Source organism: Aeromonas sp. R4-3 (assembly GCF_040908275.1).
GTDB lineage: Bacteria > Pseudomonadota > Gammaproteobacteria > Enterobacterales > Aeromonadaceae > Aeromonas > Aeromonas rivipollensis.
This window is the reverse complement of sequence record NZ_JBFODK010000027.1, coordinates 53,153-107,559: the sequence shown is the minus strand read 5'-3', so window position 1 is coordinate 107,559 and position 54,407 is coordinate 53,153. Positions and strand designations below refer to the sequence as shown.

40 protein-coding genes, 1 other RNA gene and 2 pseudogenes are annotated in these 54,407 nt (G+C 63.6%); 31 read left to right on the top strand and 12 right to left on the bottom strand.

Going from position 1 to position 54,407, the window contains the following annotated elements:
* Positions 1-258 precede the first annotated feature (258 nt).
* Positions 259-387: non-coding RNA, RtT sRNA (locus tag AB5Y91_RS08135), on the top strand.
* A 328-nt stretch (positions 388-715) separates the two neighbouring features.
* Here the strand turns inward: AB5Y91_RS08135 and AB5Y91_RS08130 are convergent.
* On the bottom strand, positions 716-1,930 hold the full coding sequence (locus tag AB5Y91_RS08130; protein ID WP_368169511.1) for a hypothetical protein: 1,215 nt from the start codon (positions 1,928-1,930) through the stop codon (positions 716-718).
* An 885-nt stretch (positions 1,931-2,815) separates the two neighbouring features.
* Between AB5Y91_RS08130 and hybO the strand changes: the two genes are divergently transcribed.
* From hybO to AB5Y91_RS08075, 11 genes are all read left to right on the top strand, one after another.
* On the top strand, positions 2,816-3,949 hold the full coding sequence (gene hybO, locus AB5Y91_RS08125; protein ID WP_368169510.1) for a hydrogenase 2 small subunit: 1,134 nt from the start codon (positions 2,816-2,818) through the stop codon (positions 3,947-3,949).
* Complete coding sequence (gene hybA, locus AB5Y91_RS08120) at positions 3,946-4,995, top strand: hydrogenase 2 operon protein HybA (RefSeq protein ID WP_368169509.1); 1,050 nt, start codon at positions 3,946-3,948, stop codon at positions 4,993-4,995. The genes hybO and hybA overlap by 4 nt, the downstream gene beginning before the upstream one ends.
* Positions 4,988-6,175, top strand: coding sequence for a Ni/Fe-hydrogenase cytochrome b subunit (gene hybB / locus AB5Y91_RS08115; protein WP_139744840.1), 1,188 nt, complete (start codon positions 4,988-4,990; stop codon positions 6,173-6,175). Before hybA ends, hybB begins: the two co-directional genes overlap by 8 nt.
* Positions 6,172-7,875: a hydrogenase 2 large subunit gene (hybC, locus tag AB5Y91_RS08110; RefSeq protein ID WP_368169508.1), complete on the top strand. Its 1,704-nt coding sequence runs from the start codon at positions 6,172-6,174 to the stop codon at positions 7,873-7,875. Before hybB ends, hybC begins: the two co-directional genes overlap by 4 nt.
* Positions 7,875-8,405: a HyaD/HybD family hydrogenase maturation endopeptidase gene (locus tag AB5Y91_RS08105; RefSeq protein WP_368169507.1), complete on the top strand. Its 531-nt coding sequence runs from the start codon at positions 7,875-7,877 to the stop codon at positions 8,403-8,405. Before hybC ends, AB5Y91_RS08105 begins: the two co-directional genes overlap by 1 nt.
* Positions 8,387-8,914: a hydrogenase-2 assembly chaperone gene (gene hybE, locus AB5Y91_RS08100; RefSeq protein ID WP_368169506.1), complete on the top strand. Its 528-nt coding sequence runs from the start codon at positions 8,387-8,389 to the stop codon at positions 8,912-8,914. The genes AB5Y91_RS08105 and hybE overlap by 19 nt, the downstream gene beginning before the upstream one ends.
* Before the next feature lie 103 nt (positions 8,915-9,017).
* Positions 9,018-10,634 carry an ABC transporter substrate-binding protein gene (locus AB5Y91_RS08095; RefSeq protein WP_368169505.1) on the top strand — a complete coding sequence of 539 codons (1,617 nt, stop codon included), beginning with the start codon at positions 9,018-9,020 and terminating at the stop codon, positions 10,632-10,634.
* The gene (locus AB5Y91_RS08090; protein WP_368169504.1) at positions 10,619-11,629 is read left to right on the top strand and encodes an ABC transporter permease; all 1,011 of its coding nucleotides are present in this window, start codon (positions 10,619-10,621) and stop codon (positions 11,627-11,629) included. The genes AB5Y91_RS08095 and AB5Y91_RS08090 overlap by 16 nt, the downstream gene beginning before the upstream one ends.
* On the top strand, positions 11,619-12,434 hold the full coding sequence (locus AB5Y91_RS08085; protein ID WP_290028521.1) for an ABC transporter permease: 816 nt from the start codon (positions 11,619-11,621) through the stop codon (positions 12,432-12,434). The genes AB5Y91_RS08090 and AB5Y91_RS08085 overlap by 11 nt, the downstream gene beginning before the upstream one ends.
* Positions 12,428-13,219: an ATP-binding cassette domain-containing protein gene (locus tag AB5Y91_RS08080; protein WP_290028519.1), complete on the top strand. Its 792-nt coding sequence runs from the start codon at positions 12,428-12,430 to the stop codon at positions 13,217-13,219. The genes AB5Y91_RS08085 and AB5Y91_RS08080 overlap by 7 nt, the downstream gene beginning before the upstream one ends.
* A gap of 100 nt (positions 13,220-13,319) precedes the next feature.
* Entirely contained in the window at positions 13,320-13,961 is a 642-nt protein-coding gene (locus AB5Y91_RS08075; protein ID WP_368169503.1) for an ATP-binding cassette domain-containing protein, read from the top strand.
* 390 nt (positions 13,962-14,351) lie between these two features.
* Here the strand turns inward: AB5Y91_RS08075 and hypB are convergent, their stop codons facing one another.
* Positions 14,352-15,248, bottom strand: a complete 897-nt coding sequence (gene hypB / locus AB5Y91_RS08070; protein WP_368169502.1) for a hydrogenase nickel incorporation protein HypB — start codon at positions 15,246-15,248, stop codon at positions 14,352-14,354.
* Here hypB and AB5Y91_RS08065 point away from each other — a divergent pair.
* Positions 15,135-15,515: a hypothetical protein gene (locus AB5Y91_RS08065; protein WP_368169501.1), complete on the top strand. Its 381-nt coding sequence runs from the start codon at positions 15,135-15,137 to the stop codon at positions 15,513-15,515. The two genes, hypB and AB5Y91_RS08065, sit on opposite strands and share 114 nt — an antisense overlap.
* On the opposite strand, the gene hypA is transcribed toward AB5Y91_RS08065, so the two are convergent.
* From hypA to hypF, 5 genes are all read right to left on the bottom strand, one after another.
* Entirely contained in the window at positions 15,493-15,834 is a 342-nt protein-coding gene (gene hypA / locus AB5Y91_RS08060; RefSeq protein ID WP_163137046.1) for a hydrogenase maturation nickel metallochaperone HypA, read from the bottom strand. The genes AB5Y91_RS08065 and hypA overlap by 23 nt on opposite strands.
* Positions 15,835-15,918: 84 nt before the next feature.
* Positions 15,919-16,923, bottom strand: coding sequence for a hydrogenase expression/formation protein HypE (gene hypE, locus AB5Y91_RS08055; protein ID WP_368169500.1), 1,005 nt, complete (start codon positions 16,921-16,923; stop codon positions 15,919-15,921).
* 85 nt (positions 16,924-17,008) lie between these two features.
* Positions 17,009-18,127, bottom strand: a complete 1,119-nt coding sequence (hypD, locus tag AB5Y91_RS08050; RefSeq protein ID WP_368169499.1) for a hydrogenase formation protein HypD — start codon at positions 18,125-18,127, stop codon at positions 17,009-17,011.
* The gene (locus tag AB5Y91_RS08045) at positions 18,121-18,372 is read right to left on the bottom strand and encodes a HypC/HybG/HupF family hydrogenase formation chaperone (protein WP_368169498.1); all 252 of its coding nucleotides are present in this window, start codon (positions 18,370-18,372) and stop codon (positions 18,121-18,123) included. Before AB5Y91_RS08045 ends, hypD begins: the two co-directional genes overlap by 7 nt.
* A gap of 5 nt (positions 18,373-18,377) precedes the next feature.
* A complete protein-coding gene (gene hypF / locus AB5Y91_RS08040) occupies positions 18,378-20,795 on the bottom strand; it encodes a carbamoyltransferase HypF (RefSeq protein ID WP_368169497.1) in 2,418 nt (805 codons plus the stop codon).
* Between the two features lie 813 nt (positions 20,796-21,608).
* On the opposite strand from hypF, the gene recR reads away from it, so the two are divergent.
* The 9 genes from recR (at position 21,609) to AB5Y91_RS07995 (ending at position 31,325) form a co-directional block, all read left to right on the top strand.
* Complete coding sequence (recR, locus tag AB5Y91_RS08035; RefSeq protein WP_025326665.1) at positions 21,609-22,208, top strand: recombination mediator RecR; 600 nt, start codon at positions 21,609-21,611, stop codon at positions 22,206-22,208.
* A 293-nt stretch (positions 22,209-22,501) separates the two neighbouring features.
* On the top strand, positions 22,502-24,415 hold the full coding sequence (gene htpG, locus AB5Y91_RS08030) for a molecular chaperone HtpG (protein ID WP_368169496.1): 1,914 nt from the start codon (positions 22,502-22,504) through the stop codon (positions 24,413-24,415).
* 254 nt (positions 24,416-24,669) lie between these two features.
* Positions 24,670-25,314, top strand: a complete 645-nt coding sequence (gene adk / locus AB5Y91_RS08025) for an adenylate kinase (protein WP_106887067.1) — start codon at positions 24,670-24,672, stop codon at positions 25,312-25,314.
* A 154-nt stretch (positions 25,315-25,468) separates the two neighbouring features.
* A complete protein-coding gene (hemH, locus tag AB5Y91_RS08020) occupies positions 25,469-26,443 on the top strand; it encodes a ferrochelatase (protein WP_368169495.1) in 975 nt (324 codons plus the stop codon).
* Between the two features lie 64 nt (positions 26,444-26,507).
* Positions 26,508-26,900: an MAPEG family protein gene (locus AB5Y91_RS08015; RefSeq protein WP_368169494.1), complete on the top strand. Its 393-nt coding sequence runs from the start codon at positions 26,508-26,510 to the stop codon at positions 26,898-26,900.
* Positions 26,901-27,086: 186 nt separating this feature from the next.
* Positions 27,087-28,391: an inosine/guanosine kinase gene (locus AB5Y91_RS08010; RefSeq protein ID WP_106887064.1), complete on the top strand. Its 1,305-nt coding sequence runs from the start codon at positions 27,087-27,089 to the stop codon at positions 28,389-28,391.
* A gap of 161 nt (positions 28,392-28,552) precedes the next feature.
* Complete coding sequence (locus AB5Y91_RS08005; protein ID WP_368169493.1) at positions 28,553-30,181, top strand: methyl-accepting chemotaxis protein; 1,629 nt, start codon at positions 28,553-28,555, stop codon at positions 30,179-30,181.
* 114 nt (positions 30,182-30,295) lie between these two features.
* The gene (locus AB5Y91_RS08000) at positions 30,296-30,658 is read left to right on the top strand and encodes a DUF2750 domain-containing protein (RefSeq protein ID WP_010674427.1); all 363 of its coding nucleotides are present in this window, start codon (positions 30,296-30,298) and stop codon (positions 30,656-30,658) included.
* A gap of 172 nt (positions 30,659-30,830) precedes the next feature.
* A complete protein-coding gene (locus tag AB5Y91_RS07995) occupies positions 30,831-31,325 on the top strand; it encodes a hypothetical protein (protein ID WP_106887063.1) in 495 nt (164 codons plus the stop codon).
* Here the strand turns inward: AB5Y91_RS07995 and AB5Y91_RS07990 are convergent.
* Positions 31,288-32,928 (bottom strand): EAL domain-containing protein, encoded by a 1,641-nt coding sequence (locus AB5Y91_RS07990; RefSeq protein ID WP_368169492.1) that lies wholly within the window; start codon positions 32,926-32,928, stop codon positions 31,288-31,290. The genes AB5Y91_RS07995 and AB5Y91_RS07990 overlap by 38 nt on opposite strands.
* 187 nt (positions 32,929-33,115) lie before the next feature.
* Between AB5Y91_RS07990 and glgC the strand changes: the two genes are divergently transcribed.
* Complete coding sequence (gene glgC / locus AB5Y91_RS07985) at positions 33,116-34,390, top strand: glucose-1-phosphate adenylyltransferase (protein WP_213344925.1); 1,275 nt, start codon at positions 33,116-33,118, stop codon at positions 34,388-34,390.
* Between the two features lie 63 nt (positions 34,391-34,453).
* On the opposite strand, the gene AB5Y91_RS07980 is transcribed toward glgC, so the two are convergent.
* The 3 genes from AB5Y91_RS07980 to AB5Y91_RS07970 all read right to left on the bottom strand — a co-directional run bounded on the left by AB5Y91_RS07980 (position 34,454) and on the right by AB5Y91_RS07970 (position 37,448).
* The gene (locus AB5Y91_RS07980) at positions 34,454-36,451 is read right to left on the bottom strand and encodes a hypothetical protein (protein ID WP_368169491.1); all 1,998 of its coding nucleotides are present in this window, start codon (positions 36,449-36,451) and stop codon (positions 34,454-34,456) included.
* Positions 36,452-36,599: 148 nt separating this feature from the next.
* The gene (locus tag AB5Y91_RS07975; protein ID WP_368169490.1) at positions 36,600-37,151 is read right to left on the bottom strand and encodes a lipoprotein; all 552 of its coding nucleotides are present in this window, start codon (positions 37,149-37,151) and stop codon (positions 36,600-36,602) included.
* 129 nt (positions 37,152-37,280) lie between these two features.
* Positions 37,281-37,448, bottom strand: a complete 168-nt coding sequence (locus AB5Y91_RS07970) for a hypothetical protein (RefSeq protein ID WP_368169489.1) — start codon at positions 37,446-37,448, stop codon at positions 37,281-37,283.
* A gap of 24 nt (positions 37,449-37,472) precedes the next feature.
* Between AB5Y91_RS07970 and AB5Y91_RS07965 the strand changes: the two genes are divergently transcribed.
* From AB5Y91_RS07965 to AB5Y91_RS07935, 7 genes and pseudogenes are all read left to right on the top strand, one after another.
* Positions 37,473-38,636, top strand: coding sequence for an isochorismate synthase MenF (locus AB5Y91_RS07965; RefSeq protein ID WP_368169488.1), 1,164 nt, complete (start codon positions 37,473-37,475; stop codon positions 38,634-38,636).
* On the top strand, positions 38,633-40,303 hold the full coding sequence (locus AB5Y91_RS07960) for a (2,3-dihydroxybenzoyl)adenylate synthase (RefSeq protein ID WP_368169487.1): 1,671 nt from the start codon (positions 38,633-38,635) through the stop codon (positions 40,301-40,303). Before AB5Y91_RS07965 ends, AB5Y91_RS07960 begins: the two co-directional genes overlap by 4 nt.
* 23 nt (positions 40,304-40,326) lie before the next feature.
* On the top strand, positions 40,327-41,256 hold the full coding sequence (gene amoB / locus AB5Y91_RS07955; protein ID WP_368169486.1) for an amonabactin biosynthesis bifunctional protein AmoB: 930 nt from the start codon (positions 40,327-40,329) through the stop codon (positions 41,254-41,256).
* Positions 41,253-44,342 (top strand): amonabactin biosynthesis non-ribosomal peptide synthetase AmoF, encoded by a 3,090-nt coding sequence (gene amoF, locus AB5Y91_RS07950; protein ID WP_368169485.1) that lies wholly within the window; start codon positions 41,253-41,255, stop codon positions 44,340-44,342. The genes amoB and amoF overlap by 4 nt, the downstream gene beginning before the upstream one ends.
* 20 nt (positions 44,343-44,362) lie before the next feature.
* Positions 44,363-45,112 carry an amonabactin biosynthesis protein AmoA gene (gene amoA, locus AB5Y91_RS07945; protein WP_368169484.1) on the top strand — a complete coding sequence of 250 codons (750 nt, stop codon included), beginning with the start codon at positions 44,363-44,365 and terminating at the stop codon, positions 45,110-45,112.
* A gap of 33 nt (positions 45,113-45,145) precedes the next feature.
* On the top strand, positions 45,146-51,427 hold the full coding sequence (gene amoG / locus AB5Y91_RS07940; RefSeq protein WP_368169483.1) for an amonabactin biosynthesis non-ribosomal peptide synthetase AmoG: 6,282 nt from the start codon (positions 45,146-45,148) through the stop codon (positions 51,425-51,427).
* Positions 51,428-51,471: 44 nt separating this feature from the next.
* A pseudogene (locus tag AB5Y91_RS07935) lies at positions 51,472-52,974 on the top strand (amino acid adenylation domain-containing protein); the annotation flags it as partial.
* Positions 52,975-53,043: 69 nt separating this feature from the next.
* Here AB5Y91_RS07935 and AB5Y91_RS07930 read toward each other — a convergent pair.
* Positions 53,044-53,982, bottom strand: coding sequence for an ABC transporter substrate-binding protein (locus AB5Y91_RS07930; RefSeq protein WP_368169482.1), 939 nt, complete (start codon positions 53,980-53,982; stop codon positions 53,044-53,046).
* Positions 53,983-54,191: 209 nt separating this feature from the next.
* On the opposite strand from AB5Y91_RS07930, the pseudogene AB5Y91_RS07925 reads away from it, so the two are divergent.
* Positions 54,192-54,407: pseudogene (locus tag AB5Y91_RS07925) on the top strand (phosphopantetheinyl transferase); the annotation flags it as partial.

Below are 54,407 nucleotides of genomic sequence, written 5' to 3'. Positions count from 1 at the left end.
CGTATCGAGGGTTCGAATCCCTCCCTCACCGCCAAATAAAGTAAAAGGGCCTGTCGCAAGACAGGCCCTTTTACTTTATCCGGTGATGGGCGGCTTGGTTCGGACCCTGGTTCGACAAAAGGGCAGGATAGCCCGCTTGGACAGCCGAAGGCTGCCCGCAGGGCGAGCGCCAGGGATGGTGCGAGTCAATCCCGACCCACCGCCAAATTGAAAAACCGACCTCAGGGTCGGTTTTTTGCATCTGGGGGCACCGCAAACCTGATGCCCATAGAGGGAGGGTGAGAACCCTCGCCGGGTTCGAGCAGAGCAGCTTGCTGCGATGAACGGCCAACGGCCGCCCCGAAGGGGTAAGCCACGCAGTGGCGAATCATCCCTCCCTCACCGCCAAATTGAAAGCCCGACCTTATGGTCGGGCTTTTTGCATCTGGGGTTATCATATCCCCTGATGCCCAGCGAGGGGCGGCTAGGTTCGGGCCCTGGCTCGACAAGGGGGCAGGATAGCCCGCTTGGAAAGTCGCAGGCTATCCGCAGAGTGACCGCCAGGGATGGCGCGAGTCAATCCCGACCCACCGCCATATTCAAAGCCCGACCTTATGGTCGGGCTTAATTGTTATTGGGACCGTCATCTCCTCGGCTTCAGCGCAGGGTGGCTGTGTCTCCTTGCCGGAGACGGTATTCCGTCCGTCTCAGGCCGACTTTTCCTTCCCTATCTGCATCAGAAGATCACCCCCACCAGCCTGTCGAGCAGTGTCTCGAAGGAGAAGAGGGTGAGGAGCAGGGGCAGGAAGGGCACCACAGTCGCGAGCACCAGTTGCAGGAACATGTCCCGACTGAATGGCATGGGCCTGACCTCCTTGATGACGGCATAGGCAGTACCCAGATCGGCGAGGGACTGGATATCCGAGGCGCCAAGCAGGGATTCCCCGTCTCTGTCCGCCGTGCGCAGCCAGCGGTGCTCGAAGCTGCGGCTGTACTCGGCGGCGAGGGCGCCGTATTCCCGCAGTCCCAGACGCTTGGCCGCCAGAATATGGGGAGCAAAGACCGTCAGAGGCGCCAGCACCAGCAGCAAGCCGAAGCCGGCGAGCAGAATGATCTCCGGTTTGTAGGCGGTGAGCACGGCGGCGTCATAGAAGATCCGGTTGGCGATAAAGCCGGCAAGCTGGGCCCCCAGAGCGGTCAGCAGCGGCGAGTAGGCGTAGGCCGAGCCACCGAGAAAGCCGAGGCCGCAGTTGCGATCGGGATGGGTCGGCATGAGGGAGAGGGGGATCCGGGAGACCTGCCAGAGGAAGCGGGTCCAGATCAGGAGCCGGTAGAGCCAGCGCAGGAGCAGAAACTGGATGATGGGGTTGCTCACCCAGAAAAACCAGAAACCGGGCAGGGTCAGGGTCGGGCTACCCCCTTCCATGGTGGCGTACCAGGTCGAGGACTCCAGAACGAAGGTGTGGGTCCGGATGAAGTACCCCATAGAGAGGACCAGCAGGATAAGGCCGACCTCCGCGGGGATCGAATTTCGCCAGATCATGGCGCTGCGAATGGCGTCATGAAAGCGTGGCAAGGAGAGCGGCGAGATCAACCCCCGTTCGATGAACTGGCTGACGATCCCCCGGATGCGCTGGTGGACGACGAGCTCGGCGAACACCAGCAAGGAGACGCAGATGAGAAAGCGGACATGGGTCTCTACGTCCAGCAGAAAGGGCACCGCCACCCCTTGCAGCAGGCTGCCGTCCCACCCGCACAGCAACAACAGGGGCAGCCAGCAGATCCCGCAGAGGACGAGGATCCGTCGCCTGATGTGCGCCTCTATGTCACCAAGATGCGCCCGGCTCCACAGCTGATAGAGGGGCCCCCCCAGGATCAGGGAGAAGTTGCTGGGATCGGACAGGGGAGGGCTGAGGGGATCGGGCGGGGTGACAGGCCTGTGATGCGACATGATGGGACCACCTTGCTGTGCGACAAATGTGCTATCCGGCCGCCACCGGCTCCCCTTGCCACCAGGGGGGGAAGGGGAGGTTGCTGCGTGCCGGGATTCGGGCTTGGTGTCATGAGTGCACCATGACGGATCCTCTGAACTCAGCCTCTTTGCTGGCTGAAAACCCCATATGAAAACAGGATTGGCAGAGGAAAATGACTGCCGTGACGGCGGGTTCCACCGCAATGCCCCTGAGCCAAGCCCCATGGCTATAGGTATAGCGTTTGCCCATGCTCATGGTGTGATAACCAGCCTATTTTGACATCCTTGTTTACTGCGTTTTGCACAGGCATTGCAGATGGAGTGCACCATAGCGTCTGATGCACACAACGGGTGGTTGAATGTCCCGGAAAGGGTTATGTCTGATTGCGAAATGCAGGAAAACCTCCCTGTCGATCAGCATCGATGATTTCTGTCATTCAACCGGCGTCTTGACTCTGCCAATCGCGATCTGTTGATTGATTCTCCTGCAGTCTGGTGGTCTGGAACAAGGGAGTGTTATTTATACCAAGGTGAGATCATGGGGTTAAATGGTCGATTAACAGCATCAAATAGAAAATACTGTGACAACGCTTTCATTTTTCATAACGTATGTTCTGAATAGGGCGTAATTTATATTTATTTAAATCACGATGCGCCAATAAATACTACTTTGTGGGTATGGCAGGTTGCGTATTGAGCTTAATAAGTGCATGTTATATATAGCTTTTTATTTCGCAATGTCGATATCATGGGCAAGTAATGTGTTTCTGTTTGATAAAGATCAACATGGGGGGTAAGGGGTAGGAATAGCATTCCCGCCATTAAGCATTTGTCAAACAATGCTCACTGACGGGAATAAAAAGAATGGTCGAGGATACATTTTTATCGGCTCATGGAATTAATCGCCGTGACTTTATGAAATTGTGCGCTGGGATGGCCGCAACCCTGGGATTAAGCCAGAATGCCGTGGCCAAGATGGCCACCGCGCTCTCCAGCCCCGAGCGGCCACCGGTGATCTGGATTGGGGCGCAGGAGTGTACCGGCTGTACCGAGTCACTGCTGCGCGCCACTCACCCCACCATAGAAAACCTGATCCTCAACACCATTTCGCTGGAGTACCACGAGGTGCTCTCGGCGGCCTTTGGTCATCAGGCGGAAGAGAACAAGCACAACGCCATCAAGCGCTATAAAGGCAAGTATGTGCTGGTGGTGGATGGCTCCATTCCGCTGAAAGATGGTGGTGTCTACTGCATGGTGGCCGGTGAGCCCATCGTCGACCATATTCGCCGTGCTGCAGCCGATGCGGCTGCCGTCATCGCCATCGGCTCCTGCTCCGCCTGGGGCGGCGTGCCCGCCAGCGGCGGCAACCCGACCGGTGCCGTCAGTCTGGAGGAGGCCCTCGGCAATATCGGCACCCCCATCATCAATATCCCGGGTTGCCCGCCCAATCCCCACAACTTCCTCACCACGGTTGCCTACTACATCACCTACGGCAAGCTGCCGGCACTGGATAGCAAGAAGCGTCCGCTGTTTGCCTATGAGCGCCTTATCCACGAAAACTGCGAGCGCCGTCCGCACTTTGACGCAGGCCGCTTTGCCAAGGAGTTTGGCGACGAGGGCCACCGTCAAGGCTGGTGTCTCTACCATCTGGGCTGCAAGGGGCCGGAGACCTACGGCAACTGTTCGACCCTGGAGTTCTGCGACGTGGGCGGCGGCATCTGGCCGGTGGGCATAGGTCATCCCTGCTATGGCTGCAACGAGCAGGGGGTCGGTTTTAGCAAGGGGATCTTCCAGCTCGCCAAGGTAGAGAACCCGACCCCGCGGGTGGATAAACCCGATGTGAAGATCCAGGAGGGGGGCTATACCTCGCCCACCGCCACCGGTCTCATCGGTGGCGCCCTCGGGGTGCTGGTAGGGGTGAGTCTGATGACGGTGCGTGAACTCGGTCGCCAGCAGAAGCGCCACGAAGCCGGGCAGCACCCATCACGGGAGGAATGACCGTGAACAGACGTAATTTCCTCAAATTCGCCTCCGTCGGTGCACTGGCGGCGGGCACAGCCGTCCCCGGCACCGCACTGGCGGCAGCCAAGAACAAGCCGCCCATTCCCGGGTCGCTCGGCATGCTCTACGACTCCACTCTCTGCGTCGGCTGTCAGGCCTGTGTGGCGGAGTGTCAGCGCCTCAACGGCAACCCGTCCAATCCGGAGGGGGCGCAGACCTGGTCCACCAACGACAAGCTGACCCCCTACACCAACAACATTATTCAGGTGTGGAAGAGCGGCAGCGGCGAGCACAAGGATCAGCTGGTGGATGGCTATGCCTACATCAAGAAGCAGTGCATGCACTGTGTCGATCCCAACTGCGTCTCCGTCTGTCCGGTGCAGGCCCTGCGCAAGGATCCCAAGACCGGCATAGTTCACTATGACCCGGACGTCTGCACCGGCTGCCGCTACTGCATGGTGGGCTGCCCCTTCGATGTGCCCAAATATGACTACGACAATCCGCTTGGGGCCATCCACAAGTGCGAGCTCTGCAACCAGAAAGGGCTTGAGCGGATCGATCAGGGCAAGCTACCCGGCTGTGTCGAAGTGTGCCCGACTGGCGCCGTGATCTTCGGTACCCGCGAGGATCTGATGGCCGAGGCCAAGCGCCGCCTGTTGGCGACCCCCGGCAGTGAATACGCCTATCCCCGCCAGACCCTCTCCGCCAACGACCCCTACCTGCATCAGGTGCCGAGCTACCAGCCTTACGTCTATGGCGAGAAGGAGGGGGGCGGCACCCAGGTGTTGGTGCTGGCCGGGGTGCCCTACACCAGGCTCGACATGCCCGATCTGCCGGAGCTCTCCTCCGGTGCCCGCTCCGAGCATATCCAGCACACCCTCTACAAGGGGATGGTGCTGCCCATGGTGGTGCTGACCGGCCTCTCGGTGCTCATTCGTCGCAACAGCAAGAAGAGTGGCCACGATCACCATGATGACGAGGGCCATGGGCCTGACAGTCACCAGGATCAGGGCTCGGCAAAGGGAGGCAAGGATCATGAGTAACCACAAGGCGCATCCGCTCGGCGGCAAGCTGGTCAGCTGGCCCGTGCTGGTGCTGGCCCCCTTTGCCGTGTTGTGCGGCATGCTTATTCTCAAGCGCCTCTTCTTCGGGTTGGGCTCGGTCACTGACCTGAACGGCGGCTATCCCTGGGGGCTGTGGATCTCTTTTGACCTGCTGATAGGCACAGGTTTTGCCTGCGGCGGCTGGGCGCTGGCCTGGGCTGTCTATGTGTTCAACCGGGGGGAGTATCACCCGCTGGTGCGGCCGGCCCTGCTGGCGAGCCTGTTTGGCTACTCCCTGGGTGGCCTCTCCATCACCATAGACGTGGGGCGTTACTGGAATTTGCCGTACTTCTACCTGCCCGGCCACTTCAACACCTCCTCGGTGCTGTTCGAGACGGCGGTCTGCATGACAATCTATATCGGAGTGATGGCGCTGGAGTTCGCGCCCGTGCTGCTGGAGAAGTTCGGCTGGAAGGCGTCACTCATTCGCCTCAACAAGATCATGTTCTTCGTGCTGGCGCTGGGGGCCCTGCTGCCTACCATGCACCAGTCCTCGATGGGCTCATTGATGATAGTGGCGGGGGAGAAGATACATCCGCTCTGGCAGAGCTACGAGTTGCTGCCGGTCTTCTCCTTGCTCACCGCCTTCATCATGGGCTTCTCCATAGTGGTGTTCGAGGGCTCTTTGGTGCAGGCGGGGCTGGCGGGGCGTGGGCCCAACGAGAAGTCGCTCTTCTACAAGCTGACCCAGGTGATCGACATCTTCCTGATCCTGTTTGTGGCGCTGCGCTTTGCCGAGATCGTCATCAACGACAAGTCGGAGTACCTCTCCGAGTGGAATCGTTACGCCTTGATGTTCTGGAGCGAGATCGCCCTGATGATATTCCCGCTGCTGGTGTTCCACTGGGACAAGAGCCGCCGGGATTCGCGCATGTTGTTCCTGGGGGCCCTCAGCATGCTGCTGGGCGCGGCCCTCTGGCGACTGGATTACTCCCTGCTCGCCTTCAACCCCGGCAATGGCTACCACTACTTCCCCTCCGCGGAGGAGGTGCTGATCTCCCTGGGCTTCGTCGCCATCGAGGTGTGTGCCTATTTGCTGCTGATCCGGCTGCTGCCGGTACTGCCATCACTTGAACGTGTTCACCAAGATTATCAGGCCCGAGGGAAAGCCAACGTATGAGCCAACGTATCACCATAGACCCCATCACCCGCATTGAGGGGCACCTGCGTATCGACTGCGAGATCGAAGGCGGCATAGTCACCAAGGCCTGGTCGTCCGGCACCATGTGGCGCGGGATGGAGGAGATCGTCAAGGGCAACGATCCGCGCGATGCTTGGATGATAGTGCAGCGGATCTGCGGGGTCTGCACCTCCATTCACGCCATCGCCTCGGTGCGGGCGGTGGAGAACGCCATCGGCGCCAAGGTGCCGGTCAATGCCCAGTTCATCCGCAACCTCATCATCGCGGCCCACAACATCCACGATCACATAGTCCACTTCTACCAGCTCTCCGCGCTGGACTGGGTGGACATCACGGCGGCCCTTGAGGCCAATCCGCAAAAAGCGGCCGACCTGCTCAAGGGGGTATCGACCTGGTCCCTCAACAGCGCCGAAGAGCTCGCCAAGGTGCAGGATAAAATTCGCGCTCTGGTGGCGAGCGGCCAGCTCGGCATCTTTGCCAATGGCTACTGGGGTCACAAGGAGATGAAGCTGAGCCCTGAGGTGAACCTCATCGCCGTGGCCCACTACCTGCAGGCGCTGGAGTGCCAGCGCGATGCCAACCGCATCGTCGCCATCCTGGGGGGCAAGAGCCCGCACATCCAGAACCTGGCGGTGGGCGGCGTGGCCAACCCCATCAACCTGGATGCGCCCAGCGTGCTTAACCTCGAGCGCCTCATGTATGTGAAGAGCTTTATCGACCGGCTCGGCGAGTTTATCGAGCAGGTCTACAAGGTGGATGCCGCCATCATAGCCGCTCACTATCCCGAGTGGCTGGCACTGGGGCAGGGGGCCAAGCACTACCTGAGCGTGCCCGAGCTCCCGACCGACGCCGACGGCGGCAGCTTCCTGATGCCGGGCGGCTATATCGAAAACGGCGATCTGGCGGCTTACCGCCCCATAGAGAGCCATCAGGATGCCTGGCTGATGGATGGCATCGCCGAGAGCAACAAGCACGCATGGTACAAGGATGACGTCCCCCTCAAGCCCTGGGAGGGCAAGACGGAGCCGAACTACACCGGCTGGCAGGATGACGGCAAATACTCCTGGGTCAAGTCCCCCACCTTCTACGGCAAGGTGGTGGAAGTGGGGCCCCTCGCAGACTTGCTAGTGAAGCTCGCCGCCAAGCACCCTGGCACTGTGACCCATTTCGATCAGCTGAACGGCATCTACAAGGCGCTGACCGGCTCTGCCATCAAGACTGAACAGCTGCACTCCACCCTGGGCCGCATCATTGGCCGCGCGGTGCGCTGCTGCGTGCTCAAAGACACCCTGGCGCACCAGTGGCAGGCGCTCATCGACAACATCGGCAAGGGGGACTTCACCGCCTACATCAAGGCCGAGATCCCGGCGGACAAGGAGTTTCGCGGGGTGGGCTTTGAAGAGGCGCCGCGGGGCATGCTCTCCCACTGGATCGTCATCAAGGAGGGCAAGATAGAGAACTATCAGGCGGTGGTGCCATCGACCTGGAACTCGGGCCCGCGCAACTTCAACGACGAACCCGGCCCCTACGAGCAGGCGCTGGTGGGCACCCCGGTGGCCGATCCCGCCAAACCGCTGGAAGTGGTGCGCACCATCCACTCGTTCGACCCCTGCATGTCCTGCGCGGTCCACGTGGTGGATACCCAGAATGGTGAAACGACTCAGGTGAAGGTGCTGTGATGAACACCCTGATCCTGGGAGTGGGCAACCTGCTGTTGAGCGACGAGGCGGTGGGAGTGCGCCTCGTCGAGGCGCTGGGGCGCGAATACCGTTTCGCCCCCGGCATCGAGCTGCTCGACGGTGGCACCGCTGGCATGGAGCTGCTCGAAGCCATGGCCAGTCGCGATCACATCATTCTGGCGGATGCGGTGCGAAGTGGTAATCCGCCGGGCACAGTGGTGACCCTGAAAGATGAGGAGATCCCGACCCTGTTTGGCCGCAAGATCTCCCCGCACCAGCTGGGGCTGGCAGATGTGCTCTCGGCGCTGCATATGACGGGGGAGTCGCCCAAGCGGCTCACCCTGATCGGGGTCGAGCCTGAATCCCTCGAACCGCATATCGGCCTCACCCCGCTAGTGGCGGCGGCCATGGGGGAGGCGAAGGATCGGATTTTGACCCTGCTGGCCGCCGTTGGTGCGCCCGCTATCCCGTTCACTGAGCAGGAAAAAGCTGAACAAGCACGGGAGGGCCTATGGCGCAGTCCCATTTAAGCGAGGCAGATGCCGCGCAGGAGTTCATCGGATTTGCCACCAATCCCGCAACCCTGCTGGTAGCCCAGTACGAGCAGATCGCCCGCGAACAGATGCAAGGGCTGCCCTTCTACCACGCCACCATGCCCATAGTGGCACAGTGCGTGCTGTTTGAGGGGCAGTGGCTCGGTTGCGTGCTCACCCCCTGGATGCTGAGTCTGGTGGTGCTGCCGGGGCCGGATCAACTTTGGCCGGTGCGCAGCAGCAGCGATCGCCTCGCCCTGCAGCTCCCCTGCGGCAATATGACCTTTATGGTGGGTGAGCTGCCCGAGACGGGGCAGCTGCTGGCCTGCTCGCTGATGTCGCCGCTCGATCCCCATCTCGGGGCCGAGCAGGGGCGCGCTCTGGTGAGCAGTACCCTCAAGATGCTGCTCTCCTTGCCGGTGCAGCAAGGCGGTGGCGTGGATCTGGGTCGGCGCCGGCTGTTCGGAGCCCGCCGCAGCCAGGGGCTAGTGGCCACCGAGTCCTAGTTTCAGGGAGTATCCGCCATATATCGGGGGCCCCTGTCGGCCCCTTCGTTCGATGTGTCGCCCGGCGCCCTGCGTCGGTTGGCTCAGATGGATAAGGAGTCTTATGACCATCCCCCGTCATGCCCGCAGTCAGGTTCGCCCTTATGGCGCCCCTGTGGTCGCCACCCTACTGCTGGCCCTGCTCTCGGGCATGTCTCATTCGGTGCAGGCCGCCCAGCCGGTACCCACCGAGCTCAAGCTCGCTATCGGCGCCGAGCCCACCGAAGGGTTCGACCCCCTGCTGGGCTGGAGTCACGGCAGCTATCTGCTGCTGCACAGCCCGCTGCTCAAGCAGAACGCTGATCTCAGCTGGCAGGATCTGCTCACCCAAGCGGTGACCCCGAACCAGGATGGCAAGGGGTGGCTTATCACCCTCAAGCCTGGCCTGACATTCTCCAACGGCGCGCCGCTCACCGCCGAGGATGTGGCCTTTACCTATAACAGCGCAGCCAAGGGCGGCGGCAAGATCGATATGGGCAACTTTGTCTCGGCCAAGGTGCTTTCACCCACCGAGGTGGCCATCGTCTTGAGCGCCCCCCAGAGCACCTTTGTCAATGTGCTGGGATCCTTAGGAATAGTGTCGAAGAAGGATTACGACGCAAAAGCGTATGCCCAAAAGCCTGTCGGTGCTGGCCCTTACCGGCTGGTGAGTTTCCTGCCCGGTCAGCAACTGGTGGTGGAGGCGAACCCCTATTACGCCGGTGGCAACAATGACTTCAAACGGCTGGTGTTTGTCTTTATCGATGAAGAGAGCGCCTATGCCGCTGCCCAGAGCAGCCAGCTCGATCTGGTGCGCATCCCCCCGTCGCTGGCGCCCACCGTGCCTGCCTCCCTCAAGCTGTGGGTACGGCCGAGCGTGGAGAACCGTGGCATCGTCTTCCCGATCCCGCCTGCGGGCGGCAAGGATGCCAAGGGTTATCCCGTCGGCAACGACGTGACCGCGGATGTGGCGGTGCGCCGCGCCATCAACTACGCCATCGACCGCCAGCTGCTGGCCGATCAACTGCTGGAAGGGCACGCCATTCCCGCCTACAGCGCGGTGGAGGGGCTGCCCTGGCAGGGTAAATCGACAGCCTTCAAGGATGGGGATGCCGCCCATGCCAACGCCCTGCTCGACGAGGCGGGCTGGAAGATGGGCAGCGATGGCATTCGCCACAAGGGCTCCCTGCGAGCCGCCTTTACCCTCTGGTACACCAGCGGTGACAGCATCCGCCGGGATCTGGCGGAAGCGGTGCGCGCCATGCTCAAACCCATCGGGCTCGAAGTGAGCCTCAAATCAGGCAGCTGGGAGCAGGTGGAGCGCGAGATGCACGCCAATCCGGTGTTGATGGGGTGGGGGAGTCTGGACCCCATGGAGCTCTATCACCACTACCAGAGCGGTTCCGGCGGCGTGGAGTTCTACAACCCTGGCTACTACAGCAACCCTGTGGTGGATGGCCACCTCAAGCAGGCGCTGGATGCTCCTAACTGGCAGGCGGCCGTGCCCTTCTGGCAGCAGGTGGAGTGGGATGGCAAGAGCGGCGCCGGGGTGCAGGGGGATGCCGCCTGGGCCTGGCTGCTCAACGTGCAGCACACTTATCTCGCCAACCGCTGCATCGACCTTGGCAAGGGGGCGCCAGAGATCCACGGTAGCTGGTCTTTGCTCAACAACCTCTCTGACTGGCGGTGGACGTGCCGTTAAGTTCGCCCTTGAGTCATTCAGCTTATCTGTTGCTAAAAGCCCTGCTGCGTCTGGCAGGGCTGTTATGTCTGGTCTCTGTCGCCACCTTTGTGCTGCTGAGCTACTCCCCCATCGATCCCATCAAGGCCTATATCGGCAACGATCTACTCCATGTGCCGCCCGAGCAGTACGCCCGCATCGCCGCTCGCTGGGGGCTGGATCAGCCGCTCTGGCTGCGCTATTGGCACTGGTTCGGTCAGGTACTCCGGGGGGATCTCGGCTACTCCATGCTCTATAACGCGCCTGTGGGTGAAGTCATAGGCCAGCGCTTTGCTGCCTCCTTCCTGCTGCTGGCGGGCGCTTGGCTGCTCTCCGGCTTTTTCGGCATCTTGCTGGGGCTCTGCGCTGGTCGCTATCTCAACCGCTGGCCCGATCGCCTGATTTGCCGTTTTGCCTACCTGCTCGCCTCCCTGCCCACCTTCTGGGTGGGCCTGTTGCTGCTCGCCCTGTTTGCGGTGCACTGGCCGTTACTGCCGGTCTGCTGCGCCTGGACGCCGGGCCTCTCTGCCGATGAGGCGGACTGGTTGATGCGATTGCGTCATCTGCTGCTGCCGGTGACCACGCTGGCGCTACTCGGGGTGGGCAACATTGCCCTGCATACCCGGGGGCGAGTGGCCGAGGTGCTGGAGAGCGACTTTATTCGCTACGCCCGCACTCAGGGGGATGGCGGCTGGCCCATGCTGCGTTTTCATGTGCTGCGCCATGCTCTGACCCCGGCGATCTGCCTACAGTTTGCCTCCCTCGGTGAGCTGATTGGCGGGTCGCTGTTGGCGGAGAAAGTTTTCTCTTATCCGGGGCTCGGGCAGGCCACCGTGGATGCGGGGCTGCGAGGGGATATCCCCTTGCTGATGGGCATAGTGCTTTTTTGCACCCTGCTGGTTTTTATTGGCAACACTGTGGCTAGTTTGCTGCTGGCGCGCATCAATCGGGGTTGGGAGGGGGAGCATGCTGTTTAATCCGCTTCCCTCCATACTGCGGCTGGGTTTTGCCCTGCTCGGATTGGCGCTGCTGGCCGCCTACGGCTGGAGCCTCTCTCATCAGGATGTGCCGATGGATCTGCTGGCGCGTCAGCAACCCCCCTCGCTGGCCCACTGGTTTGGCACCGATCAGATGGGGCGGGATCTCTGGTTGCGGGCCTTTCAGGGCACCCTCACCAGTCTGGAGCTCGGTATCAGCACGGCCCTGTGCAGTGGCTTGCTGGCCATGGTGGCGGCCAGCGTATCGCTCGTTCACCCCAGATGTGATGCTGCGGTGCGACTGGTCATCGACGCCATGCTGGCGCTGCCCCATATGCTGCTGCTGATCCTGATCTGCTTTACCCTGGGGGGCGGTATGCGCGGGGTGATCCTGGCGGTGGCGCTGACCCACTGGCCCAAGCTGGCGCTCATTCTCTGCGCCGAGGCGCGGCGGATCGCCTGCAGCGACTATGTGGTGCTGGCCCGTTGTCAGGGGATGGGGGCGCTGCGTCGCTGGCGCACCCACCTGCTGCCGGGGCTGTTGCCCCAGTGGTTTATCGGCACCTTGCTGATGTTTCCCCATGCGGTGCTGCACAGCGCCGCCTTGAGCTTTCTCGGCTTTGGTCTGGCGGCCCACGAGGCCTCGCTGGGCCTGCTGCTGGCCGATGCCCTGCGCTATCTGGCCGGGGGCGGCTGGTGGCTGGCCCTCTTCCCGGGGCTGATGTTGCTGCTGCTGGTGTTGCTGTTTGATCAGGCTACCCGAGCCCTGCAACAGCTGCTGTGGCACAGGAGTGAAGCATGCTGAGCTTCGATCATGTGACCATAGAGGCGGCCCACTACTCCTGGCTGGGGCGGCGCAGCTGGCAGCCATTGCTGACCGATATCAGCCTGCAACTGGCGCCGGGGGAGATAGTGGCGCTGGTGGGGGGGAGCGGCGAGGGCAAGAGCCTGCTGCTGCAAAGCGCCCTGACCTTGCTGCCGGACAACCTGCGGATGGGCGGCACTATTTCGCTTGATGGCACGCCCCTGTGCGACGCCAGCCGGGCCCGTCTGCGCGGCCACACCCTCTGTTATGTGCCGCAGGGGGTGAGCGCCCTCAATCCGCTGCTGACGGTGGAGCGCCAGCTCGGCCGGGCGGCGCGTCTCTGCGGCCAGAACGCTTCTCGCGAGCGGCTCGGCGAGCAGCTGCTGCGCTACCAGCTACCCGCTGCCACCCTGGACAGATACCCTCGCCAACTCTCCGGCGGCATGGCCAAGCGGATTCTGGCCTGCACCGCGGCGCTCGGTGGCGCCCGCTACATTCTGGCGGACGAGATCACCGCCTGGCTCGATGAGGAGCTGGCCTGTCTGTTGCTCAGCCAGTTGCGTGAATTGGCCAATCAGGGCAGCGGCATCCTCTGGGTCACTCACGATCTGGCGCTGGCGGCCCGTTTTGCCGATCGCATCGTGGCGCTGCATCAGGGGCAGGTGAGCGATACCCTGAGTTGCCACCATCTGCGCCAGGGGCAGGGGAGCGAGATGCTGCGAGCGCACTGGCAGGCGCTGCCGGAGTTCAACGCGCTCTTTCCTGCTACGTCGGAGGTCTCCTGATGACTGCTTCTCTGAGACAGGCTGTGTGTGGCGCGGCAGATATTCAATCTCAGGCCTCGCCACAGCGTTATTCATGCTTTGTTACCCCGGAGGTCTGTTGATGTTTGAAGTTCGGGATCTCACCATCGCCCAGGGGGAACGCCCCCTCTGGCAGGGGTTATCGCTGACGGTGAAAGCGGGCGAGCGGCTGGGGATATCTGCCCCGAGCGGTTATGGCAAGACCACGCTGGGGCGGGTATTGGCGGGCTGGCAACCGGTTCGGGGAAGCGGGGAAATGCTGCTGGATGGGCAGCCTGTGCCTGAACAGGTAAAAGGTTATAACCCCATCCAGCTGGTGCCCCAGCACCCTGAGCTCACCTTCAATCCTTATCGCACTACCGGGCAGGCGCTGTGGGATGTGTGGCGTCCCGATGAGGCCATGCTGGCCCGCTTTATGGTCAATCCCGAGTGGCTTGAGCGCAAGCCTGGCCAGCTCTCCGGTGGCGAGCTGGCCCGCATCGCGCTGCTGCGTGCCCTCGATCCCCGTACCCGGTTGCTTGTCGCCGATGAGGTGACCGCCCAGCTGGATCCGCAAATCCAGCGCCAGCTTTGGCGTGAGTTGATGATTGAGTGCGAGCAGCGTGGGCTTGGCATGCTGATCTTCAGTCACCAACAGGCGCTGCTGCGCCAGATCTGCCATCGGGTGCTGCGCTTTGGTGAGGTGCCTGCTGAGCAGGAGGCGATGGCTCGTAGCGTGGCCTGAGGATTGGCTTCCCCCTCATCCCCAACCCTTCTCCCGCAAGGGGAGAAGGGAGCAGAAGGTGCCATTTCGCCAGACACGGGATTTGGGGTTTGGGCAATATGACGGGTTGTTATACTCGCAGTCTCTCTCAGTGGGCGAATATTTCGAGCATATTGCCAGCATCCATAAACAGGTTCCCCTTTCCCTGTTGAGACGGGAGAGAAGAATGCGGTATCCACAAACCGGTTCCCTCTCCCTGGGGAGAGGGTCAGGGTGAGGGGATGCGAGTATAAAACGCTGGCCATTCTGTACAGAGAGAACCGTTGGCAAAGTGCGCAGATAAAGAGAGGGAGGCATCAGCCTCCCTCTATTGCTTTCTACCGTTAGCAACGGTGTTTATCCGGTTCAGGTTCAGGCACTGGCCAGCCAGTTGAGCCAGGCATCCATCCCTTCGCCCGTGGTGGCGCTGACCTGGATCACCTGAATATAGGGGTTGACCCGTTTGGCGTTCTCGATGCAGCGGGCCACGTCAAAGCTGACATAGGGCAGCAGATCAATCTTGTTGATCACCATCAGCTGGGCGGCGGCGAACATGTCCGGGTACTTGAGAGGCTTCTCTTCTCCCTCGGTGACGGAGAGGATCGCCACCTTGTACTTCTCGCCGAGATCGAAGCTGGCGGGGCAGACCAGATTGCCCACGTTTTCGATAAAGAGGATGCCCCCTTCATTGGCGGGCAGCTGGTGGCAGGCGTCATGGACCATTTTGGCGTCCAGATGGCAGCCCTTGCCGGTGTTGATCTGCACGGCAGGGACACCGGTGGCACGGATGCGATCCGCATCTCTGCTTGTCTGCTGATCCCCCTCGATCACCGCACAGGGCCGCTTGTCGGCCAGCTGGCGCAAGGTTTCACACAGCAGGGTGGTCTTGCCCGACCCCGGGCTCGACACCAGGTTAAGCACCAGCTGGGCCGTCTCATCGAAGTGTTCGCGGTTGTGGGCGGCCAGCTTGTTGTTCTTGGCCAGCACATCCATCTCGATGGCGATCAGCTGGCGCTGCCCCATGCCGGGGACCGACAATCCCGCTTCCCCTTTGCCATAGTGCAGATCACCCTGCTGATGGTCATGGTCATGGTCATGGTCATGGTCATGGTCATGGTCATGGTCATGGTCATGGTCGTGGTCATGGCTGTGATCATGGGGATGCGCGTGGTCATGGCTGTGGTCATGAGAGTAGGCATGATCATGATGATGGTCGTGGGGGTGATCGTGGGGGTGATCGTGGGGGTGCTCATGACCCTCTGCTCCCACTGGCACCCGTACCCCGTGGTAGTGGTGATGGACATCCCCCTGATGGTGATAGTGGTGGTGAACGATCAGGGTGCGCGGTGCGCTCTGCTCATGTTCGTGATGAGCGTCATGGGCATGAGGGTGGCCGTGCTCATGTTCATGGTGATGATGGTGCTCATGATCGTGAGCGTGGGGGTGTGCATGGTCGTGATCCTCTTCATGGCCGGCGATCCGCGCCTGGCCGCATCCGCATACGCTACACATATCAACTTACCTCGATGTCGGTGATGCGCAGGCTGTTCCCTTGCGCGACTCGTAATTTGTATCCGCCACACTCGGGACAGGCTTGTCCACGCTCGGTGAGGGTGACCGTCTGGTTGCAGTCGTAACACCAGGCCTCTGCCGCCTGGTGCTGAAAGTGAAGTTGGGCCCCCTCGACGACTGTGCCCTTGGCGGCGGCCTCGAAACAGAAGGCAATGGTGTCCGGGTCGACGCAGGAGAAGCTGCCGACCTCGAGCCAGAGGGCGGTCACCTTGGTAAAGCCCCGCTGGGTGGCCTGTTCGGCCGCCAGATCGATGGCGGCCATGGCCAGAGACATTTCGTGCATGGTGGCTCCTTAACCGATATGGGGAGGAGGAGTGACTCCTCCCCCTAATTGGGAAAATGGCATATGGGTGAACGGCATGGCCGCTCAACAGATCCGCGGCAGCAGTTCCCCCTGCGGCAGCTCCAGATAACGGCGGCTGCCCCAGGGGTTATTGAGGATCACCTTGTGACGCTCGCTCGCCTGCACCGCACCGATCTGGCTGGCTGCTGGGTTGAATTGCCGCAAGATGCCCAGTGCGTCCTGCGCCTGTTCGGCAGGCAGGGCCAGCACCATGGTCCCCTCGTTGGCGAGATCATGGGGCTCGAAGCCGTAGAGCTCGCACAGGCCACGCACCGGATCGCACACCGGAATGGCGGACTCCTCCAGCTCGATGGCCACTTGGGAGGCGGTGCTCCATTCATTCAGCACGGCGGCGAGGCCACCGCGGGTGGCATCGCGCAGGGCGTGAGGGGTGATCCCCGCTTGCAGCAGCGCTTCTACCTGGGGCCAGAGGGTGGTGCAGTCGCTTTTCAGATCCGAGCCCAGCTGCAGGGCGTCACGGGCCATTAGGATGCAGGCGCCGTGGCTGCCGATATCCCGCGACACCAGGATGGCGTCACCGGCCTTGAGGCTCCGCACCGAGATACCCCGGCTCTGCTCGGGCAGCGGGAAGGTGCCGACCCCGCTGGTGTTGATAAAGATCTTGTCGGCCGCCCCCTTGGGCACCACCTTGGTGTCGCCGCAGACGATGCGGGCGCCGCTCTTGGCCAGCTCTGCAGCCATCGACTCGACGATGCGGACGAGATCCGCGTAGGGGAAGCCCTCCTCGATGATAAAGCTGGCGCTCAGATACTCGGGCTTGGCCCCCATCATGGCGAGATCATTGACGGTGCCGGCGATGGCCAGCTTGCCGATATCGCCCCCCTCGAAGAAGAGCGGCGAGACGGTAAAGCTGTCGGTGGTGAAGGCGATGGGGCCATTCACCGGCAGCAGGGCGGCATCTTCACCGCGCAGCAGGATCTCGTTGCCAAAGTGGCGAAAGAAGAGCTGGTTGATCAGCTGATTCATCTCCACGCCGCCGCCGCCGTGGCTTAACTGAATTTCTCTCATCTGGATTGGGACTCCGACATGTGACAGAAGCAGACAGGTTTATCTCCACGCACCATCCAGGCACCGTGGCTTAACTGAATTTCTCTCATTGCTGCTGGATCCCCATATATCGGTAGTAGGCATTGCAGGCCCCTTCGGAGCTGACCATGCAGCTGCCCATGGGCTGGGTCGGGGTGCAGCCCCGGCCAAAGACTTTGCACTGGTTGGGCTTGGCCAGGCCGCGCAGAATATCGGCGCACTGGCACGCCTTGTGGTCATCGATGGGGGTCTCACTGAGTTGAAAGTGACGCTCCGCATCGCGTTTGGCGAAGGCCTCGCGCAGGCGCAGGGCGGAGGCGTTGATATCCCCCAGACCTCGCCAGCGAAAGTGCTCGCGGGTCTCGAAAAAGCGCTCGACCAGCCGCTGGGCGGCTTTATTGCCACTGGCGGTGACGGCGCGGCTGTACTGCACCTCCAGCGCGTAGCGACCCTCCACCTTCTGGCGCACCATCATCAGCAGCGCCTCCATCACATCCACCGGCTCGAAGCCGCTCACCACCACAGGCACCTGATAGCGCTGGACTATGGGCAGGTAGATATCGGCGCCTGTGATGACGCTGACGTGAGAGGGGCCGATAAAGGCGTTCACCTTGGCCACTCCGTCGGCCATCACCGCATGAATGGCGGGCGGCACCAGCACATGGTTGATATGAAACAGGAGGTTCTCAATCCCTTGCTCTTCAGCGGCAGCCAGCAAGGCGGCCGTCATCGGGGTGGAGGTCTCGAAACCGATGGCGAAGAAGACCACGGTTTTTTCCGGGTTCTCACGGGCGATACGCAGGGCATCGAGGGGGTCATAGACGGGGCGGATATCGCTCCCCTTTGCGCGCTGCTGGGCCAGCGTGCCTTTGGAGCCCGGCACCCGGATCATGTCTCCCAGGGTGACCAGAATGACGCTGGGCTGGCTAGCCAACTCGATGGCCTGATCGATGCGCTCTTTCGGCATGATGCAGACCGGGCAGCCGGGGCCGTGAACGAACTCTATGCTGGCGGGCAGCAGCTGGTGCAGGCCGTACTTCATGATGCTGTGGGTATGGCCGCCACACACCTCCATCACCCGCAGCGGTTCGGGCAGATCTTTGGCAAGCTCGGTGATCTGGGCGGCGAGGGCGCGGATCACCTGGGGCTGACGAAAGCCCTGAAAGAGGTCACTCAAGGTCAGCATGGCAACATATCCTGCTCTGGCATCAGGGCTACCATCTGACTGAAGCTCTCCAGGCTGGCCTGCGCCTCCTTTTCGTCAATCTTGCTCATCACAAAGCCGATATGGAGCAGCACATAGTCGCCCACCTGGAGAGGCTCTTCGAGCAGCATGCAGCTGACGCGCCGCTGCACCCCCAGGGTATCGACGGTGACGCAGTTATCTTCTGGGTGCAGCTGCACCACCTGAGAGGGGATGGATAGACACATGAATTTCAGGACTCCGACAAGGTGGCACAACCGGTTGTGGCAGGCGGGTGCGTGACAATATGGTGGATGGCAAACCAGAGCTGACCGGCGGCGATGCCACCGTCATTGAGCGGCAGGGTTTCGCTGGTCAATACCTGCCGGCCGATGGCTTCGAGGCCGGGCACAAGCTGATCCATCAGCACCCGGTTTTGAAATACGCCGCCCCCGAGCGCCACCGGATAGCCGGGGAAGCGCTCGGCCAGGGCGATGACCAAATCGCTGATAGCGCGGATAAAACCGGCCGCCAGGCTGGCAGTCGAGGTGCCTTTGGCCCGCTCGCTGACAAGGGTATTGAGCAGTTCGGCCCACTCGATGTGCAGTGGCCCTTCCGCTGGCTGGCTTAGGCCAAAGGTGAGGGGGAAGGGATGTTCATAGGGGGCAAGCTGCAAGGCGGCTGCCTCCAGCAGGAGCCCGGCCTCGCCCTCGTAATCCGGGGTATCGATCACTCCCAAGAGCGCTGCCACCGCATCGAACAGTCGACCGATGGAGCTGGTGTAGGGGGCGTTGCGACCCAGCTGCCAGAGCTGGTACAGGTTGCTGATCCGCTCAGTTGGCAACTTGTTGATCAGCGGAATATCGAGGGCGCTGATCTCCTCAGGACTGTGTGATTCAAATAGCAGCCCCAGCAGCTGGCGCACCGGCTCGCGAATGGCCGCCTCGCCACCGATCAATTTGAAGGGCTTGAGGTGGGCAACCCGCTCAAATCCCTGAACGTCTGCGATCAGCAGCTCGCCGCCCCAGAGGGTGCCGTCATCCCCAAGGCCGGTGCCATCGAAGGCAACGCCCAGCACCGGGCCTGTGATGTCATGCTCGGCCATCACTGCCAGCAGGTGGGCGTGATGGTGCTGCACCTCGAGATGGGTCGCACCCTGATCCCGGCAATAGCTTTTGGCCCACTGGTGGCTGAGATAGCCCGGGTGGCAGTCCGAGACCAGCAACTCGGGTTTGAGATCGTAGAGTTCGCGGAAGGTCGCCAGGGTCTGCTCGAAGTGACCCTGCATCGGCAAACTGTGCAAATCGCCGATATAGGGGCTGTAGATGCGCTGGCGGCCGAAGGCGAGCGCCAGCTGGTTCTTCTGCTGCGCGCCGACTGCCAGCAGTGGCACCTTGACCGCCTCTTGCAGGCTGGGGGTGCAGGGGGCATAACCCCGGGCGAGGCGCAACGTCTGGCGTCGCCCGCCTGTCCACTGCACCAGACTGTCGTCGCAGGGGTGCAGGATGGGGCGGTTGTGATCCAGGATGCCATCAATCTCGGTCCCAAGTTCCCTGACCACCGCCTCGCATTCGATAAGGATCGGGCTGCCGCGACCATTGGCGCTGGTGGCCACCAGCGGCATGGCGCAGGCATCCAGCAGCAGCTGGTGCAGCGGGGTATAGGGGAGCATGACGCCAAGGTAGGGGATGCCGGGGGCGATCCCCTCGGCCAGCGGAGCCGCAGGCTGCTGCGATTTTGACGGCCGATCATCGTTTTTGCGTTTGCGCAGCAAGGTGATGGGTCTGGCCTGAGAGGCGAGCAGTTGCCACTCTGCCTCGCAGCCGATGACATGCAGTTTGGCCTCGGCAAGGGAGCCCATCATCACCGCCAGCGGCTTGCGCTCGCGGTGTTTGAGCGTTCGCAATCTGGCAACACTCTGTTTATTGCGGGCATCACAGATCAGGTGATAACCCCCCATCCCCTTGACCGCGATAAGCTTGCCCGCTTGCAGGGCTCGAGCGGCGGCGTGCAGGGCATCCTCGCGCTCGGCCAGGGCATCGCCACGGCCGCTGCGCCAGCTGAGATGGGGCCCACACTCGGGGCAGCTCACCGGCTGGGCGTGGTACCGTCTGTCCAGCGGGTTTTCATAAGCCGCAGCGCAGCGCGGGCACATAGCAAAGTCGGCCATGGCGGTGTGGGGGCGGTCGTAGGGGAGGCGGCGGATAATGGTGTAGCGCGGGCCGCAGTGGGTGCAGTTGGTAAAGGGGTAGTGGTGGTGACGATCTTTGGGGTTGGCCACATCCGTGGCGCATGCTTCGCACATTCCCTGATCCGGCGAGATGGCGACCGTGGCGGCGCTCTGCTGCTGGCTGGCTTTAATTCGAAACTGGCCATGAAAGGCGCCGTCATAGTCAGGATCATGGCAAAGGGGAAGTGCCCGCTCGCTGAAGCGATCGATGCGACTCAAGGGCGGCGCCAGCTCACGCAGTTCGCGGGCAAAGGTGGCCAGTTGCTCGGGGGAACCTTCGGCACCTATGGTGACGCCGTTGGCATCGTTCAACACATAGCCGGTAATGCCGTGGCGCAGCGCCAGCCCATAGACGAAGGGGCGAAAGCCGACACCCTGCACTATGCCGTCCATATGAAACTCGCGGCGCAGCCTGGAAGGCGTCCGGGTCCGGGCCGTCATGACGCCATCCAAAGAGAGGCAGGCGCCCCTCCCTGATAACAAGGGGGCTGCGGGCCTTCCCTGATGACAAGAGGGCAGGGGAGGGCCAGCAGGGGCGGCCATCCGGCGATCATCCTGGGGAATGTCATGCGATATCGAACTCCCGTCTGCTGGCCTGCCGCCACGGCGTCGGCCTCAGGGTGCAACGGACAGGGTTGCAATGGGCGGCGCCGGGAGGGGAAGGGGCCTTGGCTTGGCAGGGGAAAGAGGAAGGTCGGCCCTGCCGCGGGGGCCAAGTTTATCGGGTCAGTGGCCTCCATTACCTTGATCTCGCACCGGTTTGAGTGCCAGACGCGGCGCTTCTTTGCGATCCTGCGAGGCGGGCCCGTTCGCTATTGAGGAGGGGCATCAGGTGAGAGAGTCGACGGGGCAGTGACGGCGCAGCTTATTGGGCGCCCCGATAGCGCCCTTGCAGGGGGCCGCGTTCAGGGGCGCTGGCATCGGGAAGGATTTTTTGTTTGGTTTTATTTAATGATCTTCATAGATCGAATAGAAAAACTAAACGACCTGGGCGCTTTTTATCGCCTTGTGAGCCCTGGATGGCCTTGCGGGGTCGGCATGGGCCTGGAAAGCGGGGCGTCGCCCGGTTTGCCCGGTGTGCCGGGGAGCTGTGTGGCAAGGGGGAGGGGCCATTTGGCGGGATCTGCCATTGGCGGCTGGGGGCGGCTCGGGTATAGTCCTGCGCCAACAAGATAGGTTCGGATGGAGGCGTCGGCGCTGCGTCAGGCAAGCGGGCCTACTCCTCCCTTCGGCGCGGCTTTAAAGGATATCCCCATGAAATTCAGTCCCCTGCTCGATGAGATGATGAAGGCGCTGCAGGTCTTGCCGGGCGTGGGCCCCAAGTCGGCCCAGCGCATGGCGTTTACCCTGCTGGAGCGCGAGCGCAGCGGCGGCCTGCGTCTCGCCTCCCTGCTCAATCGGGCGCTGACCGAGATCGGTCATTGCAGCCACTGCCGCACCTTCACCGAGAACGATCGCTGCGAGATCTGCGCCAATCCCAAGCGCGAGGAGAACGGTCTGCTCTGCGTGGTGGAGAGCCCGGCAGACGTGGCGGCCATCGAGCAGACCGGCCAGTTCTCCGGCCGCTACTTCGTGCTGATGGGCCACCTGTCGCCCCTGGACGGCATAGGCCCGGAGGAGCTGGGGCTGGAGATCCTGGAGCGGCGCCTCAAGGATGAGCACATCAAGGAGCTGATCCTCGCCACCAATCCCACCATAGAGGGGGATGCCACCGCCTGGTACATCGCCGACATGGCCCGCGCCGCCGGAGTGGAGGTGAGCCGCATCGCCCACGGGGTGCCTGTGGGCGGCGAGCTAGAGCTGGTGGATGGCACCACCCTGTCCCACTCCCTGATGGGGCGTCAGCGCATCTAAACCTGCTTATGTGCCTGCTGCGAAACCGTGATCAAGGCTCATGTGCTGCTCGGAATCCTCATTTATGCCTATAAACTGCGGTTCCTGCGCTGCTCTTCACCTTGCTGACGGCTTCTCGCGACGGCTCATCAACAGGTTTGGCTGGATGGTACAAAAAATGGGCAACCAAGCCCGCGACAAGGGGCCAGTGTGCAACTTTGCTCTCAAGTTTGCACGCAAGCCCCTTGATATTTGGTGGGCCAACCCCATCTAGGTTGGGAATCTGTTCAACCCGACGTTTTGAGGACTGGTCGATGACCCAAAGTGTTCACGCCGAAACCCACGGCTTTCAGACTGAAGTCAAACAACTGCTGAGCCTGATGGCTCACAGCCTCTACTCCAACAAAGAAGTATTCCTGCGCGAGCTTATCTCCAACGCATCCGATGCGGCGGACAAGCTGCGCTTCAAGGCGCTTTCCGATGCCTCTTTGTTCGAAAACGACGGCCAGCTGCGCGTGCGCCTGGTGGTGGACAAAGAGAACAAGACCCTGACCATCTCGGACAACGGCATCGGCATGACCCGGGACCAGGTGATCGAACACCTGGGTACCATAGCGAAATCCGGGACCGCCGAGTTCTTCAAGCACCTCTCCGGTGATCAAGGCAAGGACTCCCAGCTGATCGGTCAGTTCGGGGTGGGCTTCTACTCCGCCTTCATCGTCGCCGACAAGGTAACAGTCATTTCCCGCGCCGCCGGCACAGAGCCGGGCCAGGGCGTGCAGTGGGAATCCGAAGGGGAAGGCTCCTTCACGGTGGCTGACGTGACCAAAGAGGGTCGCGGCACCGACGTCATCCTGCACCTGCGTGCCGAAGAGGAAGAGTTCCTCGACGACTGGCGCCTGCGCGCCGTGGTCGCCAAGTATTCCGACCATATCTCTGTGCCGGTGGAGATGTTCAAGGAGGGCACCCCGGATCGCGAAGAAGATGGCGAGACCATAGTCGGCACCCCGGGCGAGTGGGAGCAGGTCAACCGCGCCACCGCGCTCTGGACCCGCAACCCCAAAGACATCAAGGACGAGGAGTATCAGGAGTTCTACAAGCACGTCGCCCATGACTTCGAAGACCCGCTCTTGTGGGGTCACAACCGGGTGGAAGGGGCCCAGGAGTACACCAGCCTGCTCTACATCCCGGCCCGCGCACCCTTCGATCTCTACAACCGCGAGCAGAAGCACGGCCTCAAGCTCTACGTGCAGCGCGTCTTCATCATGGATGACGCCGAGCAGTTTATGCCGACCTACCTGCGCTTCGTCAAAGGGGTGCTGGACTCCAACGATCTGCCGCTCAACGTCAGCCGCGAGATCCTGCAAGACAACAAGGTGACCGCCTCCCTGCGCAAGGCCTGCTCCAAGCGCGTGCTGACCATGCTGAACAAGCTGGCCAAGGATGACGGCGAGAAGTACGCCAAGTTCTGGAGCGAGTTCGGCAACGTGCTCAAAGAGGGCCCGGCCGAGGATTATGCCAACCGCGAGGAGATCGCCAAGCTGTTGCGCTTCGCCAGCACCGCCGGCGAGGGCGAAGCCCAGACCGTCTCTCTCGAGGATTACGTTGGCCGCATGAAGGAAGGCCAGCAGAAGATTTACTACATCACCGCCGACTCCTATGCCGCGGCCAAGAACAGCCCGCATCTGGAGATCTTCCGCAAGAAGGGCGTCGAAGTGCTGCTGATGTGGGAGCGGGTGGACGAGTGGCTGATGAGCCACCTCACCGAGTTCGACGGCAAGCAGCTGGTCTCCGTCACCCGTGGCGAGCTGGACTTGGGCGAGCTGGAGGACGAGGCGTCCAAGCAGGCCCAGGAGGAGGCTGAAAAAGCCAACGCCGGTCTGGTGGCGCGGGTCAAGCAGAGCCTGGCCGATGCGGTGAAAGAGGTGCGTGTCACCCACCGCCTGACCGACTCCCCCTCCTGCATCGTCACCGACGACCACGGCATGAGCACTCAGATGATCAAGCTGATGCGCGCCGCCGGCCAGCCGGTACCGGAGCAGAAGTACATACTGGAGCTCAACCCCGACCACGCGCTGGTGAAGAAGCTCGACACCATCGAAGACGAGGCGCTGTTCGGTGAGTGGGTCAGCCTCTTGCACGAGCAGGCCCAGCTGGCGGAGCAGGGCGGCCTCAATGATCCGGCGAGCTTCGTCTCCCGTATCAACCGTCTGCTACTCCAGGCGTGATGTAATTGGCCCACTGCAAGGCAGTGGGCTTTTTTTTGGCCGACGCCGCCCCCGGGGCGGCGTTGTCCGCCCTGAGTGTCTGCTGCATTTTCAATCATTTTTCGTGGCAGGGGCCTGCGTCTTTGGTCGCAGAGACGGCGCCAGGGGCTGGTGATAATCTGGCCACTCACACGGGGCGAGCTTGTTAATATGGGCGAAAACGTGTAGTTTTTTGCCTTCTCAAGAATTGAATAACCAATCAATTAGGAGCGTGTATGCGCATTGTTCTGTTGGGAGCACCGGGTGCCGGCAAAGGTACCCAGGCTCAGTTCATCATGGAAAAACACGGTATTCCGCAGATCTCCACCGGCGACATGCTGCGTGCGGCGATCAAGGCGGGTACCGAGCTGGGCCTCAAGGCCAAGGCCGTGATGGACGCAGGTCAGCTCGTCTCCGACGACATCATCATCGGCCTGGTCAAAGAACGTATCGCGCAACCGGATTGCGCCAACGGCTTCCTGCTGGACGGCTTCCCCCGCACCATCCCCCAGGCGCAAGCCATGAAGGATGCCGGTGTGGTGGTGGACTTCGTGCTGGAATTCGCGGTGCCGGACGAAGAGATCGTCAAGCGCATGAGCGGCCGCCGCGTGCACTCCGGCTCCGGCCGTACCTACCACGTGGTGTTCAACCCGCCGAAAGTGGAAGGCAAGGATGACGTGACCGGCGAGGATCTGGTGATCCGTGCCGACGACGAAGAGACCACGGTTCGCAAGCGTCTGGATGTCTACCATCAGCAGACAGCGCCGCTCATCGGTTTCTACGGCAAGGAAGCGGAAGCGGGCAACACCCGTTACGTCAAGATCGACGGCACCCAGCCGGTGGATCAGGTCAGCCAGCAGCTGGCGGCTATCCTCGGCTAAAGCTGGTCTTGCCACCGACATTGCCCGGCGTGCTGGCAATCCTCTTGCCACGCCAAGGGCGATCGCCTGGCAACGACATTGAGACAAGGGTCCACACAGGGCCCTTTCTTGCATTATCACAAGCACCACAAACACCCCACGACAGGACGCTAACGTGACCACGAAAACCGGGATCTTGCTCGTCAATCTTGGGACCCCAGCGGCGCCAACCTCGGCGGCCGTCAAGGCCTTTCTCAGTCAGTTCCTGCAGGACCCGCGGGTGGTCGAGATACCTCGCCTGCTGTGGGCCCCGCTGCTGACCTTCGCCATATTGCCGTTTCGGGCCCCCCGGGTCGCCAAGCTCTATCAGCAGGTCTGGACCGAGCAGGGCTCGCCCCTGATGGCCATCAGCCAGCGGCAGCGGGCGGCGCTGGAGCAGGAGCTCAAGCGGGAAGGGGTCGATGTGCCCGTGGTGCTGGCCATGACCTATGGCTCGCCCTCTCTCGACGAAGGCTGGCAGGCGCTCAAGGCCCAGGGGGTCAATCGGGTGATACTGCTGCCGCTCTATCCGCAGTATGCCGCCAGCACCACGGCCGCCGTGTTCGACGGCTGGGCCCGGGTGATGAAGAAGGAGCGCCACCTGCCGGTGATGCGCCTCATCCGCGACTATCACAATCACCCGGAATACATTCAGGCGCTGGCCATGAGCGTGCGCCGCCAGTGGGAGCAGCAGGGCCAGGGTGAGCACCTGCTGATGTCATTCCACGGCATTCCCCAGCGCAGCGAGGACGAGGGGGACCCTTACGGTCATCAGTGTCGCCGCACCGCCGCCTTGCTGGCGGAGGCGCTGGGTCTGTTCCCCGAGCAGTGGAGTGCCAGCTTCCAGTCCCGCTTTGGCAAGCAGGAGTGGCTCAAGCCCTATACCGATGTCACCATAGCCCAGCTGGGGGCGCAGGGTGTCAAGCGGCTCGATGTGATCTGTCCGGCCTTCTCGGCGGATTGCCTCGAAACCCTGGAGGAGATCCAGGTCGAGAACCGCGCCGTCTTCATGGACGCGGGGGGAGAGCAGTTCCACTACATACCGGCCCTCAACAGCGATCAGGCCCACATCCGCATGATGGTGTCGCTGATCTGCCGCGAGCTGGCGTGAGGGGGCTTCACGGCCGCGACTATGCGCGCCGGGTGTTCGGGTTCAACGATAAAGGAGTGTCTTGATGATGCATATCACGCTGATCTACGGCGGCCTGCTGGGGCTCTTGTTCCTGCTGCTCTCGTTCTGGGTGGTCAAGCGCCGGGCCCAGTTCAAGGTGATGATAGGGGAAGGGGAGGCGCCCGAGATGCTCTCCGCCATCCGTGCCCACGGCAACTTCGCCGAGTACGTGCCGCTCACCCTCTTGCTGATGGCCCTGTGCGAGCTGGCCGGGGTAGGGGCGCTCTGGTTGCACCTGGGTGGGGGGCTGCTGCTGGTAGGGCGCATACTGCACGCCATCGGCATCCAGATCCCCAAGGCGCCGAACAAGCCACGGCTGTTTGGCACCCTCTTCTTCTGGCTGGCCCTGGGACTCTTCTCGGTGCTGGCGCTGGTGCAGGGGCTGTCATTCGGCTGAGGCCAGAGGCCACTTGAGTGCGAAAAACCACCTCAGCGCGAGGTGGTTTTTTGAGGGGGAAAGATCAAACGTTTTCCTCGCAAACCCTTGCCTATACTGACCCCATATTTTAATCGGGCGACTTTTCGGCGGGGTGGATTGTGTTAAAATCCCGCCCCTCTTTCCCCCAGAGCACAGAAGATTGCCATGAAATTTCCCGGTCAGCGCAAGTCCAAACACTACTTCCCGGTCGACAGGCGTGATCCCCTGATCCCGCAAAATCCCCAGCTCACCGAACTGGGCAAGGCCTATGTGGTGGGCATAGATCAGACTCTGGTGGATATCGAAGCCCATGTGGACGAGGACTTTCTGAACCGGTACGGCCTGAGCAAGGGCCACTCCATGCTCATCTCCGACGACGTGGCCGAGCGGGTCTATGAAGAGCTCAAGGCCAACAACATGGTGGTGAGCGAGTTTGCCGGCGGCACTATAGGCAACACCATGCACAACTACTCTGTGCTGGCCGATTCCCACTCCATCCTGCTCGGGGTGATGAGCCAGGACATCCGCATCGGCAGCTACGCCTACCGCTATCTGTGCAACACCTCGTCCCGCGTCAACCTCGACTACCTGCAGCCGGTGGACGGCCCTGTCGGTCGCTGCTTCACCTTCATCACCGAAGGGGGCGAGCGCAGCTTTGGCATCAACGCCGGCAAGATGGACCACCTGGACGTGGCGCACATCCCGGAAGCCATCATCAAGGACTCCTCCGCCCTGGTGATCACCGCCTACCTGGTGCGCGGCGCCGACGGTACCCCCATGAAGGAGGCGGCCATGGCTGCCGTCCGTTATGCCCGCGAGGCCGGTGTGCCCGTGGTGCTGACCCTGGGCACCCGTTTCGTCATCGACGAGAACCCCCAATGGTGGCGTGATTTCATCAGCGAGAACGTGACAGTGCTCGCCATGAACGAGGACGAGGCCGAGGCCCTGACCGGGATCAAAGATCCGCTCGGCGCCGCCGACAAGGCGCTGGACTGGGCCGACATGGTGCTCTGCACCGCCGGTCCCATCGGCCTCTACATGGCGAGCTACACCGAGGAAGACTACAAGCGTGAGACCACCCATACCCTGCTGCCTGGCGTGATCCCCGAGTTCAACATGTATGAGTTCAGCCGCCCCATGGCCCGCGAGAAGTGCCGCAATCCGGCGCGGATCTACTCCCATATTTCCCCCTACATGGGCGGTCCGGAGAAGATCAAGAACACCAATGGCGCCGGGGATGGCGCCCTGTCCGCGGTGCTGCACGACATGGTGGCCAACGCCTATCACCGCATGAATGTGCCGAACTCCGCCAAGCACCTCTCCGAGTTCCTCACCTACTCCTCCCTGGCCCAGGTGTGCAAGTACGCCAACCGGGTGAGCTACGAGGTGCTGGCCCAGAGCAGCCCGCGTCTCTCCCGCGGCCTGCCGGAGAAGGAAGACAGCCTGGAAGAGGTGTACTGGGAGCGCTGATACCGTCATCCGGTCGACAACAAGAAAGGGTGCCACTGGGCACCCTTTCTTGTTTTTGGGGCTGGATCATGTTTTTGGCACTGCTTTTGCTGTCATCGTGGACAGGCCGCGCCATGGCGACATACCTTGTTAACAACATGTAGCTGGTTCGGGACTAGGGTATGTTGAGACAATGGAGTATCGGCCGGCGCCTGTCGCTGGTGACCCTGATGGTGCTGGCGCTGCTGGGACTGCTGCTGTTCTTCTGCCTGCAGATCTATCAGCAGGGGCTGATGGGGGAGAAGAGCCGTCAGACCCGGGCTCAGGTCGAGACCGCCTACAGCCTGGTGGCCGGATTCGAGGCCAGGGTACGCAAGGGGGAGCTCGACGAGGGGCGCGCCAAGGCCGAGGCCCTCGCGGCGATCAAGGGGCTGCGCTATGGCGAGGAGGATTACTTCTGGATCAATGACAGCCACCCCACCATGGTGATGCACCCCATGAAACCCGAGCTGGACGGCAAGGATCTCTCCGGGGTGGAGGACAAGCAGGGGCTCAGGCTGTTTGTGGCCTTCGCCGATCTGGCGAGGGCGCAGGGCGCGGGAGAGGTGGCCTACTACTGGCCCAAGCCCGGGGTGGAGGAGCCGGTGCGCAAGATCTCCTACATCAAGCGCTTCGCCCCCTGGGACTGGATCATCGGTACCGGCGTCTATGTGGACGACGTCGAGGCCCAGTATCAGGAGGTGCTGCGCACCCTGCTCGGGATAGGCCTGGTGCTGGCCATACTGCTGTTTGCCGTGGTCGGGCTCATAGTGCGCAGCATAGTGGTGCCCCTCTCCCAGTCGGTATCGGCCCTCGGCAACATCGCCAGGGGGGAGGGGGATCTGCGTTTTCGGCTGCCGGAGTCGGGCCGGGACGAGCTGAGCCAGCTCTCGGTCAACTTCAACCTCTTCGCCGGCCAGATGGCGCAGCTGGTGGGGCGCAGCCAGCAGATCACGGCCCAGAACCGGGAGCAGGCGCACCAGCTGGCCCAGATCGTCGACCGGACCGGCGCCATCGTCACCGGCCAGGAGCAGGACACCCTGCGGGTGGCCAGCGCCATGGAGCAGATGACGGTGAGCAGCCGGGAGGTGGGCCAGCACGCGGCCCAGGCCGCCGAGGCGGCGGACTCCGCGCTCAATCTCGCCCAGCACGGGCGTCAGGTGGTGGCCCAGACCAGGGAGACCATCAGCCAGCTGGCGGACGAGATGGTGGAGACGGTGCAGGCGGTGAGCCAGCTCGAGCAGGAGACCCAGCAGATTGGCTCCGTGCTCGACGTGATCCGGGGGGTGGCGGAGCAGACCAACCTGCTGGCCCTCAATGCCGCCATCGAGGCGGCCCGGGCCGGCGAGCAGGGGCGCGGCTTCGCTGTGGTGGCCGACGAGGTGCGCACCCTGGCGACCCGCACCCACAGCTCCACCGACGAGATCCGGCAGATGATCCTGCGGCTGCAGGAAGGGGCAGGCCGGGTGGTCAGCGGCATCACCCAGTTGCAGCAACTCTCCCGCTCCACCGCGGACAGGGCCGGTGATGCCGACGGCGCCATTCATGCCATCGATGGATCTGTGCACACCATCAATGCCATGAATAGCCAGATCGCCACGGCCGCCGCCGAGCAGAGCCGGGCGGCCGAGGAGATCAACCAGCGGCTGGTGGCCATCACCGAGTTGGCGGCGGATGCCCTGGCCCAGAACCGGTTGACCGAGCAGGCGGCAAGCCAGCTGGCGCTCTCTTGCGACGAGTTGGGGGCCCTGGTCGCCCAATATCGAACCTGATGGCGCTTATCCCCGCCTTTTTGGGGATAAGGCTTGAGTCTGGGGGGCTTTTGGGACACCATCAGCCCCATTATTGGCCAGCGTTGGCCGACAGCCTGCAAGAGAGAGACCCCCATGAGCAAACTAACTGACAATCTTGACGCCAATTTCCAGCTGTTCATCGAAGAAGTCCGCGAGTCGGGTCAGGTGTGGGGTCTGCGTTACGGTGAAGACTGGGTGGTGTGCCGCTCCGCTGAGTTCGAAGATGCCGACGTCATGCCGCTCTGGTCTGCCGAGGGTGATGCCCGTCTGCACTGCGTGGACGAGTGGGCGGATTACGAGCCGGAAGTGATCGAGCTCGAAGAGTTTCTCGACATCTGGATCAACGATCTGGACGAAGACGATGTGCTGGTCGGCCCGAACTGGAACGCCGATCTGGAAGGCCAGGAGCTCGAGCCCATCGAGCTGGCCAAGGCGCTGGTTGAGCTGGACGCCTGAACTGTGCTGCACTGATGGCCCCGACGCGGGTCATCGCTGAGATCAGAACCGACGGCTGCGAGGCCGTCGGTTTTTTTATGCCCGGCAAGGGCGCCAAGATGAGCGGGCGATTTGGCTTTGCACCCGTCACCGAGATGGGTCATCATCAACCCTTTGCCGATCGGGAGGTGCCATGTTTGTCTTTGACGTGACTACAGCGGCGGGCGCGCGGGCCCGGATCCGGGTGCAGGCGCTGGATTGGGGTCAGAGCGGTCCCGTGACCTTCCAATGCGACAGCGATGCCCTGGCCCTGGTGCTGCTGACAGGCTGCCGCTGTGATGCGGTGGGCTATTTCGATCTGCTGGCCGGTTGCAAGCCGCTCTATGTGGAGCAGTGGCTCGCCTATCTGCAGGAGAGCGGCCATCTCGACAAGCAGAGCTGCCAGCTGGAGAGCCCGTCCCAGGAGGACTATCTGGCCCGGGCGGGACTGGCGGACGAGGAGCTCAATGCCTTGCTCGGTCAGGTCTACAAGGTGGCCGGTTTCAATCGTCTGCAGATCAACCGTTACCTCAAGAACCGCCACAACCCGACCATGCTGGCGACCCGTTACGATCAGAAGGAGCTGGAGCGCTATCGCCAGCTCAATGACATCATTCTGACCCTGCTGAAGTTGAAACGTCCCCAGTGAAGACCCCCGGATGGGGAATGTCAGGCCTCAGCTCCTGGGGCCGTGCGATCAGATACCCCTGCAATCCGTCCACATACATGCCTTGCAACAACTGCTTCTGACCGAGCTCCTCCACCCCTTCCGCTATCACCAGACAGCCCATGCGATGGGAGACGTCGACTATCATCCGCACGAACTGCTGGTTGGCGATGTCCCGTTCCAGGGTGCCAAGCAGCAGCGGATCCAGCTTCACATAATCCGGCCTCAGCTCATGAAGCAGGGTGAAGGAGTCCATCCCCTTGCCAAAGTTGCGAATGGTGGAGCGACTGCCATGGCGCCTGAGCAGTTCAAACAGCCGCTTTCCACCGTTCATGTTGTGTTTCAGGTGCTCTTCATCCAGAGCGAAGACCAGATTGGCGCTGATGTTCGCATCCTTTTGCAGCTGGTGATCAAACCAGATCAAAAAGGCGCTGTTTTGCAGCAGGCAGCTGGAGAGGTTGAGCCCCCAGCGGTGGGTCTGCAGGTCGAAGGCACGATACTGGCGCATGACATGGGTGATCAGCATCTGCTCCAGCCGCATCAGCATTTCCAGTCGCTGTGCCATGGCAAAGAGCGTGTCTGTGGGGAGCTGTATGCCTTCTCGATTGCTGAAGCGGGCAGAGATGTCCTGGTAGGGCACCATGTCCCGATTGAACGCCTGCACCGGCTGGCTGAAGAGGGTGATGCAATCCGGCTGCGACAATAGATCCTCCAGCACTCTCTTCCAGTGCTGCTGGCCATGGAGGTTGCTGGAGTGATCATGTTGCTGGATGGCCCAGCCGTTGATGGTCTCAGTCTGAGCCCGTGCCAGGGCGAGATCTGCGCGAGCCAGGATAGCCTCGATATTCTGCGCGCGGGAGAGCTGGGTCAGCCCTGTGTAGGCCACATTTTCCAATTCCCGTTCCCGATGATAATGATCGAAGGCCCGCTTGAACTCCTGTCCCAGCAAATGGGGTGGAATGTTGATGTCAGAGGGGAGCAGCACCGCAAAATCAGAGCCCGAGATGCGATAGACCTGATGCCCGGGAAAGCGGTTGACCACCAGATTGATGAGGTTGGAAATATCCCTGATGTAGGCATCCCCGGACTGGAAGCCGCGCTGGGCATTGAGGCGGGCAAGCTCGGTGGCGCGGATCAGCACCAGGATGGCGGTCTGGGTCGTCTCCTGCAGCAGCAGCTCGGTGAGATCGCGCCTGAACGCATGACGGTTGCGCAGGCCCGTCATCTCGTCCTGGGTCGCCTGCTGTTGCAGTTCGCTTATCTGGCGATGTGCATCGAGTTCGGCTTCACTGAAGGAGGCAAGCAACTGGCGTAGCGCCGTTTGTGCCTGCGGGCTCTCCAGCATGGCGGGATCCCGTTGTTGCAGCGCCAGCAGCCAGCGCTGCTCCTGCCTCTCCCGCTCCCCCTTGCGCACGCTGTGGGTGAGCAAGAGCAGCAGGGAAAAGCCGATGAGAGTGGTCATCAGGACCAGCAGCAGGGTGAGGGGGGAGGCCGGAGGCGCAAGCCAGAGTCCCTGCAGCAACAGCATGGGAATGCAGACCAGGGCGCTGACCAGCAGCAGATTTCCCTCGTGTTTATTCAACATCGTTTCATCCTTGATGATGCTCGTGATGTAGAAATTCTAATCAAGCCGCCGGCACAAAGCTTGAGTACTCACGCAACTCCATGAAAAGGGCTGTCGGAAAGCCACTAAATGTGAGTGAAAACACTTTCACAGTTCGCAAAAAAAGCGAAGATGGGTTGAAAACAGCCCCAACAGAGCAGAGGTAGATATGTTGCTAGAACCCGTAGACACAGCCAAAGCACGGCAACTATTGAATCAGAGTATGGCCTTGGTGCTCGCAGGGGGACGCGGTAGTCGCCTGAAGCAGTTGACCGACAATCGCGCCAAGCCCGCCGTCCATTTCGGCGGCAAGTTCCGCATCATCGATTTCGTGCTTTCCAACTGCATCAACTCCGGCATTCGCCGGGTGGGTGTGGTCACCCAGTACAAGTCCCACAGCCTGCTGCGCCACCTGCAATCTGGCTGGTCCTTCCTGCGCTATCAGATGAACGAGTTCATCGATCTGCTGCCCGCCCAGCAGCGGGTGGACGAGGTGCACTGGTATCGCGGCACCGCCGATGCCATCTACCAGAACGTCGACATCATTCGTGACTACGGCCCCAAATACATAGTGGTGCTGGCGGGGGATCACATCTACAAGATGGACTATGCCGCCATGCTGCTCGATCACGTGCGCCTCGGCGCCAAGGTGACGGTGGCCTGCATCGAGGTGCCGCGCGCGGAGGCGTCCGCCTTCGGGGTCATGGACATCGACGAGCAGCGCAAGATCCGCGCCTTCGTGGAGAAACCGGCCAACCCGCCCGCCATGCCGGGCAATGACCAGATCTCCCTGGCCTCCATGGGGATCTACATCTTTGATGCGGAATACCTCTATCAGCTGCTGGAGGAGGACATCCACAATCTGGAGTCCAAGCACGACTTCGGCATGGACGTGATCCCGCGCATAGTGGGAGAGGGCAAGGCCTTTGCGCACCCCTTCACCATCTCCTGCGTCGGGGCCAAGGAGGGGCAAAAGCCCTACTGGCGCGACGTGGGGACCCTGGACTCCTTCTGGGAGGCGAACATGGATCTCGCCTCCGTGGTGCCCGAGCTCGACATCTATGACGAGAACTGGCCCATCTGGACCAGCCAGAACATGTCGCCCCCCGCCAAGTTCGTGCAGGACAGAAACGGCCAGCATGGCATGACCATCAACTCCATGTTCGCGGGCGGCTCCATCGTCAGCGGCTCCTTCGTGCTGAACTCCGTGCTCTTCACCAATGTGCGGGTGCACTCCTTCTGCACCCTGGATCAGGCGGTGATCTTCCCCGGGGTCGAAGTGGGGGCGGGCTGCCGCCTGCGCCGAGTGGTGGTGGACAAGGGCTGCAAGCTGCCCGATGGCCTGGTGGTGGGGGAGAACGCGGACGAGGATGCCCGTCGCTTCTACCGCTCCGAGCAGGGAATCGTGCTGGTGACCAAGGAGATGGTGGCCAAGCTCGACTGATGAGACCGAGAACAACAAAAAGGGAGCCTTGAAGGCTCCCTTTTTCATGCGGTCATCGCTGACTTATTCGCTGACGATGGCCTTGCCGGCCATCACCATAGCGGTGCCGTGCTTGCCACCGGCGGCGGTGACTTGCGGCACGCCGTCTTCGTCGGTGTCGCCACCGGCGCCGTCGATGACGTTCTCGCCGGAGTCGCCTACCCACTCGGCCATCTGCATGCCGCCGTTGACGGTGCCACGGAACCAGCTGACGTACTGGCCGGTCAGCTTGGCCAGCTCCAGCTCGGGTGCCTTCTCGCCCCCTTCGTTGCGCAGGTTCAGCATGGCAGAGCGCAGTGCGCCGGAGATGGCAGCCTGGGTCCAGGGGGTGTATTCACCCTGCTTGCCCGCCAGCCAGGTGCCCGCCTTGGCATTGAAGTAGGCCTTGTCGGTGGCGATGAAGAGATCCCGCGCGGCAGTGCGGTACTTGGCATCCGAGGTGGCCAGGAAGGCGGCGGTCAGGCCACGGATGGCAGCAAATTGCGCCTCTATGGATTGACCGGCATCCAGCGACCCACCCAGGGTCAGGCCGTCGTGGACCAGGCCGTTCTTGCCCACCAGCTTGCCGAGGATGAAGTCAGCCTGCTTGCGTACCAGCTCGAGGGCCTGTTGACCCTGCTGGGTCTTGAGGTTCAGCTCGCCGTTGTCACCGGCGGCGTAACCGACCGGCAGGGCATCCTGGGCGCGCTGGAAGATCTGCAGGGCGACCAGGGCGTAGGCGGCGTCGAAGGTGGTGACGTGAGCGCTCTGCTTGCCCTCTTGCCAGCTGTCCACCAGGGTACCGGCCTTGGGCTCGAAGTGCAGGGCGGCCAGGTTCTTGAAGGTCAGGTTGGAGAGGTTCTGGGCCAGGGAGAAGGCATCGCTGCCTGCCACTGCCTTGGCCAGATCATTGGCCTTGTTGGCAGCCGGTGCGGCGGCAAACGGCGCGCCGTCAAACACGGCATGGAAGGCCGGGTTCTGGTTGGTGTTGGCGCTGCGCTGATCGCTGAAGGCGTAGAACTCGGAGAGCGGCCACAGCAGCATCCAGGCATCGCGCAGCTGGGCGGAGCCGTCCACCACCTCCAGCTTGCCGATGGCACCGACGTCGTTCTTGCTGGTTTCGGTCACTTTCACCTGATGGGGGAAATAGACGACACCCTTGGCCGGATCGTACTGGGGGCTGATCCTGGCGCCGAGCTGCTTGCCATCGAAGCCGAGCTGGCCCTGCAGTATGGCCAGCTTGTCGATGGACTGCTCGGTCAGCATCATGCCGTTGAAGCCGTCGGCGGCGGAGACGCCGAGCTTGTGCTTGCCATCCTGATCCATGGTGGCGGACGCGGCTTCCACCTCTTCATCGCTCTCGGCCACGTGCATGCCGCCCAGGAAGTCCTGGGACCACATCACTTCCTTGAGCAGTATGCCGCCCACGGCCGCCGGCACCAGCAGGTTGTCACTGCCGCTCCAGCGCAGGGTGGCGTAGTCGCGGAAGTAGGCCGGGACCTGGGTCTTGACCGATTTCTCGGTGCCCTTGGCGGTCTTGATGGTGAGCTGATCGCCGTTGACCGGGGCGGCGTTCACCGCTTGGGCGAACTCCGGATTGGCGGAGGCATAGGGCAGGGAGAGGGGATACATGCCTTGGGGCACCTCATCGGCCGGGAAGCCGACCGCATCGGCCATGGCCAGCACCCGCTTGCCAAGGTCGGCCAGGGTGCCGCCACGGGCCTGGTTCTGCGGCCCGTTCACCAGGTGCGGACCCATGCCGGACTGGTAGTTGAGGGCGTACATCGCCTCTTCGGAGTATTCGTAGGATTCGATGCCAGCGGCGAAGTCGAAGGGAGTCGGTTCATCGGCGCGGTTGGCGTCCAGCACGTCCAGATCCAGCCCCAGGGCTTCGGCCAGCGGCTCGCCGGAGAGTTCGAATTCGGTATAGGCCAGCATGCTGGCGGCGGTGTTGAAGGTCTTGTCTTCCACCTTGACGGCAGCGTGCGCGGCGCTGCTGAGCAGTGCACAGGCGATCGCCTGCACCAGTACGGTTTTTCTCATGTCCTTTTCACCCATATGTTTGATTTTATTATGACGCTTCTCATGAATCTAAATGAGAATGGTGTGCATTATGAGGCAAGGGAGGAAACTTTAGAAGCGAAAAACCGCGCCCCTGGGTCCTGGGGAGAGGGGGGCGCGGCGGCAGGGGTTACATCAGCTTGAAAGGGATCACCAGACGACCGGGCTCCACCTTGAGGGCCTCGACCTTCTCCTTGATACGCGCCTCGTTCTTGCGACTGCCATCCAGCCGATAGACAGGGGTCTGGGAGAGGAAGAGGGAGAGGGACTGGTTGAAGGTGGGCAGCAGCGGCGTGAGGGCGGCCCCCACGTTGGCCGGCTCTGTCTTGACCGAGATGAGTTCGAGGTCACGCAGGTAGATGGCGCCCTGCTCGGCCACATAGTCCGGGCGGGCACTGAGGGAGAGGCGGATCTTCATCTGCTGGCTGCCAAGGGGGCTCGCCACCTCTAGATCACCGGCGGCATCCAGCTCTACCCGATCGGCGCGGGTGCGACCGATGCGACTCTCCATGTCGTCCAGGCGGATCTTGCTCGACATGATGCCGGGGATCCCCAGCTGTTTCTCGAAGGCGACTCGCTCCTTGAGGTACTGGTTGATCTCGCCCTCGCTGACGCTGTACTGGGTGAGGGAGCAGGCCGCCAGCAGCAGGGCGAAGGGGAGCAGAAGCAGGTGCTTTAACATGGGAAGGTTCCATCAAATGGGTGGCAACAACAGATGGCGCCATCTTAGGGGCAAAGCGGGTCGGCCGCCAGTGGGGGAAGACTGACCCCGTTTCTGTCGCATCCCCCATATGGGGATGGCAATTCGTGTTCATTCGAGTAGCGTTGCCACCCCCTGCGCCAGCAGGCCCGCCGCGGCGCCATAGTGCCAATACCCATAGAAAACCCCCTGTTTTATCGACTCAAAATCCCATTGACCCCGTGATTTCAAAGCGAGTATTTTACCGCCGCACAAAATCAAACTGATAATCATTATCATTTTGAATCTTTTTGAGGGTGTAACGTGAATACTCGTGTAATGGAAAATGGCGCACCTGCCGAGGCGGACACACCGCCAGACTTTTTGTTTACCTCAGGCCTGGGGAGCCTTGGTGCCTATGACCTGGGTCAACCCATAGTGACCCCCGCCGGTGACTGGCCTCTGCTGGCGCAGCAGATAACCCGGGCCCTCGATGCCGCCAGGGCCGCCGGCCAGGCCAACCCCTTGCTCATCGGTGCCTTCGCCTTCGATCCGGCGGAAGCCTCCTGCCTCTATGTGCCCGGCCGCTATGAGCGGGGGGAGCGCGTCGCGCCAAAAGAGCGGGCCACCGAGACCAACAGCGTCATCGCGGTGCAGAGCACCCCGGCGTCGGGTGAATTCAAGGCCTCTGTTAGCGCGGCGCTGGATGCGTTCGCCCAAGGCAAGCTCGCCAAGGTGGTGCTGTCGCGCAAGCTGATCCTCACCCTGCACAAGCCCGCCGACCCCGAGCGGGTGCTGGCCCACCTGATGGCCCAGAATCCCCACGCTTTCCACTTCTCCCTGCCGCTCGGCCAGGGCCGTCGCCTGCTTGGGGCCAGCCCCGAGCTGCTGCTGCGGGTCAGCGGGGGAGAGGTCTTCACCCACCCGCTGGCGGGTTCCGCCAGACGGGCGAGCGAACCGGCGCAGGACGAGGCGGTGGCCCGGGAGCTGCTGGCCTCTCGCAAGGATCAACATGAACACAAGTTGGTGATCGACGAGATCCGCCGGGTGCTGACGCCTCACTGCCGCGAGCTGGCGATCCCCCCAGGTCCCACCCTGATGAGCACCGACACCCTCTGGCATCTGGGCACCCCCATCGCCGGCCAGCTGCATGGCAGCGACGCCTCAGTGCTCTCCCTTGCCTGCCAGCTCCATCCCACCCCGGCCCTGTGTGGTTATCCCACGGATCTGGCGCGCCAGTTCATCCGCGAGCAGGAGCCCTTCAGGCGCGCCCTGTTCAGCGGCATCGTCGGCTGGTGTGACAGCCAGGGCAACGGCGAGTGGGCCGTGGTGATCCGCTGCGGCGTGCTCGATGGTCATCAGGTGGAGCTGTTTGCTGGCGCCGGCATAGTGGCGGGGTCGGATCCCGCCATGGAGTGGGCCGAGACCGGTACCAAGCTGGGGACCATGCTAAAAGCCCTGGGCCTGGATTTGGAGGTAGCGCAATGAGCGATGCCAACCGCTTCCTGCCCTATACCCGCTGGCCCGCGGAACTGGCCAAGCAGTACCGCGCCAAGGGTCATTGGCGCGGCGAGCCGCTGACCGCCATGCTGCACCGCCAGTGCGAAGTGGCGCCGGATGCCGACGCCATCCTCTGTGGCGAGCGCAGCTTCAGCTATCGCGAGCTGGACGCGGCCTCGAGCCGACTGGCCGGGCGGCTCGCCCGCCATGGCCTGGGGGTGGGGGACACGGCTCTGGTGCAGCTCCCCAACGTGGCCGAGTTCTATCTGGTGTTTTTTGCCCTGCTCAAGGCCGGCATAGCGCCGGTCAATGCGCTCTTTAGCCACAACCGGCTGGAGCTGGCCTCTTACGCCGAGCAGATCCGGCCCAGGCTCTTTATCGGCTCGCTCGCCCATGCGCTGTTTGCCAACGGGGATCGCCACAGTGACCTGTTGCTAGGCATAGGCGCCGAGCTGGTGCTGCTGGATGGCGACGCGGGGGAGTTGGGGCTGGCTCACTGGCTGAGTGATCTGGCCAGGAGCGAAGAGTTGCCCATCCCCGCCTATGGCCCGAGTCCGGCGGACGAGGTGGCCTTCTTCCAGCTCTCCGGCGGCAGCACAGGCACCCCCAAGCTCATTCCCCGCACCCACGATGACTACCTGTACAGCGTGCGCCGCAGCAACGAAATCTGTGGCCTCGGCCCCCATACCCGCTATCTGTGCGCCCTGCCGGCCCCCCACAACTTCCCCTTGAGCTCCCCTGGTGCCTTGGGGGTGTTCGAGGCGGGCGGCGCCGTGGTGCTGGCGCAAGATCCCGGCCCTATGAGCTGCTTCCCGCTGATCGCCCGCCACCAGGTCAACCTCTGCTCCCTGGTGCCGCCGGCGGTCTCCCTCTGGTTGCAGGCCGCCGAATCTGATCCGTCCGTCCGCAGTCAGCTTGAGAGCCTCGACCTGCTGCAGGTGGGCGGCGCCAAGCTCGCCGAAGCTGTGGCGCGCAAGATCACCCCGCTGCTCGGTTGCCGGCTGCAGCAGGTGTTCGGCATGGCGGAGGGGCTGGTCAACTACACCCGGCTGGACGACCCCGACGAGAAGGTGATCCACACCCAGGGCCGTCCCATGAGCCCGGACGACGAGGTGCGCGTGCTGGACGAGGCGGGCAATCCGGTCGCCCCGGGCCAGCCCGGTGCCCTGCACACCCGCGGTCCCTATACCTTCCGCGGTTACTACCAGAGCCCGGCTCACAACGCCCGGGTGTTTGATAGCGAGGGCTTCTACTGCTCCGGAGATCTGGTGGTACAGGATACCGATGGTTACCTCACGGTCGTGGGGCGACAGAAGGATCAGATCAACAGAGGCGGCGAGAAGATAGCGGCGGAAGAGGTGGAAAACCAGCTGCTGCACCATCCGGCCATCACCCAGGCGGCCCTGGTCTCCATGCCTGACAGCGCCATGGGGGAGAAGAGCTGCGCCTTTATCGTCAGCACGGATCCCGGGTTGACGCCGCTCGCCTTGCGCAAGTTTCTACGCGAACGCGGCGTGGCGGACTTCAAGCTGCCCGACCGTTTCGAAACCCTGGATGCACTGCCCATGACGGCGGTGGGCAAGATTGACAAGCAGGGGCTGCGGGCGCGCATCGCGCAAGTCATCGCCGCCAGCCAATCCCTGACCACAGCTTAAAACTAAAAAGGAATCATGACGTTATGGCTATCCCAACCCTGAACAACTACGCCATGCCCAGCCAGTGGAAGGCCAACAAGGTCGACTGGATCCTGGATCCCAAACGCGCCGCCCTGCTGATCCACGACATGCAGGAGTACTTCACCGCCTTCTATGGCGAAAACAGCCCGCTGATCGCGGCCCTGACCGAGCGCCTGGTCGCCGTGCGGAAGCAGTGCAAGGCCCTCGGCATTCCGGTTTTCTACACCGCCCAACCCAAGGATCAGGCCCCCGAGGACAGGGCCCTGCTCAACGACATGTGGGGGCCGGGCCTGAACAAGAGCCCCGAGCTGCAGCAGGTGGTGGCAGCACTGCGCCCGGAGCCTGACGACACAGTGCTGGTCAAGTGGCGTTACAGCGCCTTCCAGCGCTCCGAGCTCGAGCAGATGCTCAAAGAGCTGGGACGGGATCAGCTGATCATCGGCGGCATCTACGGCCATATCGGCTGCATGATGACCGCCTGCGACGCCTTCATGCGCGACATCCAGCCCTTCTTCCTGGCGGACGGGGTGGCAGACTTCTCCCTGGCCGACCACCAGATGGCGCTGGACTACGTGGCGACCCGCTGCGGCAAGGTGATCCCCTGCGAGGAGGTGCTGGCGCTCGCCCCGGCCTCCGCTTCTGCTGCCCAGCCCACCAACCCCTTGCTGACCAATCCGCTCCTGACCTATGAGGGGCTCAAGGCGCGGCTGTTGAGTCATATCGACGAGGAGGAAGGGGAGTTTGACCCGGACGAGAACCTTATCGACTACGGCCTCGACTCGGTGCGTATCATGTCCCTGCTCACCGAGTGGCGCGCCGCCGGGGTGGAGCTGGGCTTCGTGGACTTGGCCAAGCTGCCGACCCTCAACGGCTGGTGGCGCCTGATCGACGCCAAGCTGGCCGAGCAAAAAAAACTGGAGGTGGTGCAATGAGCCGCTTCCCTCTGACCATACCCCAGCAGGGGCTCTGGTCCGGACATCTGCTCAACGACGACAAGGCGATGTTCAACACCGCCGAGTGCATCGCCTTCGACGGCAAGGTCGACGCTGCCGTGCTGGTGGCTGCGCTCACCCGGGCTGTGGGTGAGTGCGAGGCGCTCAAGGGCCACTTCGAAGAGGATGGGGAGGCGGTCTGCTTCGTCTCGGACGAGGCACAGCTCGCCTATGGCGAGGTGAACCTTGCGAGTGACGACGAGGCGCTGGCCCGCGCCTGGGCCTGGGCCGATCTGCGCCGCCCGTTCGAGTTGACCCAAGAGGCGCCCTGCCGCTTCGCCCTGTTGCGCGGCCCCGGCCGCGATTACCTCTACAGCTGTGTGCACCACATAGCCCTGGACGGCTTTGGCACCACTTTGCTGTTCCAGCGCATCGCCGAGCTGTACGGGGAAGGGTTGGCAGGGGCTGTGCCGTCGCCATCGCCGTTTGGCCTGCTGGACGAGGTGCTGGCCGAAGAGGCGAGCCGCGAGGAGAGCGGCAAGAACGCCGCCGCCCGCGCCTTCTGGCAGGAGCAGCTGCAAGGCTGGCCCGAGGTGACATCCTTTGGCGAGACCCGTGCCCCCATCGCCGCCGAGTTTATTCGCGAGAGCCGTCCCCTGCCGGCGGCGCTGTGGCAGGCCCTGACCGGCTTTGCCGACGAGCACAAGCTGGGCTGGCCCGATCTGCTGCTGGCCGGCCTCTCTGCCCAGCTCTCCCTTGCCAGCGGCCAGAGCCAGACCCTGCTCGGCCTGATGATGATGAACCGCATCGGCTCGGCATCGTTGACAGTGCCCTGCATGCAGATGAACATCACTCCCCTTGCCCTCGATCTTGGTGAAGAACTGGATCTGGCGGGGGCGGCCGGCGCCGTGGCCAAGGCCAAGCGCGGCGTGCGCAAGCATCAGCATTACCGCTACGAGCTGCTGCGCCGCGACCTCGGCCTGGTGGGGGGCGAGAAGCGGCTGTTCGGCCCCCTGGTCAACATCATGCCGTTCGATCACGCCCGCCGCTTCGGGCCGCTCGAAGCCCATATTCTCAACATCAGCGCCGGGCCGGTGGAGGATCTCACCATCGAAGTGCAGGTCGGCGCCGATGGCCAGCCACGCCTGGATCTGGACGCCAACCCTGGCTGCTACCGGCAGGGGGATCTGGCGGCCATCGCCGATACCCTGTTCACCCTGCTGGGCCGCTGGCTGGCCGAGCCCGCCCAGACCCTGGGAACGCTCAAGGCCGACTGGCTGGCCGAGCAGCGAGCCAGGACCCTGATCGCCGGCCCCGCCCATGAAGCTCTCCAGGTGCGGCCTGTGCTGGAGGCGCTCTGCCATTTCGCCGCCCAGACCCCGGACAAGATCGCGCTGGAGCAGGGAGAGGTCCGCTTCAGCTACGAGGCGCTGCTGGCCAGATCCGAACAGATGGCGGCCGCCCTGCAGGCCGCAGGCGTAGCCCCCGGCGACAAGGTGGGGGTCATGCTGGCCCGCACCCCCCAGGCCATCTTCGCCCAGCTGGCGGTGCTGCTGGCGGGCGCCGTCTATGTGCCCCTCGACCCCGAGCAGCCGCTGGAGCGCCAGGGCAATATTCTGCGGCTGGGGGAGGTCAAGACCCTGATCACCCAGGCCGAGTACCGTCACAAGCTGGCCAGCCTGTTTGAGGGGCGCACGCTGCTGGCGGGGGATCTGGTGAGTGGCGATCGGCTCAACCAGCCGGCCGCCGGCCGCGCCGTCGCCTACCTGATGTTCACCTCGGGTTCGACCGGCCTGCCCAAGGGGGTGGCAGTGAGCCACGGCGCGCTGGATCATTTCGCCGCCGCCGCCCGCTGCCGTTATCGCCTGGATGAAGAGGCGCGGATGCTGCAATTCGCTCCCTTCAACTTCGACGCCAGCATCGAGGAGGTGTTCGCCACCTTGAGCGCCGGTGCGACCCTGGTGCTGCGCACCGACGCCCTGCTCGAATCCATGCCCGCCTTTGCGGCCGGGGTGGAGCAGATGGGGATCACCCACCTCGACCTGCCCACCGCGTTCTGGAACGAGTGGGTGGTGGCGCTGACGGCGGGCCAGGCCCATATCCCGGCCAATCTGGCCACCGTCATCATCGGCGGCGAGGCGGTCTATCCCGAGCAGCTGGCCCAGTGGCAGCGCCAGGGCCGCTCCGATGTGCGCCTGTTCAACACCTACGGCCCCACCGAAACGACCGTGGTGGTGACCACTCAGGAGTTGCAGCAGGAAGACCCCAGCCAGACCCAGCTGCCCATAGGCCTGCCGCTGCCCGGCATGCAGGCGCTCATTCTGGGGACGGGGGAGCAACCCGCCAGCGAGGGGGAGCTGGTGCTGCTCGGCCCGCAGCTGGCCAACGGCTATGTGGGGGGCGTGCAAGGCAGCTTCGATACCTTGCGGGTTGGCGCGGAGCAGATGCCCGTCTATCGCACCGGCGATCGGGTGCGCTTGGTGGCCGGCCGGCTGGTCTACCTCGGCCGGCGCGACAACGAATTCAAGATAAGCGGCTATCGCATCCAGCCCGGCGAGGTGGAGGCCCAGCTGCTGGCCCTGCCGGGGGTGGACGAGGCCTGCGTGCAGGGGGTGAGCATCGGCAGCGTGCGCCGGCTGGTGGCCTTCGTGGCAGGGCCGGAGCGCGACAGCCGGGTCATCAAGGCGCAGTTGGCCAGGGTGCTGCCTGCCGCCATGATCCCCACCGACTATCGCCACTATGACCAGCTGCCCCGTACCGGCTCCAACAAGCTGGATCGCAAGGCCCTGCTGGCCCAGTACCAGTCTACGGATGAGGCGCTGACACTCGGCAGTGAGACCGAGAACAGAGTCGGCGCCATCTGGCAGCAGATCCTGGGGCTCGCCACCATGGCGCCCACGGACAACTTCTTCGAACTGGGGGGCCAGTCCCTGCAGACCATACAGATAGTGAACCGGCTCGGCGCCGAGTTCGGGGTGCAGGTCAAGGTCTCCGATGTGTTCGATCACCCGCGCCTCGACGACTTCTGCCGTTTCCTCGACGGTCTGCTTTCCGAGGATGAAGAGAGCGTGGAGATGGTGTGGTGATGAGCAAGGAGCAACAAGCAATGGCCTTTGATTTCACTGGCAAGCGGGTCTGGGTGACCGGGGCCGGACGCGGCATCGGCCGCGAGGTGGCGACGCAGTTCGTGGCAGCCGGCGCCTGTGTGGTGGGACTGGATCTTGCGTTTCCCGAAGCCGACTACCCCTATGCCACTCACTTGCTCGATATTGGCGACTCGGAGGCGGTCAACGCCTGCTGCGAGCAGCTGCTGGCAGACGGCGGGCTCGATGTGCTGGTGAACGGGGCCGGGGTGCTGCGCCTCGGCCCGACCGACGCCCTGAGCGATGACGACTGGCACGACTGCATGACGGTCAACGCCAGCGGCGTCTTCTATCTGCTGCGGGCCCTGGTGCCCCACTTCAAGGGGCAGCGGCGCGGTGCCATCGTCACCATCGGCTCCAACGCCGCCCATGTGCCGCGCATGCAGATGGCGGCTTACTGCGCCTCCAAGGCGGCGGTCACCAGTCTGACCCAGACGGTGGGGCTGGAGCTGGCCCCCTTCGGCGTGCGCGCCAACTTGGTGTCGCCGGGCTCGACGGATACCCCCATGCTGCGCGGCATGCTGCCAAGCGAGGAGGCCATGGCCCGCACCATCGCCGGGTTGCCGGAGCAGTTCAAGCTCGGCATCCCCCTGCGCAAGGTAGCCACCCCGGCGGAGATCGCCCATACCGTCCTCTTCCTGGCCTCGGATCTGGCCAGCCACATCACGCTGCAGGATCTGGTCGTCGACGGCGGCGCCACACTAAGTGCCTGATTGCACACCGCCTAGAAGCGCCAGAGGTAATTTATGAACAATATGATTTTGCTGTTGAAACAGCTGGAACGGCAGGGAGTGAAGCTGGCTCTGAACGACAAGGGCCAGCTCATCTCCCAGTCGAGCAAGGAGGCGGTGACGCCGGCTATCGGCGCCACCATCAAGGCGCACAAGGATGAGCTGGTGCGCTGCCTGGCGGCCCGCGTCGCCTTCGAGGCACCTATCGAGGTGCAAGGGGCATTGAGCGGCCCGCTCTCCTCCTCCCAGAGCGGGCTCTGGTTTATCGAGCAGTACGAGGAGGCCTCCCACCTCTACAATATGCCGGTCTATTTCAGGGTGAGCGGCGAGCTGGACACGGCCGCCCTGGAATTTGCCTTCGATCACCTGTTCGCCCGCCACCCCAGCATGCGCACCCGTTTCGTCAAGGACGAGGCGGGCAGGGGGGCGCAGGAGATCCTGCCCCACACGCCCTTCAAGCTGCAGATCGAGGACGTGAGTGAGCAGCCCGCAGCCGAGCGGGAGGCCTATGTGGCCAGGCGGGTACGCGAAGAGATTGGGCGCCCCTTCTCCCTGACCCAAGGGGACCTCAGCCGGGTCAACCTTATCCGGTTGGGGACTCATGAACATGTGCTGCTCATCACCCAGCACCACATCATCTCCGACGGCTGGTCGGTCAAGAACATGTTCGCGGATCTCAAACGCGCCTTTCTGGCCCACCAGAACCGGGAATCCTTGAGCGTGCCCGAGTTGCCGCTCACCTACCTCGACTATGCTCGCTGGTTCAACTCACCGCGTTTTCTCGATTATCACGCCGAATTCAAGCCGTTCTGGGTCGACAGGCTCAGTGGCAGCCCCGAAGTGCACGGTCTGCCGCTCGACAAGCCGCGCCCGGCCCATCAGGCCAGCGGCGGCGAGCTGGTCTTCTCCACCATAGACAACGGGCTGTGGGAGAGCTTCAAGCGCCTCTGTCAGCGTCACAGCACCTCCAACTTCATCGGCCTGCATGCCCTGTTTGCCCTGCTGATGGTGCGCCAGAGCGGCGAGAAGGAGGTGGTGATCGGCACGCCGCTGGCGTACCGCGAGCGCCACGAGATAGAGTCCCTGGTGGGCTTCTTCGTCAATACCCTGGTGCTGCGCACCCGGCTGGAGGGGCGCCCCAGCTTTGTCGACTATCTGCAGCAGTGCCGGGAGGAGGATCTGGCGGCCTTCGATCACCAGCTCTACCGCTTCGAGGCGCTGGCCGAGGCCATTGGCGCCGATCGCACCACCGCCATCAACCCCATCTTCCAGATCATGCTGGTCTATCAGGCCAAGGTGGATTTCAACGATCTCATCCCCGGCTGCCAGCTGGTGGAGGAGACCTCGCCTGTGCTGCCGGCCAAGACCGACATCTCGGTCAAGGTGACCGAGCTGATGGACTCTGTCCGGGTAGACTGGCTGTTTGCCACCGCCCTGTTCGAGCGAGAGACCATCCAGGCCTACGCCGATCGCCTGCTGCACCTGATGCGCGCCGTGGTGGCGGCCCCCGAGACCGATATCTGGCAACTGCCGCTGGAGGCGGGCACCGACCAGGCCGCGCTGGCCGCCGAGCTCGCCAGCCTGCCACGGGACTACCCCAGCCGCGACACCCTGCTTTGCCACATCGAGCGCCGGGCCGCGCAGTTCCCCGACTCGCTGGCAGTGAGTGACGGCGAAGGCGCCCTGATTTACGGCGAGCTGGAGGCGCGCGCCAACCGGCTGGCCCACTGGCTGCTGGCCCGAGGTGTAACGCCGGGGAGCGCCATCGGCATCCAGGCCAAACGGGATGTGGCCTTCGTGGTCGCCCTGCTCGCCTGCTGGAAGGCGGGGGCGGCCTATGTGCCGCTGGATCCTGCCTATCCCGCCGAGCGACTGGCCCATATCCTGAGCGACGCCAGCATTGGGCTGGTGCTGGGGGGAGAGCCGGATGCCCGGCTCGCCGAGGCCATCAAGGGCACAGATGCCGGTTACCACGGCCTGCATCGGCTGGCGCTGGATGGGCTGCCAACCAGCACGCCCGCCATCCCCCGGGACGCCGCCATGCTGGCCCAGATCATCTACACCTCCGGCAGCACCGGCCTGCCCAAGGGGGTCATGGTGGAGCAGGGCAGCCTGGTTAACCTGATGGCGGATCACGGCGATCGCATCGCTCTTGATCAGGACGGGGCCATGTTCAACTGCATGTCCCTCTCGTTCGATGCGGGCAACATGACAACTCTGCTGCCACTCTACTGCGGCGCGGCCCTGCACTTCGGCGAGCCGGGCGAGGGGGTGATCGGCGCCGCGATCGCGCGGGGTGCCAGCCATATGATTTTGCCGACCGCCCTGCTCGCGAACCTGTTGCCGCCGACGGATCTCGGCTCCCTCAAGGCCATAGGGTTTGGTGGCGAAGCCTGCCCGAGCAGCCTGGTGGAGCGCTGGGGAGAGCGGGTGGCGCTGTTCAACATGTACGGCCCGACCGAGTGCACAGTCACGGCGCTCTGCGCGCGGCTCGTGCCGGGTCAGCCCATAACCATCGGCCAGCCCATCAGCAATTTAAAAGCGCTGATCCTGGACGAAGGGGGCAACCTCTGCCCCGTCGGTGTGCCCGGTGAGCTCTGCCTGAGTGGTCTGGGTCTTGCTCGTGGCTACCTCAATCTGCCTGAGCGAACCCAAGAGACTTTTATCGAGCTGGCTCTCGACGGTCGTACCCATCGCCTCTACCGCACCGGCGATCGGGCGCTCAAGCGCCGCGACGGCAAGGTCCAATATCTGGGCCGGATTGATGAGCAGATCAAGCTGCGCGGCTATCGCATCGAGCCCGGCGAGATAGAGACGCAAGTCGCCGCGCTGTGTCCGGCCATCCGCCAGATCAAGGTAGTGGTGCAAGAGGGACGCCTGCTGGCGTACGCCTGCCTGCATGAGGGGGCGAGCGAGCCGGACGGCGAGGCCCTGTTGCAATGGGCCGGCGAATGCCTGCCCGAATACATGGTGCCGGTGCGGCTCTGCTGGCTGCCCGAGATGCCGCTCACCCCCAACGGCAAGCTGGACCTGCGCCGCCTGCCTGCCATTGACTGGCAGGAGAGCAAGAGCGAGCCACAAAGCGAGCTGGAGCAGACTGTGCTCGCCATTTGGCAAGGGGTGCTCAAGCAACCGCTCGGGGTGGAGGATGACTTCTTCCGTTTGGGGGGCGATTCTATCCTCAGCATCCAGCTCACCACCCGGTTGCGGGATGCGGGGCTGCACTGCAGCGTCAAGGACGTGTTCGAGGCCAAGACGGTGCGCCGCCTCTGCCGCCAGCTCGGCCAGCAGCAGGCGGTCAGCCACCAGACCGAACAGGGCAACCTGGTCGGCGAGTTCCCGCTCCATCCCATCCAGCACTGGTTCTTCGAGCAGGGCTTCGCCAAGCCCGGCCACTGGAATCAGGGGGTGATATTGCGCCTGCCCGCCGGGATCGATGATGACACCCTGGCCGGCTGGCTGACCACCTTGCGCCAGCATCACGACGCCCTGCGTCTGGCGGTGACCCCGACCGGCCAGCGCTATCTGGCCGAGCTGGCGCTGCCGCCCTTGCCGACCCTGGATGCAGGAACACTCGGCGGGGCTGAACTGCAGGCCCGCCTGACCGAGCTGCAGGGGGATCTCGATCCCGCCAGCGGCCACACCCTGGCCTGGGCCCGCCTGCGCAACCTGGCCATAGAGGGTGAGGCCGATCCTGTGGAGGGGCTTTTCCTCGCCTTCCATCACCTGGTCATAGATGCGGTCTCCTGGCGCATCCTGGCCGAGGATCTCGCCCGGGTTAGCAGGGGCGAGCCCCTGCCCGCCAAAGGCAGCAGCTATCGCCAGTGGGGCGAAGGGCTGGCCGCCTACGCCCTGCGCGAAGAGGATCAGCTGGCGTTCTGGCTGGCCCAGGGGGAGGGCAGCCAGCAAGGCCTGCTGGAGGCCGAACGCGCCGAAGATGGCCGCGCCGCCGCCAGCCTGCTGCAACTGGACAAAGAGACCACGGCCCGCTTGATAGACCCGGCCAACCAGGCCTACTTCACCCGGGTGCCCGACCTGCTGCTGGCGGCACTGACCCGTACCCTGAGCGAGCTCGGTTACGGCAACCGTCACTGTGTGATGCTGGAAGGGCACGGCCGTGAGGCCATCGATGCTGAACTCGATGTGAGCCGCACCCTGGGTTGGTTCACCAGCACCTACCCGCTGGCGCTGGCCGATGAGCCAGAGTGGGATGCCCTGGTCTGCGCCACCAAGGAGCGGCTGCGGGCCGTGCCGGACAAGGGGGTGGGCTTCAACGCCCTGCGGCTGCACCATCCCCGCGGGCAGGAGTTACCGCAAGCCCTCATCGTCTTCAACTACCTGGGGGTCAGCCATCAGGGCGTTGCAAGTCAAGCCTGGCAGCCCCTGCCGATGGCACCGGGGTCACCCAGCTCCCCCGACAACCTGCCGCGGGAGCTGGTCAGCCTGCACGGGGGCGTCTATGACGGCCGCCTCACCCTGCGCCAGGTGGGCGCTCTCAATCAGCTGGCGAGCGACGCCCTGATGACACGGCTGGCGGCCAATATCGAGGCCCTGGTGGTGCACTGCTGCGCCCAGAAGGCCCCGCGCCACACCCCGAGCGACTTCCCGGGGCTTGGCCTCTCGCAAGCCGCGCTCGACCAGGTGCTGAGCGGGCGCGAGGTGGAGACACTGCTGCCCATGACCTCCTTGCAGCAGAGCATGCTCCATCACAGGGCGCTGGCGCCTCGTGACACGGCTTACCACCTGCAGACCGAGATCGACTATCACCAGCCGCTGGATCTGGCGGTCTATCGTCAGGCCTGGCAGGGGCAGATCGCCCGCTGGCCCGCCCTGCGCAGCGAACTGGTGCTGGCGGACGGGGTCGCGTTGCAGCGCATCCTGCAACGGGCCGAGCTGCCGTTCCACTATCAGGATCTGGTGGGGGATGCGCAGGCCGAGGCCCATATCGCGGCCTATCGCCAGCAGGATCTGGCCCGCCCAATTCCGCTCGAGCAGGCTCCCTTGCTGCGGGTAGCCTGCTTCAAACTGGCGCCCGATCACCACAAGGTTGTCTTCAGTGCCCACCATGGCGTGCTGGATGGCTGGAGCGGCCCTGTGCTGCTGGGCAGCCTGCACAGTCACTATCAGCAACTGATGAAGGGCCAGCTGCCCCAGGCAGAGCCAGATACCGCCTGGCTGGAATTTGGCCGCCATATCGCGAGCCAGGCCCGCACCGCTGAGGCCTACTGGCAGGGACGTGCCGAGCTGCTGGCCAAGCCCAACGATCTCTCGTGCCTGTTCGGGGTGGCGCTGGAGCCACAGCTGACCCAGCGCTATACGCAACATAAGCCTGCGGTGTGCGGCCAGCCCCTGGCACCGCACATGTCGGCTCGACTGGAAGCCCGCGCCCGCGAGTTGGGGGTGACCCCGGGGCTGCTGGCCCAATACGCCTGGCATCGGCTGCTCGCTCGCCAGTGCGGCGACGAGGTCACCCTGGTGGGCAACGTGACCCCGGGCCGGGACTATCCCATCGATGGGATCACCGCGAGCGTCGGCCTCTACATCAACAGCCTGCCGCTCAGCCTGGATTGGCGCACCGAGTTGAGCCTGGCCGAGCATATAGCCAGGCTGCAGTCGGATTTGATGGCCCTCAATGAGCACGGCACCCAGTCGCTCTCGGCGCTGACGAAAGGCAGGGCGCGTCTGTTCCTGAGTCTGTTCGTGTTCGAGAACTACCCCATGCCGGCGGCGCCTGCTGCCCCCGAGCCCCATCAGCTGGTGCCGCAGTTTGGCACTGTGGTGGAGAAGGTGGAGCTTCCGCTCTCCCTGGTGGTCAATGCCCGGGGCGGCCAGCTCAACCTGCGCCTCGAGTTCGACGGGGATCTGATCCCCATGGCGAAGGCTGAAGCCGTGCTGGCCGCCTGGATAAGAGAGCTTGAATGGCTGGCGCAGGCGGACCTGAGCCAACCGGCCAAACCGGCGGCGGCCGTGCTATCCCCAGCGCAAGGGGCAGCCACACCATCGGCAGTCACACAGGTGGCCGCTTACAGGGCTGAGTCCGGGCTGGTTCAGCCACCGGCCGAGGCCCGCGTTCTGGTGGCCCTGTGGGAGCGCCATTGCGGCGTGCCCGGTGTCTGGCAGCAGAACCTGCAGGATCTTGGGGTGGACTCGGTGCAGCAGCTTGCCCTGCTGGCGGCCCTCAATGAAGCCTTTGCCGATGGGCGGGCCCCCCTCAGCCTGGGGGATCTCAAGACATACGGCTCCCCCTGCCGGCTGTTCAACCATTGGCTGGTGCGCCAGCCCGAGGATGTGCTATGACGATGGCGATAGGCTCAGGCAAGGGGGTCGGGGCAAGGGAGCACTCCCTCGGCTCTCGGCTGGCGGCTTGCCTCGCCGCCACCCCGCTGGCCCCCGCCATCCGCCTGGGCGGGGTCGGTATGACTGAGCAAGGCATAAGTGAGCACGGCATGGGCGAGGCTGGCCCCGGCGCCTGCCTCAACTATGGCGAGCTCAGCCTGCGGGTCGGTCAGATCGCCGCCCGCCTGCAGGGGCTGGCGGTGGGAGAGCGGGTTGGCCTCTATCTGGCGCGCAGCCCGGATCTGGTGGCCAGCCTGCTGGCCTGCCTGCGGCTCGGCCTCACCTTTGTGCCGCTCGAGCCTGACTTTCCGCTGGAGCGGCTGCAGGGGATAGCCCGTCAGGCGCGCCTGTCGGCGGTGATCTGTGACGATGAGGCGACGACGCCGGACTTCGGCTGCCCCCTTCGCACCCTCAAGGGGCCCGCCCCTGGCGGGACCCTTTCCTGGCCCAGGGTGGACGACGCCCTGGCCGCCTACATGATGTTCACCTCGGGCTCCACCGGCGAGCCCAAGGGGGTGGTCATCAGTCGGCGGGCCCTGCTCTGCTTCCTCGATGGGATCCGCGAGCGGCTCGGACTCTCACCGAGCTGCCACTGGCTCTTTATTACCACCCCGGCCTTCGACATCTCCTTGCTGGAGATGCTGGGGCCGCTCTGGGGCGGTGGTCGGCTGACGGTGGCGGGCGGCGAGCACAACAAGGATCCCCTGGGGATGCTGGCGCTGCTGGCGGCAGACCCCAGTATTAACTTCCTGCAAGCCACCCCGGCCTGCTGGCGCATGTTGCTCAAGGCAGGATGGCAGGGACGCAATACCCTCACTGCCCTGTGCGGCGGCGAGGCGCTGGATATGGGGCTGGCCGAGCAGCTCTGCACTCGCACCCGGCGGCTGTGGAACTGCTACGGGCCCACCGAGGCCACCGTCTGGTCCCTGGTGAGCGAGGTGCGCTGGCCACCGTTTGATGGGCAGATCATCATCAACCACAGCCTGCCCGGCTATCGCCACTGGGTGCTGGACGAGGCGGGGCAGCCGGTGGCAGAGGGTGAGTGCGGCGAGCTCTGCATCGAGAGCCCGGCCCTGTGCGAGGGTTACTGGCGCAAGCCCGCCCTGACGGCGGCGGCCTTCCTGCGCCTGGAGAGCCACCGCCTCTACCGCACCGGGGATAGGGTGCGCCGACTGGGGGCGGACAGCTTCCTCTATCTCGGGCGGCGGGACGATCAGGTCAAGCTGCGGGGCTTTCGCATCGAGCTGGGGGAGGTGGAGGCGGGCCTTCGCCGCCAGGCCGGGGTGCAGGAGGCGGCGGTGCGCCTGATGGGCGAGGGGGATGATGCCATGCTGGTGGGTTATGTGGAGGCCAGGGCCGGGGTGAGCCTCAATCGGCTGGCCCTGCGCAAGGGGCTGCAGGCCACGCTGCCGCACTATATGGTGCCGGCGCGTATTATTTTGCTCGACGCCCTGCCCAAGACCGGCAGCGGGAAACTGGATAGAAAGGCGCTGCCCTTGCCCGAGTAGGCGCCGCACAGCAGATAAAAGGAAGCCCGCAAATGCGGGCTTCTTTTTGGCAGTCAACCGAGGGCGGGCTTAGTGAGTGATGGGGGCCGCGTCCGGCTTGGTGAGCAGCCCCTCGACATCCTCAATGACCCTAAGTGCCGCCTGGGGGCCGCCGGTGGAGGTCCAGAGCGACCCGTCCACGGCACCGAAGCGCTTGCCCTTGATGGCGTCGAGCTGCTGGAAGGCCGGGGTCTGCTCGGCCTGCTTCATGGCATCCACCGCATCGCCGCTGGCGCTCAGGGTGCCGACCACCAGCCAGTCACCGTCCAGCAGGTTGAGGGACTCGAGGCTGAGGGCCGGGGAGTGGGGGCTCTTGTCGCCTATCTGGTGGGCAGGGCGAGCCAGCCCCATCTCGGTGACCACGCTGCTGGCGAAGGTGCCGCCGTGCATGTAGCTAGGCCCCTTGGGGTTCCAGCGCACTATGCTCACCTGCTCCCCCTGGTGCTTGGCGAGCTTGCTGCGGGCCTGTGCCAGGCGGGCGTCATACCGGGCGAGGAAGGCCTTGGCCTCGGCTTCCTTGTTCATCACATTGGCGCTGCGGTTGAACACGGTTTTCCAGGGCTCGCCCCAGTTGCCGGTGACGACTGTGGGGGCTATCTCCTGCAGCAGGGCCAGCAGTTCGGGCTTGGTCTGGCCGGTGAGGATGAGGTCGGGCTCCAGATCGATGAGTTTCTCCAGATTGGGGTTGTCGAGATCCCCGACCACCTGGATCGCCTTGCCCGCCTTGTCCAGCAGATAGCGGGGCAGGGTGCCCTGGCCACGGCCGTTGACTGTGCCGACTGGTTGCACCCCCAGGGTCAGGGCGCTGTCGAGATCGAGCTCGCTCAGCACCACGACGCGCTGGGGATCATCGGGGACAGTGTGGGACTGGCCGTTGGCATCGAGCACCTGGCGGGTGCCGGCCTGGGCCTGAAAGCCGACCAGACTGGCCAGCATGAGCGCGGCGGCCAGAGGGGAGGAGATCTTCATGGTTACATCCTTAATGGGTGAAATCGGCGGCACTCTTGGCCCATGCCGGGCGGCCCCAGTTGGTCGTGCCTGCCAGTCAGCCTAAAACGGGGTCCAAATGGGCGGGGACATACTACCACGGAAGTGCAAGTGAGAAACATTGTCATTTGTGTTTGTGGTGCTGGCCCTGGCGGTTTTGTTACCATAAGGCTCCATTGCGAGGAGCCCAGATGCCCCCTTTATCCTCTCTCACCCCCTTCCTTTTGCAACGGGATCGCCTGCCGCTGCCAGGCTCCCCAGATCTCCTGTTGCACCGTATCTGCTTCGATGCCGCCGCCTTTACCCCCGCCAGCTTCGCGGCCCAGGGCATGGCGCTGCCCGCCAGCCTGCAAGGGGCAGCCCCCAAGCGGCTGGGGGAGTTTCTGGCGGGGCGCCTCGCGGCCCGC

Excerpts from the sequence above, each read along its gene's own strand:
- hybC (WP_368169508.1), top strand. The coding sequence starts at position 6,172 with ATGAGCCAACGTATCACCATAGACCCCATCACCCGCATTGAGGGGCAC.
- AB5Y91_RS08065 (WP_368169501.1), top strand. The coding sequence starts at position 15,135 with ATGGGGATGCGCGTGGTCATGGCTGTGGTCATGAGAGTAGGCATGATC.
- AB5Y91_RS08085 (WP_290028521.1), top strand. The coding sequence starts at position 11,619 with ATGCTGTTTAATCCGCTTCCCTCCATACTGCGGCTGGGTTTTGCCCTG.
- hybA (WP_368169509.1), top strand. The coding sequence starts at position 3,946 with ATGACCGTGAACAGACGTAATTTCCTCAAATTCGCCTCCGTCGGTGCA.
- AB5Y91_RS07995 (WP_106887063.1), top strand. The coding sequence starts at position 30,831 with ATGTTTGTCTTTGACGTGACTACAGCGGCGGGCGCGCGGGCCCGGATC.
- AB5Y91_RS08000 (WP_010674427.1), top strand. The coding sequence starts at position 30,296 with ATGAGCAAACTAACTGACAATCTTGACGCCAATTTCCAGCTGTTCATC.
- AB5Y91_RS08045 (WP_368169498.1), bottom strand. The coding sequence starts at position 18,372 with ATGTGTCTATCCATCCCCTCTCAGGTGGTGCAGCTGCACCCAGAAGAT.
- AB5Y91_RS07980 (WP_368169491.1), bottom strand. The coding sequence starts at position 36,451 with ATGAGAAAAACCGTACTGGTGCAGGCGATCGCCTGTGCACTGCTCAGC.
- recR (WP_025326665.1), top strand. The coding sequence starts at position 21,609 with ATGAAATTCAGTCCCCTGCTCGATGAGATGATGAAGGCGCTGCAGGTC.
- hypE (WP_368169500.1), bottom strand. The coding sequence starts at position 16,923 with ATGAGAGAAATTCAGTTAAGCCACGGCGGCGGCGGCGTGGAGATGAAT.
- AB5Y91_RS08130 (WP_368169511.1), bottom strand. The coding sequence starts at position 1,930 with ATGTCGCATCACAGGCCTGTCACCCCGCCCGATCCCCTCAGCCCTCCC.
- amoF (WP_368169485.1), top strand. The coding sequence starts at position 41,253 with ATGAGCCGCTTCCCTCTGACCATACCCCAGCAGGGGCTCTGGTCCGGA.
- AB5Y91_RS08095 (WP_368169505.1), top strand. The coding sequence starts at position 9,018 with ATGACCATCCCCCGTCATGCCCGCAGTCAGGTTCGCCCTTATGGCGCC.
- AB5Y91_RS07975 (WP_368169490.1), bottom strand. The coding sequence starts at position 37,151 with ATGTTAAAGCACCTGCTTCTGCTCCCCTTCGCCCTGCTGCTGGCGGCC.
- AB5Y91_RS07970 (WP_368169489.1), bottom strand. The coding sequence starts at position 37,448 with ATGATAATGATTATCAGTTTGATTTTGTGCGGCGGTAAAATACTCGCT.
- htpG (WP_368169496.1), top strand. The coding sequence starts at position 22,502 with ATGACCCAAAGTGTTCACGCCGAAACCCACGGCTTTCAGACTGAAGTC.
- amoA (WP_368169484.1), top strand. The coding sequence starts at position 44,363 with ATGGCCTTTGATTTCACTGGCAAGCGGGTCTGGGTGACCGGGGCCGGA.
- hypF (WP_368169497.1), bottom strand. The coding sequence starts at position 20,795 with ATGACGGCCCGGACCCGGACGCCTTCCAGGCTGCGCCGCGAGTTTCAT.
- AB5Y91_RS08105 (WP_368169507.1), top strand. The coding sequence starts at position 7,875 with ATGAACACCCTGATCCTGGGAGTGGGCAACCTGCTGTTGAGCGACGAG.
- amoG (WP_368169483.1), top strand. The coding sequence starts at position 45,146 with ATGAACAATATGATTTTGCTGTTGAAACAGCTGGAACGGCAGGGAGTG.
- AB5Y91_RS08080 (WP_290028519.1), top strand. The coding sequence starts at position 12,428 with ATGCTGAGCTTCGATCATGTGACCATAGAGGCGGCCCACTACTCCTGG.
- AB5Y91_RS08015 (WP_368169494.1), top strand. The coding sequence starts at position 26,508 with ATGATGCATATCACGCTGATCTACGGCGGCCTGCTGGGGCTCTTGTTC.
- hybE (WP_368169506.1), top strand. The coding sequence starts at position 8,387 with ATGGCGCAGTCCCATTTAAGCGAGGCAGATGCCGCGCAGGAGTTCATC.
- AB5Y91_RS07960 (WP_368169487.1), top strand. The coding sequence starts at position 38,633 with ATGAGCGATGCCAACCGCTTCCTGCCCTATACCCGCTGGCCCGCGGAA.
- amoB (WP_368169486.1), top strand. The coding sequence starts at position 40,327 with ATGGCTATCCCAACCCTGAACAACTACGCCATGCCCAGCCAGTGGAAG.
- hypD (WP_368169499.1), bottom strand. The coding sequence starts at position 18,127 with ATGCTGACCTTGAGTGACCTCTTTCAGGGCTTTCGTCAGCCCCAGGTG.
- AB5Y91_RS08010 (WP_106887064.1), top strand. The coding sequence starts at position 27,087 with ATGAAATTTCCCGGTCAGCGCAAGTCCAAACACTACTTCCCGGTCGAC.
- hypA (WP_163137046.1), bottom strand. The coding sequence starts at position 15,834 with ATGCACGAAATGTCTCTGGCCATGGCCGCCATCGATCTGGCGGCCGAA.
- adk (WP_106887067.1), top strand. The coding sequence starts at position 24,670 with ATGCGCATTGTTCTGTTGGGAGCACCGGGTGCCGGCAAAGGTACCCAG.
- AB5Y91_RS08005 (WP_368169493.1), top strand. The coding sequence starts at position 28,553 with ATGTTGAGACAATGGAGTATCGGCCGGCGCCTGTCGCTGGTGACCCTG.
- hybB (WP_139744840.1), top strand. The coding sequence starts at position 4,988 with ATGAGTAACCACAAGGCGCATCCGCTCGGCGGCAAGCTGGTCAGCTGG.
- hybO (WP_368169510.1), top strand. The coding sequence starts at position 2,816 with ATGGTCGAGGATACATTTTTATCGGCTCATGGAATTAATCGCCGTGAC.
- glgC (WP_213344925.1), top strand. The coding sequence starts at position 33,116 with ATGTTGCTAGAACCCGTAGACACAGCCAAAGCACGGCAACTATTGAAT.
- AB5Y91_RS07990 (WP_368169492.1), bottom strand. The coding sequence starts at position 32,928 with ATGTTGAATAAACACGAGGGAAATCTGCTGCTGGTCAGCGCCCTGGTC.
- AB5Y91_RS08075 (WP_368169503.1), top strand. The coding sequence starts at position 13,320 with ATGTTTGAAGTTCGGGATCTCACCATCGCCCAGGGGGAACGCCCCCTC.
- AB5Y91_RS07930 (WP_368169482.1), bottom strand. The coding sequence starts at position 53,982 with ATGAAGATCTCCTCCCCTCTGGCCGCCGCGCTCATGCTGGCCAGTCTG.